The following is a 57671-nucleotide window of genomic DNA, read 5'->3' on the forward strand; positions in this document are numbered from 1 at the left end:
TGTCGGCGACTTCTGGTGGGTCTTTGTGCGTCTGAGTTCGATCAAGTTGTCCGGCTTCAAGTCCTTTGCCGACCCGACCAGCCTCATGCTGCCGGGGCAGTTGGTGGGCGTGGTCGGCCCCAATGGCTGCGGCAAGTCCAACATCATGGACGCGGTGCGCTGGGTGTTGGGCGAGTCCAAGGCATCCGAGCTGCGCGGCGAGTCGATGCAGGACGTGATCTTCAACGGCAGCCACAGCCGCAAACCCGCCAGCCGCTCCAGTGTCGAGCTGGTGTTTGACAACGCCGACCAGCGTGCAGGCGGCCCGTGGAGCCAGTTCGCCGAGATCGCGGTCAAGCGCGTGCTCACGCGCGACGGCAGCAGCAGCTACCACATCAACAACCAGTCGGTGCGTCGCCGTGACGTGCAAGACGTGTTTCTGGGCACCGGTCTGGGCCCGCGCGCCTACGCCATCATCGGCCAGGGCACCATCAGCCGCATCATCGAGTCCAGGCCGCAGGACTTGCGCTTGTTCCTGGAAGAAGCCGCCGGGGTCTCGAAGTACAAGGAGCGCCGCCGCGAAACCGCGCAGCGGCTGGAAGAAACGCGCGAAAACCTGACCCGGGTGCAAGACATTGTGCGCGAACTCAAAGCCAACCTGGACAAGCTGGAACGACAGGCCGAGCGGGCTGCGCACTACCATAAGCTGCACGCCAGCGTCACACTCAAGCAAGGGCAGCTCTGGTTTCTCAGACATGCCCAGGCGCAGGCCGAACAGACACGACTCAAGCTCTGCGCCGCCCAGGCGGACGAGGACATCCGGGCACGCAGCGCCGAGCTGCGCCGCACCGAGTCCGATCTGGAAACCATTCGCCAGACGCATTACGAGGCCGGCGACCGGGTCAACCAGGCGCAGGGCCAGTTGTACGAAGCCAACGCCCGGGTGGGCGAGATCGAGGCGCACATTCGCTTCGTGCAGGAGAGCCGCCAGCGGGTCGAGCTGCAACTGACGCAGCTCAAAGAACAACTGAAGTCCTGGACGGCGCGCGCCCAGGACACCGGCTGCGAACTCGAGCGGCTGGCCCAGGCGCTGGCCGACGCGCAAGCACATGCACAGCAACTGATGGCGCAGGTTCAAGAGCAGGCGCAGACCTTGCCGGCGCTGGAAGACGGCTGGCGCCAGAGCCAGGCCAACGCCGGCCAGCAGCGCGCGCGCGTGGCGCAATGGCAGCAGCAGATTCAGGTGCTGGCGGCCGAGCAGCGCGGCATCGACGAGCACAGCGCTCAGCTCAGGCAGCGCGGCGAACGCCTGCAGACCGAGCGCCATACGCTGCCTGCGCCCGACCCGGCGGAGCTGCTGGCGGCGCACAGCCAGTCGGCGCTCGCGCAGGAAGAAGCCCAGCACAAGGACGCGCACCTGCTGCAACTGCAAGACAGTCTGCCCCGGCTCGACGCGCTGCGCCGCGCCGCACAGCAGGCTTTGAACCAGGAATTGGCACTGCAAGCCAAGCTGTCGGCGCGCCGCGACGCGCTGGCGGCCTTGCAGGCCAAGCTGCGCAGCAACGAACAACTCAAACCCTGGCTGGCCCAGCACGGACTGGACGGGTTGCCGGCGCTGTGGAGCCGCATGCAGGTCGAACCCGGCTGGGAAAACGCGTTCGAGGCCGCTTTGCGCGAGCGCCTGGGCGGACTTGAGGTCGCGCGGTTGGAGCAGGTGTGCGCCTTGAGCGGCGCCGCCCCGCCGGCCAAACTCTGCTTTTACCAGCCGCCAGCGGCCGCCGCGCCCCTGGCCGAGCGCGCGCAGTTGCTGCCCGGCGAAGTGATTTACCTGCCCGAGGGCCACGCCGTCAGCGCGCACAGCCTGAGTTTTTACGCGCCCGACAGCGCTCAGGCCGGCTTGTTGGCACGCGCACACGAAATTGAAAACCTGAGTCTGGAAGTCAAAACCCAGACCCTGCTGGTCGAACAGGCCCGCGCCGCGCTGCTACACGCCGAAGCCAGCGAGCAGGAGGCAGCGCAGCAATTGGTGCAGGCGCGCCGCGCAGCCGGCGCGGCGCGCAGCCGCGCGCACGAATGCCAGGTGCAGGTGCTGCGCCTGACCCAGGGCGCGCAGCAGAGCCGCACACGCCAAGAACAAATCGCCACCGATCTGACCGAGATCGACGCCCAACTGCAAGACCTGCAGGAACGCCGCATGGCGGCCGAGTCCCGCCTCGAAGCACTGGCCCTGCAACGGGCCGACGGCCAGCAGCAGCAGCTCCAGCTCGACGAGCAGGCGCTGGCGGCCGAACGGGCGCTGCAAATGGCGCGTCTGCAACAGCGCGCGCTCGAGCGCAGCGCCCAGGAAGCCGCATTTGCGCTGCGCAGCCTGCAAGCGCGCCAGGCCGAGCTGCAACGCGCGCTGCAAACGGCTGCAACGCAGGAGCAAGCGCTAAGCGCCGCGGCCAAGCGCAGCGCCGAGGAACTGTTGGGCCTGAATGCCAGCGACGCGCCAACCGGTCTGCAGCAGGCACTGGCGCACAGGATCGAATGTGAACAGGCGCTGGGCGCGCAGCGCCAGCGCTACGACGAGCTCACACGCAAGCTGCGCGCCAGCGACGAACGCCGCCTGCAGCTCGAACGCGAGCTCGACCCTTTGCGCGCGCGCAGCACCGAATACCAGCTCAAGGAGCAGGCCGCACGGCTGGCGGTCGAACAATTCTGCGGCTTGCTCGAAAATGCCCAGGCCGATCTGGCTGCGCTGCAGCGCAGCGTCGAGCAAGACGAGGTTCGGCTGAGCGGCCTGCCAAGCGAGATCGACCGCTTACAGCGCGAAATTCAGGCGCTGGGCGCGGTCAATCTGGCGGCTCTCGGAGAACTCGAGGTGGCGCGCGAACGCCAGACCTTTCTGGATGCCCAGTCGGCCGACCTGCTGCAGGCCATCCAGACGCTGGAAGATGCGATTAGAAAAATTGACGCCCAAACCCGCGCCCTGCTGGCCGACACCTTTGCCGGCGTCAACACCCACTTCGGCCAGTTGTTCCCCGAACTGTTTGGCGGCGGCAGCGCCCGCCTGCTGATGACGGGCGAAGAAATTCTTGACGCCGGCGTGCAGGTGCTGGCGCAGCCGCCGGGCAAGAAAATACAGAGCATTCACCTGCTCTCGGGTGGCGAGAAGGCGCTCACCGCCATTGCTCTGGTGTTTGCCATTTTTCAGCTCAACCCGGCGCCGTTTTGCCTGCTCGACGAAGTCGACGCGCCGCTGGACGACGCCAACACCGAGCGTTATGCAAAACTGGTCCGGACGATGTCGCGCCAGACACAATTTCTTTTCATCAGCCACAACAAAATTGCGATGGAAATGGCGGCACAACTGATCGGCGTGACGATGCAGGAGCAAGGTGTTTCGCGTATCGTTGCGGTGGACATGGTGTCCGCTGCCGGTATGCTTGCAGCCACCTGAACTCGAACCTGAACCATGAGCACACTACAAATCAGCCTGGCGGTCATCGGCGTTCTGGTGCTGGTATGCGTGATCGCCTACAACGTCTGGATTGTTCGCAAGAACGCACCGCGCACCGCCCGCCCACCCGGCGCAGCGCCAGCGCGCACCGATACCGACTTGGCCGCAGCCGCAAAGCCGCAAAGCGGCCGCATCGAACCGGTGCTGGACGCCAGCCTGAGCCCGGCTGCAAGCGCCTGGCGCGCGCCGACGGCAGCGGCGCTGCCGGTTCTGCTCAACACGGTGTTGCAGCCGGCAGACAAAAAGCAGGCGCTTGATGTCCTGATCGACGTGATCGCCCCGCTGCAGCTCGAAGCACCGGTTTCAGGCGACGCGCTGCTGGCCGCCCTGCCCGGCACACGCCGCGTCGGTAGCAAACCGTTTGCGCTCGAAGCACAGAACCAGGCCAGCGGCGAATGGGAGAGCCCGCGTGCCGGTCAGCGCTACCGCGCACTGCAAGCCGGCGTTCAGTTGGCCAATCGCACCGGCGCGCTCAACGACATCGAATTCTCCGAATTCATCGTCAAGACCCAGGCCTTTGCCGACGCCGTCGGCGCTGCGCCCGATTTTCCCGACATGCGCGCCGAGGTCGGGCGTGCGCGCGAACTCGACGCCTTCGCCAGCAGCCACGACGCCCAGCTCCGTTTCACCGTGCGCGCGCGCAGCGCCGCCTGGAGCCCCGGCTACGTGGTGCAGCACGCCGCCCGACTCGGCTTCGTGGCCGGCTCGCTGCCTGGGCGCATGGTAGTGCCGGGCAGCCAAAGCGGGCAGGCGCCGCTGCTCAGCCTGAGCCTGGACCCACAAGCCGCGATGGCCGAAGAACCCGAGCACAGCGCGCTGCGCGAAATCACGCTGGCACTTGAAGTCACCCACGTGGCGCGCAGCGAGCAAGCTTTCGTTCGTCTGCGCCAGAGTGCTGCCGCGCTGGCGCAGGAGATGGACGGTGTGGTCACCGACGACGCCGGTCAAGCGCTGTCGAACGACGCCATGGACCTCATCGGTGCCGACTTGGAAGCTTTGTACGACGCACTCGATCGGCGCGATCTCTGCGCCGGATCGCCGCAAGCGCGCCGGCTGTTCAGTTGAGCAGCGGCCCCTTGTCCCGGCGCGCCAGCGTCGTGCCGGGCACCGCTGCCCGACGAGCTTCGACCCGCAATTAATTGCCCATGAACACGCCCGCTCTGCCTTCATCTGCGCACGCACCGAGCGAGCGCGCCGCCGCGCTGCGAGCCCTGCTCGATTACCACGCGCACCGCTATCACACGCTGGACGCACCGGAAATTCCGGATGCCGAGTACGACCGCCTGTTTTGCGAGCTGCAGGCGATCGAGGCCGCGCACCCTTCACTGCGCACGCCCGACTCCATCACCCAGCGCGTCGGTGGCCAGGTGCTGGCTGGCTTTGCGCCCGTGCGCCATCAGGTGCCCATGCTCTCGATCGGCACCGAGACCGACACCAGCGCGAACGGCGCGCGCGCCTTCGATGCCCGGGTGCGCCGCGCCCTCGGGCTCAGCGATGCCGACCCGCAGCTCGAGTACGTCACCGAACTCAAGTTCGACGGCCTGGCCATCAGCCTGCGCTATGAAAACGGCGTGCTGGTGCAGGCCGGCACGCGCGGCGACGGCGAGGTGGGTGAGGACGTGACGAACAACATCCGCACCATTGGCCAAATTCCCCTGCGCCTGCCGGCCGATGCGCCGGCCCTGCTCGAGGTCAGAGGAGAGGTCTACCTACGTCGGGACGCTTTCGAAGCACTCAACGACAGGCAGCGCGCCAAGATCGCGGCCGGCGCCAAGGGTGAAAAAACCTTCGTCAACCCGCGCAACGCAGCGGCTGGCGCGGTGCGCCAGCTCGATTCAAGCGTGACCGCGCAACGCCCCTTGAGCTTCTTCGCCTACGGTGTGGCCCAGATCGCGCCGGCGCCGGCGCTGCAAACCCACTTCGCCCTGCTGCAGCAGCTCAAATCCTGGGGTTTTGCGGTTGCCGAGCAGACCGCACTGGCCCGCGGCGCCGATGAACTGGTCGCTTTTTATCAGCGCATCGGTGCCGCGCGCTGGCAACTGCCGTTCGACATCGACGGTGTGGTCTACAAAGTCAATGCGTTGGCGCTGCAGCAAAGACTGGGCTTCGTCACGCGCGAGCCGCGCTGGGCCCTGGCGCACAAATACCCGGCGCAAGAACAGCTCAGCACCGTACTCGCCATCGACGTACAGGTCGGGCGCACCGGCAAGCTGACGCCGGTGGCCAGGCTCGCGCCCGTGTTTGTCGGTGGCGTCACCGTAACCAACGCCACCTTGCACAACGAAGACGAGGCGCGCCGCAAAGACGTGCGCGTGGGCGACACGGTGATCGTGCGCCGCGCCGGGGACGTGATCCCCGAGGTGGTGGCGGTGTTGCCCGAGCAGCGCACACCCGGTGCTGCGGCCTTTCGCATGCCAAGCCAATGCCCGGTGTGCGCCAGTGCTGTGCTGCGCGAAGCCGGTGAAGTCGAGCACCGCTGCAGCGGCGGCCTGTACTGCCCGGCACAGCGCAAGCAAGCCATGCTGCATTACGCACAGCGGCGCGCGGTCGAAGTCGAAGGGTTGGGTGAAAAGCTGGTCGATCAACTGGTCGATGCGGGTTTGGTCAACACCCTGCCCGACCTGTACCGACTCGGACTGAACGCGCTCGCCCGGCTCGACCGCATGGCGGACAAGTCGGCGCAAAACATCGTGGCGGCACTGGAAAAGTCAAAGCAAACCACGCTGCCACGCTTTTTGTTTGGCCTGGGCATACGCCACGTCGGCGAGGCCAGCGCCAAAGACCTGGCGCGTCATTTTGGTCGGCTCGACCGCATCATGAACGCTTCGGTCGAGCAGTTGCTGCAAGTCAAAGACATCGGCCCGGTGCTGGCGCACAGCATACGCAGTTTCTTCGATCAGCCGCACAACCGCGAGGTGGTCGAACAGTTGCGCGCCTGCGGGGTGCACTGGGACGAGCAAGAACCCACCAGCGCGCCCGAGCGGCCGTTGCTGGGCAAGACCTTCGTCCTCACCGGCAGCCTGCCCTCACTCAGCCGTCAGCAGGCCAAAGATATGCTCGAAGCCGCCGGTGCCAAGGTGGCCGCTTCGGTGAGCAAAAAGACCGATTACGTGCTGGCCGGTGAGGCCGCAGGCGGCAAACTCGAGCAGGCGCACGCGCTTGGGGTGGCGGTGCTGGACGAGGCGGGCTTGCGAGCCCTGCTGGCGCAGACCGGGTAGACGCGCTGCCCATGCCGGGCCGGGTGGCGCTGCGCACAGACCCGGCCGAGCAAGCCGCCGCCCGCTTGGCCGTGTCACCGGCTCAGGGGCGCGCGCCCACCAGCACCGTGACCATGCGCTCGGGTTGCAGCACGCGGGCAAAGGCGCGCCGCACATCGTCTGCGCTGACGCGCTGCACCTGATCGCGCCAGGTCTGCAGATGGTCGAGCGGCAGGCCGTTCCAGGCGATGCTGCTGACCTGATCGAGCAACTCGCGGTTGCTGTCTATGCGCAGCGCAAAACCGTTCACCAGAAAATCCTTCGCGGCCTGCAATTCGGCCTCGGTCGGCCCTTGCTCGACGAACTGGCGCAACAGGCCGTGCGCCAAGGCAAGCGCCAAGTCGGCCTGCTCGGGCCGGGTGCTGAGCCCGATCTGGAACGCACCGGCGTGCAGACCGGGCGAGAAAAAGCTGTGCACGCTGTAGCTCAGGCCACGTTTTTCCCGCACCTCGGTGGTCAGGCGCGAGGTGAAACCGCCGCCCCCAAAAATGTGATTGCCCACCAGCAGGGGAAAGAAATCGGGGTCGGCGCGCGGCACGCCGGGCTGACCGATCAGCACCTGCGCCTGCGCGGCGGCAAACGGAATGCGCTCGCTGACAGCGCGGCTCAGGGCTTGCACCTGCGCCAACTCGGGCAGCGCAGCGCAGCCGTGCGGCGCCACGGCGGCCATCAACTGGCCGACGATGAGCTCGGCCCGGGCGCGGTCGATGGCGCCGACCAGACTCACCTTGGCCCGGCAGGCGACGACGTGGCGGCGATAAAACGCGCGCATGTCAGCCGCCGTGATGGCGCCCAGCGTGGCCGCCCGGGGTTCGAAGCCGTACGGGTGGTCGCCAAAAACGGCACGTGCAAACGCGCGCTCGGCATGCGTGGCGGGCTGAGTTTCGGCCTCTTGCATGGCTGCCAACAGGCGTTCGCGCTCGCGCTGCCAAACCCGGGCCGGCCAGGCCGGGGCCGCCAACTGCTGCGCGGCCAGCGCGACGGCGCGCTCGAGCAGCTCAGGCTCGCTCAGGCTGCGCAAGGAAACGCTGAAACGGTCGCGGCTGGCCCGGGCGCCAAACTGCGCGCCCAGGTCGACCCAGGCCAGACCGAGCTGGTTTTCATCCAGCGCCGGCCGACCCGCGTGTGCCAACACGCCGGCCGACAGCAGTTGCGCCGTCGCGCTGGCCAGTCCGGCCTGATGCGCTGCGTCGCGCCGGCTGCCGCCGTCGAAATTGAGCTGCAGGTCGAGCATGGGAATCGATGGATTGGGCACCAGGTACACGCGCGCGCCGCTGGCGTGCGTCCAATGCTCGATCGGAATCACGGCGTGCGCGGGCAGCACGGCAAACAGCGCGCCCAAGGGCAGCAGGGGCACGCAAAGACGGCGCCACAGCGCAAAAAAAAGGTTCATGGCAAAAAATCCGTTGACGCGGGTCGGATTCAAGGGCGCGCTTGCTTATTGATCCGGCTTATTGATCCGGCCCTGTGAAGTCTCAATTTCCGTTCGGGTTGAGCCTGTCGAAACCCTTGAATCCCGATCATCCTGAGCCTGTCGAAGGACTGGCTCAGGGCGAATGGTTCATATTTCATCGGGCCGGATCAATAGGGCGGGCTGCAAGCGCGCCGGCGCGGCGATCCGGGTCTGGCAGCAACACCGCGGTATTGAGCTGGCGCTCAGAAAAATAACGCTGCGCCACCGACTGCACCTGCGCCGCCGTGACGCCGCGCAGGGCGGTCATGAGGCGCTCGCCGGCGTCCACGTCCAGGCCGTTGATCCAGTCGTTGCCGAGCTCGCGCGCCTGGTTGAACATCGAATCGAGCTGAAAGACTTCAGCCGCCATCCACTGCGTTTTGACGCGCGCCAGCTCGGCCGGGCTGATGCCGTCGCGCGCGATGCGCGCCAGCTCGGCTTTGAGCGCCGCCTCGACCGCTTGGGTGCCGACGCCCTGGGCTGGCACGGCGCTGAGAAAAAACAACTGCGGGCCGCGCCCCATCAGGCCATAAAAGGCCTCGACGCTGTCGGCGCTGCGCCGGCCACCTGGCCCCACGGCGCGCACCAGCGCGCGTTCGAGCCGAGCACCGCTGTGGCCGTCGAGCACGGCCGCCAGCACGGCCAGCGCCAGCGCGTCTTGGTTGGCGGGGTCGTCGCCACCGGTCCAGCGCGGCACCTTGTAGGCCAGCACCACCAGCGACTGATCGACTGCGGCGCGGTACTCCAGCCGACGCGGCCCGGTCTGCTCGGGCTCGTCGCGCGGCTTGCGCGGCGGCACGGCGCGCGCCGCCAGGGTGCCAAAGTGCTGCTCGGCCTGCGCGCGCACCTGCTGCACGTCGACATCGCCGACGATCACCAGCGCGGCGTTGCCCGGCACGTACCAGCGCTGATAGAAGTCGCGCACGTCCTGCGGCGTCATGGCCTCGATGTCGCTCATCCAGCCGATGATGGGCCGCCGGACCGGACTGGCCTGAAACGCCATCGCCTTGAGCGCCTCGAACAGGCGCGCGCGCGGCAGCTCTTCGACCACTTGCAAGCGCTCTTCTTTCACCACGGCGAGCTCGCGCCAGAATTCTTCGTCGGGCCACTGATTGCGGGCAAAGCGGTCGGCTTCCAGGCGCATCACGTCCTCGATCCGGTGCGCGGGCACTTGCTGGTGATAGGCGGTGGCGTCGCGGCTGGTGAAGGCGTTTTCACGCCCGCCCAGCGCCGCAATCCGGTGCGAGAACTCACCCGGTTTGAGATCGGGCGTGCCCTTGAACAGCATATGTTCGAGCACGTGCGCCACACCCGAAGTGCCGTCAACTTCGTCTATGGAACCCACCCGAACCCATAGCATGTGAACGGCGGTGGGGGCGCGGCGGTCGGGCCGCACGATCAGCGTCATGCCGTTGGCGAGCGTAAAGCGCTGTGCCTGCGTCGCGCTGACGGGGCTGACGCTGGCGGCGCTGGCGGTCTGCGGCGCCGTGCTTTGTGCATCAATCCCGGCACTGCCGAGCAGCAACAGGACCGACAAGAGCGCGACCCGCAGGGTATCAGACAGAAGCAGCTTGCGTTTCATAGAATGCGCTTGATTTTAGAGGTTGAACCATGTTCTCGTTTTTACGAAAAAAATTATCCACGCCCAGCCCCGGCAGCGCGTCGACGACTGAAGTGAGCGCTGCGCCGGCCGCTGCAAGCGCCGCTGTGACCGATGTACCCGCTGCGGCGCGCAGCGGCTGGCTCGACAAGCTCAAGGCCGGGCTGCGCAAAACCGGCTCCAGCATTGCCACCGTGTTCACCGGCACGCGCATCGACGACGCCTTGTACGAAGACCTGGAAGCCGCGCTGCTGCTGGCCGACAGCGGCGTGCAGGCAAGCGAATTTTTGCTCGCCGACCTCAAGCGTCGCGTCAAAGAGCACAAGGCCACCGAGCCGGCCGCGGTCAAGGCCTTGCTGGTTGATGCCATTGCCGACTTGCTGCTGCCGCTGCAAAAACCGCTGGTGATAGGCGCGCACAAGCCGACCGTCATCATGGTCGCAGGCGTCAACGGGGCGGGCAAAACCACCTCGATCGGCAAGCTCACGCGCCACCTGTGCGACGCCGGCGCCAGCGTGCTGCTGGCTGCGGCCGACACCTTTCGCGCCGCCGCGCGCGAGCAACTCGCCGTCTGGGCCGACCGCAACACGGTCGACATCATCACGCAATCCGGCGGCGACCCGGCCGCCGTGAGCTTTGACGCCGTTTGCGCTGGGCGCGCGCGCGGGCGCGACGTGGTGTTGGTCGACACCGCCGGCCGCTTGCCGACGCAGTTGCACCTGATGGAGGAGCTGCGCAAAATCAAACGGGTGCTGCAAAAGGCCGACCCTTCGGCCCCGCACGAGGTGTTGCTGGTGATCGACGGCAATACCGGCCAGAACGCGCTGGCACAGGTCAAATCGTTTGACGAGGTGCTGCAACTCAGCGGCCTGATCATCACCAAGCTCGACGGCACCGCCAAGGGCGGCGTGTTGTGCGCGATTGCGCGCGAAAAACCGGTGCCGGTGTACTTCATCGGCGTGGGCGAGAAACTGCAAGACCTGGAAACCTTCGACGCGCGCGAGTTCGCGCAGGCGCTGCTGGCTTGATGGCGGCGCGCAAGCGCCCGCAACGCAGGGGCAGGGTCAACGGGCATGACTTTGAAAGCCACCCCGGAAAATGAAAGTCATGCCCGTTCTCCCTCACCCCCAACCCCTCTCCCGCACGCGGGAGAGGGGAGCGAAGTGAGTCGCGGCCCAACTTTCACGTCAAAGATTGAGCTGCGCCCAGGCTTTGTCCAGCCGCTTGCCGCTGACCGGCTGTGGTGTGCGCAACTCTTGGGCAAAGTAGCTCACGCGCAGCTCCTCCAGCAGCCAGCGCAGCTCTTGCAAGCGCGCGTCCGCTACGCCCTTGCGCTCGGCCAGCAAGCGCCAGCAACGCTGCTCGTGCGGGCGCAGTTCGGCCAGTTTGGCGGCGTCGCGCGCCGGATCGGCGCGCCACTTGTCCAGCCGCAGTTGCACCGCCTTCAGGTAGCGCGGCAGGTGCTGCAACTGAGCGTATGGCGTGCCGAGCAAAAAACGCTTGGGCAGCAGGTGCTGCAATTGCTGCTGAATATCGCTCGCCAGATCGGGCGGCGGGCGACTGTCTTTGAGCTTGCGCGTGGCGGCGGCGTATTCGCTCAGAATCAGCTCGGCGCTGCGCGCAATATCGGATGAAATCAGCGTCAGCCGTGCGCGACCCTGCTCCAGGCGTTGCTGGAACGCGGCGGCGTCGGCGGGCAGTGGGTCGGCCAGGAAGGCGCGCTCCAGCGCGAGTTCGACAATTTGTTCGCGCAACTCCTCCAGCGTGCCACCACCCGCGCCGCCCTGCGTCTTGCCCACCTGCATGTAAGCGCTGGCCATGCTCAAGAGGCCGGGCAGGTTTTTTTCCAGATACTTGAGCGCGTCGCGCAGTTGTAACGCAAACAGGCGGCGCAGGCCAGCGCGGTGGCGCGCCTGCGCCGTCTCGGGTTCGTCGAACACCTCGATACCCACCGCATCCCCCAAGTCGGTCAGGGCCGGGAAACCGATCAAGGTCTGGCCGTGTTGGCGGATTTCCATCAGCTCGGGTAGCTCGCCAAAGTCCCACCGGGTGTGGCGCGGCCCGGCGCTGACGGCGGCGCCGGGTGTGGGTACGGGGGGGGCGGCGGTGCCCGCTCGCGCGGTCTGCGCCACGGCGACCGGGGGCGCTGGCGCCGCCGGCCGCAGGCTTTGCAGCTTGAGCGCGGCCAGCGCCTGAAAGGCTCCGCGCGCCTGACCACCGAGTTCGGCTTTCAGCGCCGCCAGACTGCGGCCCTGTCCAAGCTGGCGACCGTGTTCGTCCACCACGCGCAGGTGCATCAGGTGGTGGGGGCTGAGCAGCTCGAGTTTGAAATCCTTGTGCACGATGTCGAGCTGCGTGGCCTGGCGCACCAGCTTCAACAGCGCATCAAGCAAGGGGCCAGTGCCAAACACTGCGGGTTCGCTGAGCGCGGCGGCAAAAGCTTCGGCCGTCGCTGGCAGCGGCACCAGGCGAGCGCGCGGGCGTTGTTGCAGGGTTTTCAGCAGCGCCAGCAGCTTGTCTTTCAACATGCCGGGCACCAGCCAGTCGCAGCGGTCCTCACTGGCCTGGTTCAAGGCAAAAATCGGCAGCGTGACACTCAGGCCGTCGCGCGGGTCGTCCGGTTCGTGCAGGTAGCCGCACGCGCAGTCTACCCCGCCCAGGCGCACGGTTTTGGGAAATGCCTGGGTGGTGATGGCGGCCGCCTCGTGGCGCATCAAATCTTCGCGCGCGAGCAGCAGCAGCCTGGGGTTGAGCTTGACTGCGTCCTGATACCAGCGCTCCAGGCTGACGCCGCTGCAGACGTCGGCCGGCACCTGCTGCTCGTAAAAGGCGTAGATCAGCTCGTCGTCAACCAGCACGTCCTGACGGCGCGACTTGTGCTCCAGTTCGGCCACCTGCTGCAGCAGCTTTTGATTGGCGGCCAGAAACGGCAGCCGCGTGTCCCACTCGAGCGCCACCAGCGCTTGACGAATGAATATTTCGCGCGCGCCCGCCGGGTCCACCCGGGCGTAATCGCAGCGCCGGTTGTGATAGACCACCAGGCCGTACAGGGTGGCACGCTCCAGCGCCGAGACGCGGGCGGCTTTTTTCTCCCAGTGCGGGTCCAGCAGTTGCTTTTTCAGCAAGTGCCCGCCCACTTGTTCCAGCCAGGCCGGGTCGATCTGGGCGATGCCACGGCCAAACAAACGCGTGGTTTCCACCAGCTCGGCGCAAACGATCCAGCGCCCCGGTTTCTTGCTCAGCTTGGCGCCCGGGTGGCGGTGGAACTTGATGCCGCGCGCGCCCAGGTACCAGTCCGAAGCCTGTCCTGAGCCTGTCGAAGGGGCGTCATTTTTCTGCCCGATGTTGCCCAGCAGGCCCGACAGCATGGCCAGGTGCAGTTGCTCGTAGCTGGCCGGTCGGGTGTTGATCGGCCACTGGTGCTCGGTCACCACGGTCAGCAACTGGCTGTGGATGTCGCGCCATTCTCGCACCCGGCGCGGGTTGATGAAGTTCGCGCGCAGCAGGTTTTCGTACTGCCGGTGGCTGAGCTTGTGGGAGGCATCCGCTCGCACTGAGCTGGCCAAATCCGTTCGCACTGAGCTGGTCGAAGTGCTGCTCGCACGCTGGGCTTCGACAGGCTCAGCCCGAACGCTGGAGCGTCCGCCTTTGCTGTCTTGCAGCCATTTCCACAGCTTGAGCGTGCCGCTGAACTCGCTTTTCTCGTCGTCGAACTTGGCGTGCGCCTGATCGGCCTGAGCCTGCTTGTCGATCGGCCGTTCGCGCACGTCTGGCACGCTCAGGCCAGCGGCAATCACCAGCACCTCGTCGAGCGCGCCGCGCTCGCGTGCCTCCAGAATCATGCGCCCCACGCGCGGATCGAGCGGCAGCCGCGCCAGCGCCTGACCGATCGGCGTCAACTCGTTGCTCTCGTCGACTGCGCCCAACTCGGCCAGCAACTGGTAGCCGTCGACGATGGCGCGCCGCTGCGGCGCGTCGATGAAGGCAAAGTTTTCCACCGCGCCCAGGCGCAGCGCCTTCATGCGCAAAATCACGCCCGCCAGCGAGCTGCGCAAAATTTCCGGGTCGGTGAATTCAGGTCGCCCCTGAAAGCTGGCCTCGTCGTAGAGCCGGATGCAGATGCCGTCGGCCACGCGGCCACAGCGCCCGGCACGCTGGTTGGCGGCCGCCCGGCTGATGGGCTCGACTTGCAATTGCTCGACCTTTTGACGAAAGCTGTAGCGCTTGACGCGCGCGGTGCCGGTGTCGATGACGAAGCGGATCCCGGGCACGGTGAGCGAGGTCTCGGCCACATTGGTCGCCAGCACGATGCGGCGTGCGCTGTGGGCTTGAAAAATGCGGTCTTGCTCAGGCTGCGACAAGCGGGCAAACAGCGGCAGCAGCTCGGCGCTGCGCAGCACCGGGTTGTGGCTGAGGTGCTTGCGCAGGTGATCGGCGGCTTCCCGGATTTCGCGCTCGCCGGGTAAAAAAATCAAAATATCACCGCCCTGCCCTGCGCCTGCGCGCCAGAGCTCGTCGACCGCGTCGGCAATGGCCTGGTTCAGGTCGTACTCGCGGCTTTCTTGAAACGGCCGCCAGCGCTGCTCGACCGGAAAACTGCGACCCGAAACCATGAACACCGGCGCCGGCCCGGTGGGACTGGAGAAGTAGTCGGCAAAGCGCTGCGCGTCTATGGTGGCCGAGGTGATGATCAGCTTCAAGTCCGGCCGGCGCGGCAGCAACTGGCGCAGGTAGCCGAGCAAAAAGTCGATGTTCAGGCTGCGTTCGTGCGCCTCGTCGATGATCAGCGTGTCGTAGGCGCGCAAATCGGGGTCGCTCTGCGTCTCGGCCAGCAAAATACCGTCCGTCATCAGCTTGACCGAAGCGTCTTTCGACAAGCGGTCCTGAAAACGCACCTTGTAGCCCACCACCTCGCCCAAGGGCGTTTGCAGCTCGTCGGCAATGCGCTTGGCCACACTGGAGGCGGCCATGCGGCGCGGCTGCGTGTGGCCGATCAACTGGCCGCGCTGGCCCGGCTTGGCGTTGCACGTGCCGCGCCCCATGTGCAGCGCGATCTTGGGCAACTGCGTGGTCTTGCCCGAGCCGGTTTCACCACAGACAATGAGCACCTGGTGCGCGCGCAAGGCGGCTTCGATCTCGTGCCGCCGGGCCGAAACCGGCAGCGATTCGGGGAATTCGATGCGCAGTGGCCGACGCACCGCCAGGCTGGAAGAAAAATTGACAGATTCGATCACAGCGCTATTATCTCAGGCACAGTTTCACGTGCAGCACAGAGTCACGTGCTGCACGCGCAGGAGTCCTTGCCATGACCAATCTGACCATTTCCATCGATGCGGCGATTGTGCGCCAGGCGCGCATCCGCGCCATTCAGGAAGGCACCTCGGTAAGCGCCAAGGTGCGTGAATTTTTATCCCTTTATTCGACCTACCGCGACAAACCCGCACCTGCGCCCTGCGTGGCCGCGCATCTGCCGGTTTTCCCAGACTCGGGCGGCCTGCAAACCGGCAGTGACCCCTGCAGCAAGCAGCCGCCTTGCCAGGCGGCGCAGGAATGACGCCCGCCGTCAATCCGCTGCCAGCCCGCCACCCCGCCTTGACCGCCATGTCCAACGTCTTCAACTTCACCTTCGTGCCCTGGTTTCGCTCGGTCGCGCCCTACATTCATAAGCACCGCAACAACACCCTGGTGGTCGGCATGGCCGGCGAGGCCATCGCCGCAGGCAAGCTGGCCAACGTGGCGCAAGACCTGGCGTTGATCCAGAGCATGGGCGTCAAAATCGTTCTGGTGCACGGTTTTCGACCGCAGGTGAACGAACAACTGAAAGCCAAGGGCCACCCGGCCCGCTACTCGCATGGCCTGCGCATCACCGATTCGGTGGCCTTGGACTGCGCGCAGGAAGCCGCCGGCCAGTTGCGCTATGAAATCGAGGCCGCCTTCAGCCAGGGCCTGCCCAACACGCCCATGGCCGGCGCCACGGTGCGGGTGATTTCGGGCAACTTCATCACCGCGCGCCCGGTTGGTCTGCTCGACGGCGTGGACTTTCTGCATTCGGGTCTGGTGCGCAAGATCGACACCGAAGGCATACAGCGCGCCCTCGACATGGGCGCGCTGGTGCTGCTGTCGCCGTTTGGCTTCTCGCCCACCGGTGAAGCCTTCAACCTGACAATGGAAGACGTGGCGACCTCGGTGGCCATTGCGCTGCAGGCCGACAAGCTGATGTTTCTGAGCGAGTTGCCCGGCATTCGCGTCCAGGTGGATGACCCGCAAAGCGAAATCGATACCGAATTGTCACTGGCCGATGCCAGGCAGTTGTTGGCTGAACTGCCCGCGCCAACCCAGCCAAGCGACAGCGCGTTTTATTTGCAGCACTGCGTGCGCGCCTGTGAAGGCGGGGTCGATCGCAGTCACATCCTGCCCTTTGCCGTTGACGGCGCGCTGCTGCTGGAGATTTACACCCACGACGGCATCGGCACCATGGTGGTCGATGAAAAACTCGAAAGCCTGCGCGAAGCCACCGTGGACGACATCAGCGCCCTGGTTGCGCTGATCGAGCCCTACGAAAAAGACGGCACGCTGGTCAAACGCGACCGCACCGAACTTGAGCGCGACGCCGGCTGCTACACCTTGATCGAGCACGACGGCGTGATTTTTGGCTGCGCCGCGCTCTACCCCTACCCGGAGCAGCGTACCGGCGAAATGGCCGCCCTGACCGTCTCGCCCGACGCTCAGAGTCAGGGCGACGGCGAGCGGCTGCTCAAACGCATCGAAGTGCGCGCGCGTGCGCAGGGCTTGAAAAGCATTTTCGTGCTCACCACCCGCACCATGCACTGGTTCATCAAACGTGGTTTCGAACCGGTCGGCCCCGACTGGCTGCCCGATGCACGCAAACGCAAATACAACTGGGATCGCAGGAGTCAGATACTGGTCAAACAGCTCAATTGAGCTGGATCTGCCTGGGCACGCTGTGCCGCAGAGACGAACTCAACCCATGCACCCCGGCTGCGCTTTTGTTGACCTTGACCCGCTTGCCTGCCGCTTGCATGTTCTGTCTCGCCAGCGCCGCCTCCAGTAGGCCGATACAAAAGCTTTGCAGTTTCTGGACCGCTCGCCTTGATCGGTCCTTTCGGTCTGGCTTTTTATTGGTCGGCGTGGCGGGATTCGAACTCGCGACCCCTTGCACCCCATGCAAGTGCGCTACCAGGCTGCGCTACACGCCGACAAGCCTGCCATTGTAGCTTGATTTTATGTCCCCGGCCCGCACGCCGCGTCAAAGGAAAAGGGCACAATCCAGCCGGCTCTAAACAAGGAAAATGAACCGTCATGTACCGCTCCGACCTGCCTGCACCCAGTAGCCGCTTGAGTTTGGAGCAGTTGCACGCGCTGGTGGCCCAGACCCTGCGCGACCTGCACCCCGGCCGACCCGACTTGCCGCCGATCAGCTCGGCCAGCACACTGGACCGCGAACTGGGCTTTGACAGCCTAGGGCGCATGGAGTTGTTGCTGCGCATCGAGTCGGCCGCTGCTGTGGCCTTGCCGGAAGAAACGCTGCAAAACGCCGAAACGGTGGACGACTTGTGGCAGGCCTTGCAACAAGGGCGTGCGCGCGCGCCGACCGGTGCCAGCGCGCCGCCTCAGACGCAGCCGGCGCAGCCAGTCAGCGCAGCGCCGCTGCCCGCTGGGGGCTCCAACGCGGCGCCCTGGCTGCAGGCCCACACCTTGCTCGACGTGCTTGACGCGCACGTGCAGGTGCACCCCGACCTGACGCAAATCATTTATCTGGCCGACAACGAGCAAACTCGCATCAGTTACCGGCAACTGGCCGATGCTTCGGCTGCGGTGGCAGCCGGTTTGCAGCGCGCCGGACTCAAACAGCGGCAAACGGTGGCGATCATGCTGCCGACTTCGCCCGCCTACTTCTACACCTACCTGGGCATTTTGCGCGCCGGCGGCATTCCGGTGCCGATCTACCCGCCAGCACGTCCCTCGCAACTGGAAGACCACGTGCGGCGCCACACCGGCATTCTGGAGAGCGCGCAAACGGTGTTGATGGTCAGCGTGCCGCAGGCCATGACGGTGGCACGGCTGTTGCAGGCGCGCGTGCCGGGTCTGCGCGCGCTGCTCAGCGCCGACGATTTGCTGGCGCAGGCTGGCACGCCGCAGCCGGTGCCGGTGCGCAGCGACGACACGGCCTTCATTCAATACACATCGGGCAGCACCGGTCAGCCCAAGGGCGTGGCGCTGACGCACGCCAACCTGCTGGCCAATATTCGCGCCATGCTGCAAGTGATCGATGCGCGCAGCGACGACGTGTTCGTGAGCTGGTTGCCGCTGTACCACGACATGGGCTTGATCGGCGCCTGGCTGAACTCTTTTTACGTCGGCTGCCCGCTGGTGGTGATGTCGCCGCTGGCGTTTCTGGCGCGACCCCAGCGCTGGCTGGAAACCATCTCCAGCTTTGGCGGCACGCTCTCAGCCGGTCCCAACTTCGCCTACGAGCTGTGCCTGTCGCGCATCGGCGACGAGGCCCTGGCCGGACTCGACCTGAGCCGCTGGCGGCTGGCATTCAACGGCGCCGAACCGGTGCTTGCGAGCACCCTCAGCCGCTTCCAGCAGCGCTTTGCCGCCTGCGGTTTTCGTCCCGAAGCCATGACGCCGGTGTACGGGCTGGCCGAGTCCTCGGTCGGCTTGCTGTTTCCGCCGCTCGGGCGCGGCCCGCGCGTCGATGTGATCGAACGCGCCACTTTCGAGCGTGAGCAGCGGGCCGTGCCCAGCGCCGCCACCGACGGCGGCGCTCTGCGCTTTGTCGCCTGTGGCCGCGCCCTGCCCGGCCACGAGGTGCGCATCGTCGACGCCGCCGGGCAGACGCTGCCTGAGCGCACCGAAGGTCGCTTGGTGTTTCGCGGCCCGTCGGCCACGCAAGGCTATTGGCGCGCGCCCGAACAAAGTGCGCGCCTGTTTCAAAACGGCTGGCTCGACAGCGGCGACCGCGCCTACGCAGCCGAAGATGACATTTTTGTCACCGGTCGGGTAAAAGACATTGTGATTCGCGCGGGGCGCAACCTCTACCCGCAGGAGATCGAAGACGCCGTGGGTGCCGTGCCTGGTGTGCGCAAGGGTTGCGTGGCGGTTTTTGGGCGCAGCGACGCCGACAGCGGCACCGAACGGCTGGTGGTGCTGGCCGAGATCCAGCCGCGCCATGCGCGCGCGCCAGCCGAGCTGCGCGCGGCGGTGGCGCGCGCCGTCGTCGATGCGATTGGCGAGCCGGCCGACGAAATCATTTTGGCACCGCCGCACACGGTGTTGAAAACCTCCAGCGGCAAGGTGCGGCGGGCGGCGTGCCGTGTGCTGGTCGAGCAAGGCGGCGTGGGCGCATCCACGCTGAGCCCACAGCGCCAGTGGCTGCGGCTGGCGCTGGGCAGCGTCGGCTTGCGCGCGCGCGCCGCCGCCCACCGGCTCGTCCAGCGCAGCGCTGGCTTGCTGTTTGGCCTGTGGGCGCTGCTGCTGTTCGCGCTGTTTACACCGCTGGTTTGGCTGCTGGTGCAAACGCGGCCGAACCAGGCTTCGGCCTGGGCCCTGTGCCGGTTCGCGGCGCGCGGCTTGTTGCGCCTGAGCGGCCTGCCGCTGTCGGTGCAGGGACTGCAACACCTGCCCACGCAGACCGCCGCCGTTCTGGTGTGCAACCACGCCAGCTACCTCGACGGTCTGGTGCTGGTGGCCGCACTGCCCAAGCCGCACGCCTTCGTCGTCAAGCGCGAGCTGGCCAGCCAGTTCGTAGCCGGTCGCTTTCTGCGCCGCCTGGGGGTGGCGTTTGTCGAACGCTTCGACCCGCGCCGCAGTGTGGCCGATGCACAAGCCATGGCTGCAGCGGCGCAGGCCGGACAATCGCTGCTGCTGTTTCCCGAGGGCACGTTTCGCGCCTCAGCCGGCCTGCTGCCGTTTCGGCTGGGCGGCTTCATTGCCGCTGCGCAGGCTGAGGTTCCCTTGCTACCGGTCACGCTGACCGGCACGCGCACCTTGCTGCCCGGCGAGCGCTGGTGGCCGCGCTGGACCCCTTTGTCGGTGCAAATCGGTGCGCCGCTGGAGCCGGTCGCCGGCGCCGACTTGTTTGCCAGCGCCGTGCAGTTGCGCGACGCGGCGCGGGCGGTGATTGTGAGCGGACTGCCGCCCGAAGAAGCCTGAGAGCGACTCAGACGTCGCCGTTGCTGGCAGCGGCTTCAATGCCGCGGTTGACGTTGACCCGCGCCAGCAGCAGCAAACCGAGCACGAAGAACGCGCCGGTGGAGACGATGGCCAGCCGGTGATTGCCGGCCGTGATCCAGGTGATAAGCCCGTAGGTCATGGGGCCGACGATGGACGACAGCCGCACGGCAAAAGTCCACAAACCGAAGAACTCGGCGCGCCGGGGTGCCGGAGAGAAAACGCCAGCCAGCGCCCGACCGGCCGACTGGCTGCTGCCCATGCACAAGCCGGCAAGCACCGCCGCAACCCAAAACAGCGTCGGACCGGTGGCCAGTGCGGCCAGCAGCGTCATCAGAATCCAGCCGCCCAAGGTGATGCCCAGTGCCGGCCGATGGCCGATGCGGTCTTGCACGTAACCCCAGACGAAAGCGCCAATGATGGCCGCGATGTTGACCAGGAAGATCATCATCATGGTCTGCATCTGGGTGAACCGGAGCACCTCGGCGGCGTACACCGCGGCCAAGGTCACCACCACCGAGATGCCGGCCTGGTAAGCGACCGAACTGAGCAAAAAGGCGCTGAAGTCGCGAAAGCGCCGCGACTCATGCCAGGTGCGGTGCAAACGCGCCAGCGAAGCCTGCAAACCAGGCTCTTGCAGCACCTGCGACGGCGGCGGCGCATGGCCGCGCAAGAGCGCGAAGTGGTGCGCCTGCTCCAGCTTTTGCTGCCGGGTCTGCGGCTGAGCGCGCTCGCGCAGCAAAATAAAAGTCAGCAGCGAAGACAGCGCAAACACCGCTGCGGTGATCAGCATCGTCACCGGAACAAAGTGCGACGCCGGCAGACCCTGCCCTTGAGCCCAGAACACGTAGGCCAGACTCAGACCGAGCGTGAGCATGCCACCGAAATAGCCAAAGCCCCAGCCCCAACCGGAAACCCGACCCATGCTGTCGGGGCGTGCCAGTTCGGGCAGGAAGGCCGCAATGAGCGACTCACCGTAGCTGAAAAACACATTCGACAGCACCACCGCCACGATCGCCCACGCCACCTGGCCGGGGCCAGCGCCGGCCAGCGCCGCGGTGGCGAGCACGCAGCCGGCGGTGGAGATCATCAGCAGTTGTTTCTTGGCCGCCCGCAAGTCGGCGTAGGCGCCGATCAGCGGCATGGTGAGCATGACGATGATGCTGGAGAACGCCAGCGCCGAAGTCCAGGCCAGCGTGGCCCAACTGGCGCCGCCAGCGATGCCGCTGACGAAGTAGGCGCTGAACACCGCCGTGAGCACCACGGTGGTATAGCCTGAGTTGGCAAAATCGTACATGGCCCAACCCAAAACTTCTCGCTTGCGCACGCCAGGGTTGAGTGCTGGGTGACTGGATGGGTTCATGGTGGTGCGACTGGGCGGCAGTGACGGGCGATTCTGAAGCTCGACAGGTTAACAGCTTGAGGTCGCACCGCTGTGACAGCAGGCTCGCTCGGATCGCAACGCGATCCGGCGCTCAATCCAGCCAACGGCGCGCGTTGTGCCAGAGCTGCAACCACGGACTTGGTGCGCTGGGGTCGCCTCGGGTCCAACTGAGCTGGATGTTGCGGAACACGCGCTCGGGGTGCGGCATCATGGCGGTGAAGCGGCCGTCGGCGCTGGTGACGGCGCACAGGCCGCCGGGGCTGCCGTTGGGGTTGAAGGGGTAGGCTTCGGTGGCGGCGCCTGAATGATCGACGAAGCGCAGGGCGGCAATCACCCGCGCCGGGTCGCCCTGCCGCTTGAAGTTGGCGTAGCCCTCGCCGTGCGCCACCGCGATCGGCAGTCGGCTGCCGGCCATGCCGCGCAGAAACAGGCTGGGCGAGTCCAGCACCTCGACCATGGACAGCCGGGCTTCGAAGCGCTCGCTCTGGTTGGTGGTAAAGCGCGGCCAGTGCGCCGCACCGGGAATGATGTCGGCCAGTTCGGCAAACATCTGACAGCCGTTGCACACGCCCAGGCCAAAGGTGTCGGCGCGGGCAAAGAAATGCTGGAATTGCTCGGACAGCAGCGGGTTGAAACTGATCGAGCGCGCCCAGCCTACGCCCGCGCCCAGCGTGTCGCCGTAGCTGAAGCCGCCGCAGGCCACCACGCCTTGAAAGTCGGTCAGCCGGGCGCGGCCGTTTTGCAAGTCGGTCATGTGAACGTCAAACGCCGCAAAACCGGCCTGGGTGAAGGCGTAGGCCATCTCAAGATGCGAGTTGACGCCCTGCTCGCGCAGGATGGCAACCCTGGGCTGCTGCAGCAACAAGGCCGGCGCCTCCAGGCCAGCGCGCAGCTCGGGTGCCAGCACCAGATGGACGTGCAGGCCCGGGTCGTCGGCTTGACCGGCGCCGGCGTGTTCGGCGTCGGCGCAGGCCGGGTTGTCGCGCTGGCGGCAGATGTTCCAGCTCACACTGTCCCAGACCTGGTGCAGGTCGAACAGGCTGGCGTCAAACACCCGCTTGGCGTCGCGCCAGATCTGCAGCCGGCCCTGGCCGGCGTCCGTGCCCGAGCAGGCCGGACGGGTCTTGCCGATCACGTGGCTGTGCGCCGACAGACCGTGCGCGCGCAGCGTTCGCAGCACCGCGTCGCGCTCGGCCGTGGGTACTTGCAACACCACGCCCAGCTCTTCGTTGAACAGCGCCTTGAGGGTGAGGTCGGCGCGGCGCGCGCCGACCTGCTGCGCCCAGTTCTTGGCGTCGCCGCTGTCCATGCGGCTGTCGCTGATGCCGTCGCCCTCGGTCAGCAGCAGGTCGAGGTTGAGCGCCACGCCGACGTGACCGGCAAACGCCATTTCGGCCACCGCCGCCAGCAGACCGCCGTCGCTGCGGTCGTGGTAGGCCAGTATCTGGCCCTGGGCGCGCAAGGCATTGACGGCTTGAACGAGTTGAATCAGGTCTTGCGGGCGGTCGAGGTCGGGCACCGCGCCGCCCTCTTGACCGAGGACCTGCGCCAGAATGCTGCCGCCCATGCGCTGGCGGCCTTGGCCGAGGTCGATCAGCAGCAGCGTGCTGTCTTCGATCTCGCGATTGAGTTCCGGCGTGCAGGTGCCGCGCACGTCGGCCAGGGTGGCAAAAGCGGTCACAACCAGGCTCACCGGCGCGCTGACTTTCTTTTGTTCGCCCGCGTGCGACCATTGGGCGCGCATGGACAGGCTGTCCTTGCCAACCGGGATCGAGATGCCCAGCGCCGGACACAGCTCCATGCCAACCGCTTGCACGGCCTCGTACAGCGCAGCGTCTTCGCCCGGTTCGCCGCAGGCGGCCATCCAGTTGGCCGAGAGCTTGACGCGCGCCAACTCGATCGGTGCGGCCAGCAGGTTGGTGATGCTCTCGGCCACCGCCATGCGGGCGGCGGCGGCGGCGTCGAGCGCGGCCAGCGGCGCGCGCTCGCCCAGCGCCATGGCTTCACCGGCAAAGCCCTGGAAGTCGGCCAGGGTGACGGCGCAATCGGCCACCGGCACCTGCCAGGGGCCGACCATCTGGTCGCGGTGGCTCAGGCCACCGACGCTGCGGTCGCCAATGGTGATGAGAAAGCGCTTGGAGGCCACCGTGGGGTGGCGCAACACGTCGATCACGGCCTGCTGCAAATCGACGCCGTCGAGCTGGATCGGCGCTGCGCGGCGCACGTGGGTTTTGACGTCGCGCTGCATCTTGGGCGGCTTGCCCAGCAGCACGTTCATCGGCATATCAACCGCCAGCGCCGGTGCGGCGCAACCGCTGGCTGCCTGCGGCGCGAACAGATCGAGTGCGCCGACTTGCAATTGGCGCTCTTCGGTGGCGACGCCGACCACCGCGAACGGGCAGCGTTCGCGCTCGCAAAAGGCCTGGAAACGCGCCAGCGCAGCGGGCGCAATCGCCAGCACATAGCGCTCCTGGCTTTCGTTGCACCAGATTTCTTTCGCCGCCAGACCGGATTCTTCCAGCGGCACGGCGCGCATGTCAAAGCGTGCGCCGCGGCCGGCGTCGTTGACCAGCTCCGGGAAGGCGTTGGACAGGCCGCCGGCGCCGACGTCGTGAATGGCTAGGATCGGGTTGTCAGCGCCCTGCGCCCAGCAGTGGTTGATGACCTCCTGGGCCCGGCGTTCGATCTCAGGGTTGCCGCGCTGCACCGAGTCGAAGTCGAGCGCGACCGCGTTGCTGCCGCTGGCCATGGAACTGGCAGCGCTGCCCCCCATGCCGATTTTCATGCCCGGGCCGCCAAGCTGGATCAGCAGCGAGCCGGGCGGAAATTGAATTTTCTGCGTCTGCCCGGCGTCGATCACGCCCAGGCCGCCGGCCATCATGATGGGCTTGTGGTAGCCGCGCTGCACTCCGGCGACGTGCTGCTCGTACTCACGAAAATAGCCCAGCAGGGTGGGACGGCCGAATTCGTTGTTGAAGGCGGCGCCGCCCAGCGGCCCTTCGATCATGATTTGCAGCGGGCTGGCGATGTGCTCGGGCTTGCCGCCGGGCTGCTCGCTCAGGCCGCCCCAGAGTTTGGAGACGCTAAAGCCGCTCAAGCCGGCCTTGGGCTTGGAGCCGCGACCGGTGGCGCCTTCGTCGCGGATTTCACCGCCGGCACCGGTGGCCGCGCCGGGAAACGGTGCAATGGCGGTTGGGTGGTTGTGCGTTTCAACTTTCATCAAAATGTGCTGCCGGGCGGTCTCGCTGGCGTAGAGCGGACAAGGGCCTGCGTCCCAGCGGGCCATGAAGCGCTCGACCGCAGTGCCTTCCATGATGGAGGCGTTGTCTGAGTACGCCACCACGGTGTGCTGCGGCGCCTGCTGGTGCGTGTGGCGAATCATGGCAAAGAGGCTTTTGTCCTGCGCCACGCCGTCGATGCTGAACTGGGCGTTGAAGATTTTGTGCCGGCAGTGCTCGCTGTTGGCCTGCGCGAACATCATCAGCTCGACGTCGGTCGGGTTGCGCTGCAAGCCGCTGAAGGCGCCCAGCAAGTAGTCGATCTCGTCGTCCGACAAGGCCAGGCCCCAGTCGGTGTTGGCCTGCAACAGCGCGGCGCGACCGCCGCCGAGCAGATCGACCTGCTCCAGCGGCGCGGCCTGCAGTTGGCCAAACAGCGCCTGCGCCTGGCTGCGCTCGTGCGTCACCGTCTCGGTCATGCGGTCGTGCAGCAGCGCGGCAGCGCCCTGCCACTGTGCCGGCGTCAGCGCGCTGGCGCCAAACAAGCGGGCCTGCCACTGCAAGCGGTACTCCAGCAGGCGCTCGACCCGGTGCAGCTTCAAGCCGCAGTTGCGGGCTATGTCGGTGGCCTTGGAGGCCCAGGGCGAGACCGTTCCCAGCCGCGGCATCACCAGCAGCACCGGGGCGGCAGCACCAGCCAGCTTCAGGTGCAGCGGCGTGCAGGGCTCGCCGTAGTTCAGCAACTGGCCCAGACGCAGCAGTGTGGCGGCGTCGGGTTCGGCGTCGAACGATGCCAGGTGCACAAAACGGGCCGACAAGCCGACAATTTGTTCCGAAACAGCCGCCAGGCGGGGCAAAAACTGCTGGACTTTGAAGTCGCTGATGGCGTTACCGCCGTCAAAATAGCGCAGATGCAAGGACACGGTGCGAGCCTGGTGCGTGGACCCGGCGAGTAGGTGATAACGCGCCATTTTACCGAGTGACGATCCCGGATAATCGCCCCCATGAACCCAGCCATCGAATTCGCCCCTGGCCTGATGATCCAGGGCTTGCAGCCACCGCTCAGGCTCGGCGACTTCAAGCTGATAGCCTTCGACATGGACTCGACGCTGATCAATATCGAGTGCGTCGACGAGATTGCCGCTGCGGTCGGTCGCAAGGCCGAGGTGGCAGCCATCACCGAAGCCGCCATGCGCGGCGAAATCAGCGACTTCAAGCAAAGCCTGCGTCAGCGCGTGGCCTTGCTGCGTGGCGTCACAGTGGCCGACATGGAGCAGGTCTACCGCGAACGGCTGCAGCTCAACCCCGGCGCAGCCGAGCTGGTGCAAGCCTGCAAGGCCGCCGGGCTGAAGGTGCTACTGGTCTCGGGTGGTTTCACTTTTTTTTCCGAGCGCGTGCGCCACTGGCTGGGCATAGACTTCACGCGCGCCAACGTGCTGGAAATTGAAAGCGGCCCCAACTGCGGCCAGCTCAGCGGCCGCCTGCTGCCCCAGCCCTGGGGCGAGATTTGCGACGGCGCAGAAAAACGCCGCACGCTGCTGGAGGTGGCGTCGCTGCTGGGCGCCTCAGCCGCGCAGTGCATCGCAGTGGGCGACGGCGCGAACGACCTGGAGATGATGGCCGTTGCCGGCCTGTCGGTGGCCTACCACGCCAAGCCGCTGGTGCGCGCGCAGGCGCAGGTAGCCATCAACAGCGGGGGGCTGGACCGCCTGCTCGAAGTGGTGCAGCCCTGAACGCGCCCATCAGGCCGGCTCAGGCACGCTGGGCAGGCCGGCCAGCGCCATCGCCAGCTCTTTTTCGTCGTATTGCTCGTCTTTGAGCTCACCGGCAAAGTACTTCTGGTACGAAGCCATGTCGAAATGGCCGTGCCCACAGAGGTTGAACAAAATGGTTTCGCTCCGGCCTTCGCGCTTGCAGCGCAGCGCCTCTTCAATCGCCCCCTTGACCGCGTGGTTGGCCTCGGGCGCGGGCACGATGCCTTCGGCGCGGGCGAACGTCACCCCGGCGGCAAAGCACTCGCCCTGGGTGTAGGCCAGCGCCTCCAGCAAGCCCAGTTCTTTCACATGCGACACCAGTGGCGCCATGCCGTGGTAGCGCAGACCCCCGGCGTGAAAACCCGGCGGCGTGAAGCTGCTGCCCAGGGTGTGCATCTTGGTCAGCGGTGTCAGGTGGCCGGTGTCGCCAAAGTCGTAGGCGTATTTGCCGCGTGTGAGCGAGGGGCAAGCCGCCGGCTCCACCGCCACGATGCGCGGCTTGGGCCCGCCGCGCAAACCGTGGCCAATGAACGGGAACGCGATGCCCGCAAAGTTGGAGCCACCCCCGGTGCAGCCCACCACCACGTCGGGCCAGACATCGGCCATGTGCAGTTGCTCCATGGCCTCCAGGCCGATGATGGTCTGGTGCAGCAACACGTGGTTGAGCACCGAGCCCAGCGCGTACTTGGTGTCCTCGCGCTGCACCGCCAGCTCCACCGCCTCTGAAATGGCAATGCCCAGGCTGCCGGGGTGCTCCGGGCGCTGGGCCAGCACGCTGCGCCCGTAGGCGGTTTCGTTCGAAGGCGAGGCCACGCAGCGCGCGCCGTAGGTTTCCATCACGGCACGGCGGTAGGGCTTCTGGTCGTAGGACACGCGCACCTGGAACACCAGCACCTCCAAGTCAAACAGGCTGCCCGCAAAGGCCAGCGAGCTGCCCCATTGCCCGGCGCCGGTTTCGGTCGTCAGGCGCTTCACACCGGCTTGCTGGTTGTAGAAGGCTTGCGGGATGGCGGTGTTGGGCTTGTGGCTGCCGGCCGGGCTGACCCCTTCGTATTTGTAGAAAATTTTGGCTGGCGTGCCCAGCACTTTTTCCAGCCGGTGCGCGCGGTACAGCGGCGCCGGACGCCAGAGTTTGTAGATGTCGCGCACCGGCTCGGGAATGTCGATCTCGCGCTCGGTACTCACCTCTTGCAAGATAAGCTCCATCGGGAACAGCGGCGCCAGGTCATCGGGGCCCATCGGCTGCAAGGTGCCGGGGTGCAGCACCGGCGGCAGCGCGCAGGGCAGATCGGCCTGGATGTTGTACCAGGACTTGGGCATCTGACTTTCGTCGAGCAGGTATTTGGTCGGGGTCGTCACAGTCGGATTCCTCGGTTGAGCTGTCCATGAACAGGCGGTCAACGCCAGCGCCGTTGACCGCCTGAGCCAATGTAGCATGGGCTCAGGTGCGACTTCGCCGCGCCGCTGAGGTCGGCGCCGTCGCTCAGCACCCGTTCTGGATCAACCCGCCAGCGCCGCCTTCACCACCGCCGCCAACGGCGTGGTCGGGCGGCCGATCATCTGGCTGAGCTGTTTAGCGTCGTCGAACAGCGCGCCCATCGAGGCGCCTGCATCGGCGTCGGGCAGGTCGTGGTAGACCACGGACTGACCGGACTGCTGCGCGATCTCGGCGGCGAACTCCGCCAGGGCGGCAAGGTCAGCGGCTTTGGCGGGGCTGCGCACGGCGGCCACGATCTGGCCGACAGGCACGGTCTTGAGCAGGTTCTGGATGACGAGGCGACCGAGCTGGCCGGTGGCGCCGGTGCTGGCGATCATGAAAAAACGCCTTGTGTGGATGGGGTGAGGCGCGGAGAATACCGACCAAGCAAATTTTTTGTAAGTACGCACACTAAGGTAAGCACCTAATGTCAGCCACACCCCCGAACGCTCAGACCGACACCCCCACCATCGCCACGCTGATGGCGCGCGGCGAGCTGTTTGCGGCCGAATGTCCGTCGCGCGAAGTGCTGCGGCACGTGACCCGATAGTGCCACCGCATGTGGAGTACAGCCTCACGCCGATGGGGGTGGAAGTGGCACGGCAAGTGCAGGGGCTGGCCGACTGGATCGAGGGCAACCTCGGCCGCATCCTCAGCGGGCGGCGCGCGCGGTCCGATGCACGGGCAGCAGCGCCCCTGCCCGGCGTGCGCGCCGGGCGGAGAACGCCGGCATGAGCGGTTCCCTGAAAGACTTGGGCCCAATGAGCCTGCACCCGGTGAACGAGGGCGTGTTCGCCGTGCGGGACGCCGCCGGCCAGCCTGTGGGCAATCTCAAGCGCATCGGTTCGGTGTGGAAGTTCAAGGCTGTGGGCTACACCGCTGCGGGCGAGCCCGAGCCCGGTGGCGGCCCGCTCACGGCGCAGCACAACAGGGTGTTCGAGCGGCCCGACGCATCTGAGCTGAGCGCACGCCTGCTGGCCGACTGAACCTCGACCCACCGCCTCAGAGGCTGAGCGTCTTTCGAATTTGGGCATTTGACTTTCGTCGAGCAGGCATGTGGTCGAGGTCACCGCTCGAACGACAGGGGTTTGACCGAGATGGTCCGTCGAGCGAGAATGCAAAGTGGACATCTGGAACTTCGGCCCGTCCACCGACCCTCTGTTGTAGCCTCTTGCCTGCTAAAACGCTCTGCACACACCATGAAGCACTGCCTTGCCTGCCTCAGGCGCCGCTGGAAGAGCCACCTGGGCACGCTGGCGCTGCTGCTGGCAGTGGTTTGGGGCGTGCAAGCCTGGCAGACGCGCGACGTGCCAACCGGCCCGGCGCCCGACCTGGCTTTCACCTTGCTACACCCAGACGGCAGCCGCAGCCAGACCACGTTGGCCCAGTGGCGCGCCCAGCACCCCGGCCAGCCGGTGGCCTTGCACGTCTGGGCCGAATGGTGCCCGATCTGCCGCCTGGAAGAAGGCAGCGTGACCCGCTTGTCGGGCGACTGGCCAGTGCTCACCGTGGCCATGCAATCGGGCCAGCCCGACGCCGTGGCGCGCGTGCTGGCACAGCGCCAACTGCCCTGGGCTACGGCCATTGATGCGCGCGGCGACATGGCGCGCACGCTGGGCCTGCGTTCTGTACCGGCGTTTGTGGTGGTTGATGGCGACGGCCAGTTGCGCAGCCCCAAGGTCGGCTACAAAACCGAATTCGGTATGCGCGTGCGCCTGTGGTGGTCACGCGTGGCCTGAAAGCGCCCCACTCATGCACCTGCCCGTTTGGCGCGGTGGCCAAGCGCGAGCAAATCGGCCAATACACGCTCGACGTGATCGCCCTGGATTTCGATCACCCCATCTTTGACCGTGCCGCCACTGCCACAAGCGGTCTTGAGTTGCTTGCCCAGGACGGCCAGCGCGGGGGCGTCGAGTGCCAGGCCCTTGACCAGCGTGACCGCCTTGCCAGCGCGCCCCTGCGTCTGGCGCGACACCCGCACCACACCGTCACCGGCCGGCCGCAGCGCCTGCTGGCAGACACATTGCGCCTGTGCTTGCCGACAAGCCGGACACATGCGGCCGGCCTCAGTGGAGTACACCAAGCCACCTGAAGAAGTCTTGTTTTTCATGCCGTTGCATGCTAGCAGCCGACAGCCGACGGGGGCAAAAACGCCGCCACGTCGGGTGCAGGCAGAGCCTCGATCTTTGTTGTTTTTTTATGACAGTCAAGGCAGATCCTTGAAATTTTGTCTTCGGATAAACCCGCATATTTTTTTGTCAGTATGATCGGAAACTGCCCAGATGCAGATTTGTGTCTGCTCGGTTGAGTCGATCAAGCTCGAATCGGAAGTTCGGGTTTTTTTTTGATTGATTCGAAATTTTCCTTGTTCCTTTCTTTACTTCTTGGACGTCCTCATGAAAACAACTCTCGTTCTCGCCAGCTTGCTCGCCGCTATCTCCCTGACCGCCTGCGGCCAACAAGAAGCCCCGGTTGCTCCGGCTCCTGCACCGGTTGAGCCAGCACCAGCACCAGCACCAGCACCTGTTGAGGCTCCTGCCGCTGCTCCGGCTGACGCCGCTGCTCCTACTCCGCTTGACGCCGCTGCTGCTGCTGCTGGCGCCGCCGCTGGTGCTGCTGTGGGCGCCGCCGTTGACGCTGCCAAAGAAGCTGTCAAGCCTGCTCAGTAATTGGATTTGCGGGGCCTTTGGTCCCGCGTCCATCGGCATAGGGGGCAGCCATTATCGGCTGCGCCCCTGCCACACCACCCGGCATGCGGGTCCGCACCGGGCGGTTCGGGAGTTTGAGGTCATGAGAGTCGGGGTAGTCCCATCTGATCGAAGTGAGCGATGGTCAGCACGCTGTTGATCAACTTGGCGCTATTGCGCCACCAGCGCCGGCTGTTGCCAGCCACCTGGTGTTTGCGCCAACCCGAAGTACGCCCTCCAGCCCAGCAGGTAGGTCCGTAGTTTCTCCACCACTTGCTCCATGCTGCGTCCGCCCGAGCGGCGCGTGAGTTGGCGGATTCGGGCTTTGAAGTTCTGTAGCGGCTTCTTCGCCACCGCACATTTGACCTCTTGGCCCTTGGCCACCCACAGCGCATAGCCCAGGAATTTGCGCCCGAAGGCGCTGGCCACCGCACTCTTGGCTTCGTTGATTTGAAGCTTCAAGCCTGCGTACAGCTTCCTGAGCTAGCCCATCACCCGCTCGCCGGCCTTGATGCTGCCTACGTAGACGTTGCAGTCGTCAGCGTAGCCTTCATCACACAACCGCCAGATTTACGCCGCCTGACCCTTGACCACAAAAGCTTTGCGGTTTCTTGCCCGCTCGCCTTGATCGGCACCGCCTTCTATCTGGTTCTTGTCCATCGGCTCATGATTTACGCTCCACGCTTCCTTCCCACACTCGGTCGCCCTCATGCAGTTGCGCTTCACTTCGCTCGCTGTGGTCAGCTCGCGGGAGGACTTGCACCTCCGGGAGTGCGCCCATGCTGGGCGCACAAAAAAAAAACCGCCTTCGGGCGGTTTTTTATTGGCTTTTTGCTTGACCCTGGTCGCCGTTGCAGCAAAAGCAGCAAAAAACCACTTGCCTGCAAGTGGTCGCGCAAGAAATGCCACAGCACCCGGTAGACGAAGCCGCCCACCGGGCCTGCGCTCACTTCAAATCATCGGCCAGCAATTGCAGGATGCGCTGGGCATTGACTGACGTGGTCGGTTGGCCCTGGGCGTCGAGCACCGACACCGCGGTCTGGTTGTCTGCGCTGCGCACCCACACCCGATAGCTCAAGGGGGCTGCCTGCGGCGGCGCACGGCCGATCCAACGGCTCAACAGCCCCGGCTGTGTGGGCGCGGTATCTGGCGCAACGTAACGGACAAAGTAGATGCCCTGGTCGCGGTTGCGATCTTCCACCGTGAAGCCGGTGCGATCGAGCGAGAGGCCGATGCGGCGCCAGGCGCGGTCGAAATTGTCGGTAAATTGCAGCACCGACACGCCGTTGACGCTGGCCAGGCGAGCCGGTGCTGGCGCCGGCTCGCCTGCAATCGCAGCCTGCGCCTGCGCCTGTGGAACGCCGAGCGTGAGCATCAGTCGACGCAAGAATTCGGCTTCCAGTTCGGCATCGGCGGGGCGCGGCTGCCACATAGTCTGATCTTGCTGGGCGCTGGAGAATACCTCGATCATGCCGCGGTGGCTGATGTAGATATCGGTGCCACCGGCGTCGTTTCGCTCAAGCCGGGTGCGAAACTTGTCGCGCTCGGCGGTGGAATACAGGTTCTCGAAGAAGCGGCCGATGGTGCGCCGGATGAAGTCCTGCGGAATGTCGGCGCGGTTCTCGGCCCAGCCGGTCTCCATGATGCCCAGCTTTTCCTGCTCGATTTCGAGCGCAAAACCGTGTTCTTGCCAAAACCCGCGCAGCGGGCCCCAGAGCTGCTCAGGCGGTCGATTGACCACCAGCCAGCGCTGGTTGCCCAAGCGTTCGATGCGCACATCGCCCACAGCGGCGACTGCGGTTGTCGCGCCGACGGCCTGAGCGGCCGGGGCCATCTGCAGGGCGCTGACGGCGGCACCCGGCACGGTAAAGCGCGAATCGCGGCTGAGCTGGGTCAAGTCGGGCGGCACATCGAGCGTGCGCGCCGGCGCGGCGCCCCTGTAGTCGATCCGGTCTTCTTGCAGCACCGAGCAGCCGCTGACAGCCACGGCAAGGGCTGCGAGCACGCTCAGGCGGCCCAGCCTCTGGGCCGATCCGGTGGATGAAGTAGGGGTTGGCGCAGCCTGGAGGGATCGGGTGGTGGGCATGGGCAAGCTCAGAATGGAGATGGAAAAAGTCGGTCCGGTGAGATGGGAAGCGACTGCGCTCAGGTGATCAGTCCACTCTCTCGCAGCGCACTCTCAAGCGCTGCTTCGTTGGCCAAGGACAGCGGCGTCAGCGGCAGCCGCATGGCCCCGCCACACAGACCCAGCCGGGCCATGGCCCACTTGAGCGGGATCGGGTTGGCCTCGATGAAGAGGTTTTTGTGCAGCGGCAGCAAGCGCAACTGAATGTCCATGGCGCGTCTGACGTCGCCAGCCAAGGCCGCCGCGCAGAGTTCGCGCATCAGGTGCGGCGCGATATTGGCAGTGACGCTGATATTGCCTTGACCACCGCACAGCATCAGCGCCACGGCGGTCGGGTCGTCGCCGGAATAAATGGCAAAGCCTTCCGGCGCTTCGCGGATCAGCCACTGCGCGCGCTCGATGTTGCCGCTGGCGTCCTTGATGCCGACGATGCCGGGAATCTGCGCCAGCCGCAACGTGGTCTGCAGCTCCATGTCGGCCACGGTGCGCCCGGGCACGTTGTAGAGCACGATGGGCAAGTCGCCAGTGGCTTCGGCAATTTTCTTGAAATGCTGGTACTGACCCTCCTGCGTCGGCTTGTTGTAGTAAGGCACGACCTGGAGCTGGCAGTCGGCGCCGACCTTCTGCGCAAAACGCGCCAGCTCTATGGCCTCGGCAGTGGAATTGGCTCCGCAACCGGCCATGATGGGCACCCGCTGCTTGCCGTGGGTATGGGCTTGCTCGACCGCGACGCGGATGATTTCACAGTGCTCCTGCACCGTCACGGTGGGCGACTCGCCGGTGGTGCCGACCACCCCAATGCAGTCGGTGCCTTCGGTGATGTGCCAGTCGATCAATTGGCGCAGACTGGCGTAGTCCACGCTGCCGTCGTCCAGCATCGGGGTGGCCAGGGCAACAATGCTGCCAGTGATGGGTTTCATAAGCTAAAAGGCTCGGGTAAAAAAGACCACGCGTCAAGCAAGACCGCAAGACCAGCAACGCGTCGATACGGGCATTCTACTCAGTGGCGTCGAGCGCATAGCGGGCCGGCGCGTCTTGAACAGGTGCACGCAGCGCCACCACACGTTGCACGAAGCGCGGCGGCTGCTGGCAAAAACCGTCCTCGAAAGCAACTATGCGAAGACCGGCGCAAACCTGTAGCAGTTCCCCGGGTTGCAGCAAAAATTCAGGCCGCGACGGCCGACCCACGGTCTCATGGCCGGCGCTGAAAGTCTCGTAAATCAGCACGCCAGCCGGCGCCAGACTGGCTGTAAGCCGGGGCAGCAAGGGGCGCCAGAGGTAGTTGGTCACCAGCACCGCATCGAACAACTCGTCCGCAAATGGCCAGGGCCCGTTTTCCAGATCGGCCAAGACCAGGCGAGCGAGCCCCTGCAATGCCGCCAGGGCCTGGGGGGATCGGTCGACGCCGGTGACGACATGACCTTGCTGCGCCAGCCAGCGCAGGTGTCGGCCATGTCCACAGGCCACATCGAGCACAGACCCCCCGGGACGCAGCAGATGCGCCCAGCGCCGCAGCCAGGGTGAAACCGGTTCGCTGCCGTGCATCAAAAACAAGCCCAGTTCAGGTTGGCCAGACGCAGCAAAAAGTCGGGTTGACGGTAAAGCTCAAAGGTGGCCAGCAGCAGCACGCTCACGCCGCTCCAGCACAAGGCGGTGCGCAGCCAGGGTTTCACAGCGCCGCCCCTGAGACGCGCTGCGGACCGCGAACAATCGGGGACTCGCGCACCGGCAGGTTGATCAGGGCGGCGAAAACGCCCAGCGCAATCGCCAGGTACCAGACGATGTCGTAGCTGCCCAGCAGTTCGTACAGCACACCACCGAGCCAAACGCCCATGAAGCTGCCCATCTGGTGACTAAAGAACACAAAACCGCTCAGCATGGACAGATGCGCCACACCAAAAATTTGTGCCACCACCGCGTTGGTTGGTGGCACGGTGGAGAGCCACAGCAAGCCCATGACGCTGGCAAACACATAGACGCTCAGGGGTGAAATCGGAACCAGCAAAAACACGCTGATCGCGAGCGCGCGCGCCAGATAAATGAAAGCCAGAATGTGGCGTTTGGCCCAGCGCTGCCCCAGCACGCCGGCGGCGTAGGTGCCGAACACGTTGAACAAACCGATCAAGGCCAGCGCATAACCCGCCACCTGCGGCGACAAGCCATTGTCCTTCAAATAGCTGGGCAAATGAACACCAATGAAGACGACTTGGAAGCCGCAGACGAAATAACCGGCCATCAACAACTGAAAGCTGCGATAGCGCAGCGCCTCGCGCAGCGCCTGCAAAATGCTTTGTTCGCGCCGGGGCGCGCTGCTTGCAGCGAAGCCGGGTTCTCGCAAACCCAGCGCCAGCGGACCGATCAGCAGCACCAGAACCGCCAGGTAGAGCAAGGCGTCTTGCCAGCCAAAGCTGCTGATCAGCCAGCCCTCGACCGGCACCATCAAAAACTGTCCGAACGAGCCGGCTGCGGCGGCCACGCCCATGGCCCAGGAACGCTGTTCGGCCGGTATCTGGCGGCCGATCACGCCGTACACCACGGCAAAGGTGGTGCCCGCCTGCGCCGCACCGATCAGCACGCCGGCGCTGAGGGCAAACATGATCGAATCGGTCGTCAAGGCCATGCCGACCAGACCGAGCGCGTAGAGCAGCGCGCCGACCAGCAGCACGCGAAAGGCGCCAAAGCGATCGGCCGCCATGCCAGCAAAAATGCCGAAAATGCCCCAGGACAGGTTTTGCACCGCCAGCGCAAAAGCAAAGGTTTCGCGCGTCCAGCCGTGTTCCTGGGTGATGGGAAGCAGCCACAGGCCAAAGCCGTGCCGAATACCCATGGAAAGAGCAACCACCGCCGCGCCGCAGACCAGCACCTGAAGCACAGACAATTTTTGCGGTGATTCGAGCGCCGGGTGTGCGTGTGAAGACATGCCGGGACTGTAACGAAAATGGCGCCGTGCTGCTGTCACAAGCGCTTTTCGTTCCAGCGCAGGCCAACCCTCACCTGCGGCCGCTGTTGCAACAGCAGCTGCGCTCGCGCAGACGAAAACGAGGCAGAGTCCCGCGTTCTTTTGCTGAGCAGCAGCTCGTCCCTATACTGCCGACCAAACGGGCATGACTTTAAAAGGCGCCCCAAAAAATGAAAGTCCTGCCCGTTCTCCCTCACCCCCAACCCCTCTCCCGCACGCGGGAGAGGGGAGCGAAGTGAGTCGCGGCCCGACTTTCACGTTAACGCTTGCTGCTTCACTGGGCCGCTGCAAGGGTGCTGCGGGGACGATGCCGGGAAAGAAGTGGGTTGAAGATGAAACTGTTGATCGTGGCCGTCGGCCAACGTGTGCCTGACTGGGCGCAGAGCGCGCTGGACGATTACGTCAAACGTTTTCCGCCCGATGTGCGGCTGGAGATCAAAACGGTAAAGACCGAGCCACGCGGCAGCAAAACCTTGGGCACGCTGCTGCAGGCCGAGCGCACGCGCATCGAGGCCGCGCTGCCACGCGGCTGCCGGGTGGTGGCGCTCGACGAGCGCGGCAGCAGCTTGTGCACCCAGGCGCTGGCGCAGCAACTCAGACAGTGGCAGTTGGACGGTGACGACGTGGCGTTGGTGCTGGGCGGGCCAGACGGGCTGGAGCCCGCGTTCCGCTGCGCTGCACAACAGCGCATTCGCCTGTCTGACCTGACGCTGCCACACGCGCTGGCGCGCGTGCTGCTGGTCGAACAACTCTACCGCGCCTGGTCGATCAACGCCAAGCACCCGTATCACCGAGAATGAGCGCCCGGCCCGCTGGTCCTCCTGATAATGCAGAAAATGATTTATCTCGCCTCGCAAAGCCCGCGCCGCCAGCAGTTGCTCGAACAATGGGGTTTGCCGTATCAATTGCTGCTGCCCGACGCGCAGGAAGACGTCGAGGCGCTGGAAGCGTTGCAAGCCGGCGAATCGGCCGCCGCCTATGTGCAGCGCGTCACCCGCCTCAAATTGCAAGCCGCGCTGGCGCGGCAGCAACGGCGCGCGCTGGCGCCGGCGCCGGTGCTGTGCGCCGACACCACGGTGGCGCTGGGGCGGCGCATTTTGGGCAAACCACAAGACGCCGCGCAGGCGCGCCAGATGCTGACCGATCTGGCTGGCCAGCGCCACCGGGTGCTGACGGCGGTGGCGCTGGGCCTGCCCGCGACACAGCCAGCCCAGACTTGGGCCGCGCTATCGGTCTCGTGGGTGCGATTTGCGCCGCTGACGCCGTGCCAGATCGAGTGCTACGTGCAGAGCGGCGAACCCATGGGCAAGGCCGGAGCCTATGCGATCCAGGGCCGTGCGGCCGTGTGGATCAGCCACATCAGCGGCAGCTATTCGGGCATCATGGGCCTGCCAGCGCACGAGACCGCGCAGCTTTTGCGTGCCGCAGGCCTGCGCCCGGACTGACGAACGCCCCCCTTTGTGCGGCCACGCGCAGCCGCACCCACCACAAAACAATCATCCACATGAGCCAGGACATCCTGATCAATTGGGCCCCGCACGAAACCCGTGTCGCCGTCATCGAGCAAGGCACAGTACAAGAAGTGCATTTGGAGCGCACGCTGGAGCGCGGACGGGTGGGCAACATCTACCTGGGCAAGGTGGTGCGTGTGCTGCCGGGCATGCAATCGGCCTTTATCGACATTGGGCTGGACCGGGCAGCGTTTTTGCACGTGGCCGACCTCATGCCCAGCATTGCCGCCAAGCACGCCGCGCCGCGTGAGCGCAGCCCAGTACCCGGGACGGCTGGCGCCGCGCCGGTGGCCAACCCGGCCAACCCGGCCGATGTTGCCGTCCATGGCGCCAATGCCCGTGTGCTGGCGCCCAACCCGGTGCTGCCGATCGAGCGCCAGATTTTTGAGGGCCAGGCGCTGATGGTGCAGGTGCTCAAAGACCCGCTGGGCAGCAAGGGTGCGCGCCTGACGGCGCAAATCAGCATTGCCGGGCGTTTGCTGGTGTTTTTGCCGCAGGACCAGCATATCGGCGTGTCACAAAAAATTCCATCGGCCCAGCGCGAAGCGCTGCGCCAGCGCCTGCTGAAATTGACACTGCCGCCCGACGGCTCGGCCGCTAACGGCTTCATTCTGCGCACCAACGCCGAAGATGCCAGCGACGCCGAACTGAGTGAAGACATTGCCTATCTGCGCAAAACCTGGGGCCGCATCAAGGACGCGGCAGCGCGTCAGCCGGCTGCGACGCTGCTGCACGAAGACCTGAGCCTAATGCAGCGCGTGCTGCGCGACCTGGTGAGTGCCGATACGCAGTCGATTCGCGTCGATTCGCGCGAGCAATTCGGACTGCTGCAGGTTTTTGCCACCGAATTCATGCCCGACACCCTGAGCAAGTTGCAACTCCACAACGGTGAGCGGCCGATTTTTGACCTCTTCAATGTCGATGAAGACATCACGCGCGCGCTCAGCCGTCGGGTCGACCTCAAATCGGGCGCCTATCTGGTGATCGACCAGACCGAGGCGCTGACCACGGTGGACGTCAACACCGGCGGCTTTGTGGGGGCGCGCAATTTTGACGACACCGTCTTTCGCACCAATCTGGAAGCCGCGCAGGCCATTGCGCGCCAGTTGCGCCTGCGCAACCTGGGCGGCATCGTGATCGTGGACTTCATCGACATGGTGCGCTCTGAGCACCGCGAAGCCGTACTGACTGAATTTCGCAAGCAGCTCGCGCGCGACCGCGTCAAGACCATGACCGGCGGCTTCTCGCAACTGGGTCTGCTGGAGATGACGCGCAAACGCACCCGCGAGTCGCTGGCCCACATGTTGACTGAACCCTGCCCGGCCTGCGCCGGCAAGGGCGCCGTCAAGACCGCGCGCAGCGTCTGCTACGACATCTTGCGCGAAATTTTGCGCGAAGCGCGTGCCTTCAACCCGCGCGAGTTCCGGGTGCTGGCCACGGCCAAAGTGATCGAACTGTTTCTGGACGAGGAAAGCCAGCATCTGGCGGGCCTGTCAGACTTCATCGGCAAGCCGATTTCCTTGCAGGTCGAGAGTTCGATGACGCAGGATCAGTACGACATTGTTCTGATGTGATGTTTCACGGCGTCTCACGCCGGCCCACTTGCCACCCGCAACCCCGCATGAATGCTGGCGATTTCGGGTTTCAGCGCCTCTCCAGGGCTCTTGAAGTCCCACCATGTCCGCTGGCCTGTGGCTACATGGCCGTGGACTGGGACAGCTTTGTGATGGACAACTCGGGCACCCAAAGCCAGCGCGCGAACACCCGGACGAGTCGGCTTTGACTTTGAGCCTGTGCGGCAGGAAAAATCTGAACCGAAACCCAATGAGAGCGGAAAAATCAGCCAAAACCGGGATGGGCGGCGATGGCTCACGGATTCAGGTGATATTCTTGCTGCCACGCAGTCGAAGAAGCGCAGCCATGGGCATGAACGTCAACCTGACCTTGCAGCTTGAGGAACTGGTTCGTTCCAAGGTGGCCTCGGGGCTCTACACCTCCGCCAGTGAAGTGGTCCTCGAAGCGTTGCGCCTGATGGCCGAGCAGGACCGCCTGCGCGAGGCCTGGCTGCATCAACGAACCTGACATCGGATTGCCGTATCGAATGCGCCTGCTGCAATACAAGGACCTGAATCTGCGCCGTGTCAGGGCCGCGTTCGACAAGGTCAAGGCGGCGATCGAGGCCGGCGACTTCCGCTCGGCCGACGTGAAGAAGCTGCACGCCGGGCCGTACTACCGCGCGAAGCTGGACTACGCCAACCGGCTTCTGCTGCAGTTCGCGCGCATCAAGCGCGCCGAGGCCGAAGGCGGCACAGAGACCGTGTGCCTGGCGCTGGAGGTGATCGAGAGCCACGCCTACGAACGCTCGCGCTTCCTGCGCGGCGCCACGGTGGACGAAGCGCGCATCGAGCGCGAGCCGCTCACCGATGCGAAGGCCCCCTCGCTGGCGGAGGAAGCGACGCCCTTGCGCTGGCTGGGCACGGGCCGCACGCAGTTCGAACTGCTGGACAAGCCCATCGTCTTCGACGACGCCCAGGACGAGGCCTGGCGCCACCCGGCGCCGCTGGTGCTGATCGGTTCGGCCGGCTCGGGCAAGACCGCGGTCACGCTGGCGCGGCTGCGCCAGGCCGAGGGCCGGGTGCTGTACGTCACGCTGTCGGCCTACCTGGCGCAGAGCGCCCGCGTGCTGCACGCCGCGCACGGCTTCGAGAACCCCAGGCAGGAGGTCGACTTCCTCAGCTACCGCGAGTTGCTGCAGACGCTGCGCGTGCCGCCGGGGCGCGAGGTGACGCTCGCGATGTTCGCCGTCTGGTGGGAACGTTTCCAGCAGGGCCACCGCCAGACCCTGCGGCTGCTGGGCGAACTGGACGCCCAGGCGCTGTTCGAGGAATTCCGCGGTGTCATCGGCGCGCAACCGACGGGCCCGCTGTCGCTGGCCGACTACCTGGCGCTGGGCACGCGGCAGAGCCTGCTGAACACGGCGCAGCGCGAACGGGCCCACGGCCTGTTCCAGCGCTACCGGGCCTGGCTGGACGAGGCCGGCCTGCACGACAGCAACCTGGTGGCGCATGCGTGGCGCACCCAGATCGCCGAGCAGCAGCCGCCGATCTACGACTTCGTCGTGATCGACGAGGTGCAGGACCTGACACCCGTGCAACTGGCGCTGGTGCTGGCGATGCTGAAGCAGCCCGGGCAGTTCATCCTGTGCGGCGACAGCCACCAGATCGTGCACCCCAATTTCTTCAGTTGGGCGGCGCTGAAGAGTCTGTTCTGGCAGGGCCTGGCGGGTGATGCGGCACAGCGCCAGCCGCTGAAGCTGCTGCAGGCCAACTTCCGCAACACGCGCGCCGTCACCGCACTGGCCAACCGGCTGCTGAAGATCAAACAGGCGCGCTTCGGCTCGGTGGACCGCGAGAGCAACTTCCTCGTGCGCAGCACCTCGGCCATGGCCGGAGAGGTGCGGCTGCTCGACGCGAAGGACAAGACCCTCGCGCAACTGGACGCGGCCACCCGGCAATCGGCGCGGCACGCGGTGATCGTGCTGAGGGACGAGGACAAGCCCGCCGCGCGGCTGGTTTTCCACACGCCGCTGGTGTTCAGCGTGCACGAAGCGAAGGGCCTGGAGTACCCGCACGTGCTGCTGTTCAAACTGGTCTGCGGCCAGCGCCAGACCTATGCCGAGGTATGCGAGGGCGTGACCGCAGCCGACCTGCAGAGCGACGAGATCGACTACCGCCGCGCGCGTGACAAGGCGGACAAGTCGCTGGAGCTGTACAAGTTCCAGGTGAACGCGCTGTACGTGGCCATGACGCGCGCGGTGGAGACGCTGACGCTGGTGGAGCAGGACACCGGCCACCCGCTGCTGGGGCTGCTGGGCCTGCAGCTGGGCGAGTCGGCTGCGCAGCCGGTGGCCAAGTCGAGCCAGGACGAATGGGCGCAAGAGGCGCGCCGGCTCGAGCTGCAAGGCAAGGCCGAGCAGGCACAGGCCATCCGCGATGCCTTCCTGCAGCACAAGCCCGTGCCCTGGACGCCGTGGAGCCGCGCCCTGATCGAGGAACTGGCACCCAAGGCCCTGGACCCGAAGAACCCGAGCAGCAAGCCGCGGCAAACCCTGTTCGACTACGCCCTGTGGCACGGCCAGCACGAGTGGGTGCAAAGTCTGGGCGAGGCCGGCTTCGCCCCGGCGCGCGCGCTGATGGAAGAACGCGAGTTCGCCGGCGCCGGCACGCTGCTGCCCCCGCGCTACGGCATCGATAGCCCCTGGCTGGCGCGGCAGCAACTGGTGCGCCGCGCCGTGTCCGCCCTGCACCAACGGCACCTGCAGCCCTACCAGGCCAGGCACTTCAAGGACATCCTGCGTGCCGCCGACATGCACGGCCCCGACCATGCCGAGCCGGTGGGCGCCACGCCGCTGATGCTGGCCGCGACGGCCGGCAACGCCCCCTTGGTGGAGGCGCTACTGGCCAAGGGTGCGGATCCCGGGCGACGCGACGAGTTCGGGCACACCGCCTGGGACCACGCTGTCGGCCGCGCGATGCGCGAGGCCGCCTTCGCGGGCAGCGGTCTGCCGGTGCTCTTCGACCTGATCGCACCACCGGCACTGGACGTGCAGACCGACGGGCGGCTCGTACGGCTGGAACGGCACCAGGCAGAGTACTGGGTGCTGACGCTGATGCTGGCTGGGCTGAAGACGCAGTGGTCGCGGTGCGTCACGCGGCACCAGGAGCCCTACAAGGTCCTCGCCGGCTTCTTCGCCGACCAGCTGCACGATGTGTTGCAGCAACTGCCGGCGTGGTTGTGGCCCAAGGCGCGGTGCAAGCGCACCTACGTCAACCAGGTATTGGCCCGCGCCGAGGTGCACAGCAGTTACCAGCCCGCGCGCCGCCTGTGGGTGCGCACGAAGAACGGCCACTACATCCCCAACTCGCAGATGCAACTGCGTGAGGGCGAAGGCTGGCAGCCAGTCTACGAGCGGCTGGCCCTGGCCTGGATCGACCGTGGCTGCGGCCGCGAGATCGATCACCGGCCGCGGCCGGTGGAGGCGATCCAGTGGGTGAGTGAGGCGCTGGAGCGGGCTGCGCAACCCGAGCCGCCGCCGGCGGATCCGCACGGTCAGCAGCGGATGTTCTGAGCTGGCATCTCGATGCGGATAAGGCGACGATTCGGAAGGGCTTGAACCTAAACCTCAATACGACATCGTGCTGCTTTGAGTCCGGGCGGCTGCGCGCTCGCCGGCAAAGCCCTGCGCATGCAGCCGGGCGTACAAGCCGTCGGCCTGCAACAGTTCGCGGTGCGTGCCCTGTTCGCTGATGCGGCCCTGAGCCAGCACCACCACGCGATCGGCGTGCTCGATGGTCGAGAGCCGGTGCGCGATCACCAGCGTGGTGCGGCCCTGCATCAAGCGCGCCAGCGCATCCTGCACCAAACGCTCGGACTCGTTGTCCAGCGCCGATGTGGCCTCGTCCAGAATCAGGATCGGTGCGTCTTTATAAATTGCGCGCGCAATCGCCAGCCGCTGGCGCTGTCCGCCCGAGAGCTCGACCGCGTTGTGCCCCACGCTGGCGTGTATGCCTTGCGGCAGGCGCTCGATCAAATCGCCCAGGTTGGCCGCTTGCAGCGCCTGGTGAACCCGCTCCTGGTCCAGTGTCTCTTCGTCGGCACCGAGCGCGACGTTGGCAGCCAGGCTGGCGTTGAGCATCACCACGTCCTGGCTGACCATGGCAAACTGGCGCCGCAGGCAGGCCAGGTCCCAGTCAGTCAGCGGCACACCGTCGAGACAGACCTGTCCCTGCTCGACTTCGACGAAACGGGGCAGCAGGTTGACCAGCGTGGTCTTGCCCGCACCCGAGGGGCCGACCAGCGCCAGTACCTCACCCGGAGCAATTTCCAAATCGACGCCGTGCAGCGCCACGCGGGTGTCGTCGCCCGGACTGTCGTCGGCCGCCGGGTAGCGCACCCAGACGCCGCGCAGCCCAATCGCCCCACGCGCACGCTGCACCTGGTGGCTGCCGCTGCTTTGCTGCGGGGTGTTCTCAATCAAGTCCAGCGCGCGCTCCAGCGCCGCCAAGCCGCGTGTGATGGGGCCGGCGATTTCAGCCAGTTGCTGAATGGGGCGAATCAGCAGCAGCATGGCGGTGACGAAAGCAACAAAACCACCCACGCTCACGCCGCCGGTGCCGCTTTGCCACAAGGCCACCATGATCACCGCCGACAGCGCCACCGCGGCCAGCATCTGAGTCAGCGGCGCCATGGCGGCTTGGGCCACGGTGGACTTCATGGCCAGCCGGCGCAACACCAGACTCAGGCGTTCAAACCGGACGCCCTGGCGTGCCTGTGCCGCGTGCAGCCGCAGCATGCGGTGCGCCAGCGCGTTTTCTTCCACCACGTAAGCCAGTTCGTCCGTGGCTTGCTGGCTGGCCCGCGTGAGCCGGTAGAGGCGGCGCGAGAGCTGGCGCATGACCCAGATCAAACCGGGAAAAATAGCCAGCACAATCAGCGTGAGCTGCCAGTTCAGGAACAACAAATAGCCCAGCAAGGCCAGCGCGGTCAGGCTGCTTTTGCTCAGGGTGAGCAGCGATTGCACCAGCAGCGCCGAACCGTTTTGCACCTCGTAGACCAAGGTATTGGAGAGCTTGCTGGCACTCTGGCGCGCAAACAGCGCCAGCTCTGCTTCGCACAGTTGGGCAAACATGGCGCGGCGCAGGTTGAGCAAACCCAGGCTGGCGGTGTGCGTGAGCGCGTACTGGGCCAAGAAAGTGGCCAGACCACGCACGGCAAACAAACCCAGCAAGGCCAGCGGAACCATCCAGAGTGCGACCTGCCCCTGGGCAAAACCCTGGTCGAGCAGGATTTTGAGCAGGGCCGGAATCAGGGGTTCGGTCAGCGCAAACACCAGCGAACTGGCCAGCGCCAGCGCCACGCCAGCGCGCGCAGGTCGAAAATAAGGCCAGATCCGCCACAGCCGCTGGCGCACGCTGCCACTGGGGGTTGCGCTGGGTATGGGGTGGGTGGTCAAAATGCTCTATCCAGGGCGTGAAAACAGGTGAAAGCCGGGGAACCAACGACACTTAGGGGAAACCAAGGGCCTGAGTCGTTCGCGCCGGCTTGGTTTGGCCTTGCTTTTGGTCACGAATCGACGCAGCAACTTCGGTATTATCGATTGCCCTGTGTCTGTGTCGCTGTATGGGCTGGCTGAACAGGCTGGCAGGGATTTTTTTCAATGTGCACAAAGGATGCCGACTTTGAACCGATTTGATCACCAGCTGCGGCCCCGTCGCCGTGCGGTGCTGGCCACCCTGGGCGCACTGCCTTTGCTGGCTTGGCCGCTGCGCGACGCGCGGGCGCAGTTCCGGGTCGAAGTCGCCGGCGTGGGCCTGACGCAGTTCCCCTTTTCGGTGGTGAACTTTCGCGGCAATGAGGCCGCCAGCCCGAACATGGCTGCGATCGTGCGCGCCAACCTCGAACGCAGCGGCCAGTTTCGTTTCGTCGAACCGCTGGCCGGCGCACTCGACGAAACCGCGCACCCGGATCTGAGCACCTGGCGCGGCCAGGGGGCCGATTCGCTGCTCACCGGCAGCGTGTCCCGGCTGGCCGATGGCCGCTTCGACGTCCGCTTTCGCCTCTGGGACGCGGTGCGCGGGCAAGACTTAGGGGGCTTGAGCTACCCGGTCACAGAAGCAGATTTGCGGCTGGCTGCGCACCGTGTGTCGGACCACGTGTACGAAAAAATTACCGGCGACAAAGGCGTGTTTTCGACCCGCATTGCCTACGTCACCAAGGTCGGCGTGCGCCACACGCTGTGGGTTGCCGACGCCGACGGTGAAAATCCGCGCGCTGCCCTGACCAGCACCGAGCCCATCATTTCGCCCAGTTGGGCCCCGGGCGGCACGCAACTGGCCTATGTGTCGTTCGAGGCCCGCAAGCCGGTGATTTACACCCACGACCTAGCCAGCGGCAGGCGCCGTCTGCTGGCCAATTTCCGCGGCTCCAACAGCGCGCCGGCCTGGTCGCCCGACGGCCGGCAGTTGCTGCTCACGCTCTCGTTGTCGGGCAATTCGCAGGTCTACGTCATCTCCGCCGACGGCGGCGAGCCGCGCCGTCTGACACACAGCAACAGTATCGACACCGAGGCGGTCTACAGTCCGGACGGCCAGTCGATTTATTTCATCAGCGACCGGGGCGGTTCACCGCAAATTTATCGCATGGGCGCCGGCGGCGGCAACGCGCAGCGCCTGAGCTTTAGCGGCAACTACAACATCTCGCCCGCACCCAGCCCCGACGGGCGCTGGCTGGCCTACATCTCGCGCGTGGCCGGCGCGTTCCGGCTGCACGTCATGGAGCTCGCCAGCGGCACCGTCACGGCCTTGACCAACACCAGCGCCGACGAGAGCCCCAGCTTTGCGCCCAACAGCCGGCTGATCATTTACGCCAGCCGCGACAGGGGCCAGGACGCCTTGATGACCAGCACGGTCGATGGCCGCATCAAATCCAGGCTGACCGGTGCGCAGGGCGACATTCGCGAACCCGAATGGGGACCGTTCATGCGCTGATGGCACCTGAACACGCCCAACCCAGACTTTGATCCCGACCCAGCACAGAAAGGCAACCCTCACATGCGTTCGACCTCCCAATCGCCCCTCCCCGATTCAAACTGGAGCACTGCAGGCCGCGCGTCCGCCTGGGTGACGGGCCTGTTACTGCTGGTCTCGCTGAGTGCCTGCGGCACCGGCGTCAGACTCGACCAGGCACCGGTCGAAGACCGGGTTGCCGCACCGGTGAGCGCGATTGCCCCGGCGCCGGCAGGCCAAGGCGCCGGCGTGGAGCCGCGTGGGGTCTCTGGCGTTGAAGTGGCCAGCGCGGACGTGGTGCAGCCCGCAGGCATGAGCCGGGTGGTGTATTTCGATTTCGACCGCTACGACATCCGGCCCGAATTCATGCCCACACTGGAAGCCAATGCGCGCCATCTCAATGCCGACCGCAGCCGCCGCGTGGCGCTCGAAGGCCACACCGACGAGCGCGGGGGGCGCGAGTACAACTTGGCGCTGGGGCAAAAACGGGCCGAAGCGGTGCGTCGCACCCTGTCTTTGCTGGGCGTGAACGAGGCGCAGATGGAAGCGGTGAGCTTTGGCGAAGAAAAACCAGCAGCAGCCGGTTTTGATGAGGCGGCCTTTGCCCAGAACCGCCGGGTCGAACTGAGCTACCGGCGCTAAGTGAAATGAGAGCTTATTTACCACGTGCACCCGTCTTGTTGTTGGCTCTGGGCTTGCATCTGGGCGCGCTTGCGCCGCTGTCGGCGCAGGCGTTCACACTTTTCAGTGACGACGAAGCGCGCAAAGCCATCATCGATTTGCGCCAGCGGGTCGAGGCGAGCCAGCAAGCCAGCAACGCCGCCTTGCAAGCGCTCCAGCAATCGACCCTGGACGAGCAGACCGCGCTGCGACGCAGCCTGGTTGAACTTGGCGGCCAGATCGATCAGTTGAATTCGGAGCTTGCGCGCCTGCGCGGACTCAACGAGCAACTGACGCGCGAAGTCGCCGAGTTGCAGCGCCAGCAAAAAGACGTGCAGGCTGGGCTGGATGAACGCCTGCGCCAGGTCGAGCCGCAGCGCATCACGCACGACGGCGTCAGCTTTAGCGCCACCACGACCGAAACGAGCGCCTTTGAAGCCGCCCTGGATCTGCTGCGCCGCGCCGATTTTCCGGCGGCCATCGAGGCCTACACGGCTTTTCTGCGCCGCCACCCCGAGAGCGGCTACAGCGCCTCGGCGCTGTACTGGCTGGGCAACGCGCACTATGCCCAGCGCGCTTACCGCGCAGCACTGGAGACGCACCGCCGCCTGGTGACGCAATTTCCCATGCACCTGCGCACGCCTGAGGCCATGCTGGCGATGGCCAACAGCCAGATCGAACTGAAAGATACCCGCGCCGCACGCCGCACCCTGGAAGAACTGCAACGCGCGCACCCGCAGTCAGAAGCAGCTGCCGTGGCGCGTGAGCGGCTGGCCCGCTTGCGCTGAGAAGCCAAGGCACGGCGCCCAAGAGGCCACATCGACCGGGGGCTGGGCAGCGCCGCCGCCCAGCCCGGCGACGCGCTGGGTCGTGGCTGCGAACCTGACCCTGGCCTGCTTTTACAATGGCCCCCATGGACATCGCCCACGTACAACAATTGCAAACCACCGTGCTGTGGGCTGCTTTTGCGCTTGCCGCTGCTTTTGGCTTCATCGCTCAGCGCACCCATTTCTGCACCATGGGCGCTATCAGCGACATTGTGACCATGGGCGACTGGAGCCGCATGCGCGTATGGGCCATGGCTGCGGGCGTGGCTATGATCGGTTTTCATGCCCTGGCCTGGCTGGGCTGGATCGATGCCGGTCAAACCATTTACACCTCGGGCCGCGTCATCTGGCTCTCGGCCTTGACAGGCGGCGCCTTGTTCGGCTTTGGCATGGTGCTGGCTTCGGGTTGCGGCAGCAAAACGCTGCTTCGCATGGGTGCGGGCAGCCTCAAATCGCTGGTGGTTTTTATCGTCATGGGCTTTGCCGCCTACGCCAGTCTGCACGGCGTGACAGCGGTGTTGCGTGTGAACACGGTTGACACGGTGGCGCTTCACATCCCGGCTGGCGCGGCGCTGCCGGCCTGGATCGCCTACGCCTGGGGCCTCGATCTGGCCCTCAGCGGCCTGTTGCTGGCGCTGTTGCTGGGCGGCGCTCTGGTGCTCTGGGCGCTGTTGGGCCGCGGTTTCCGTACCGGCAACAACTTGCTGGCTGGCTTGGGTCTGGGTTTGCTGGTCGTCGCCATGTGGTGGGTCAGCGGTGGTCTGGGTTTTGTGGCCGAACACCCGCATACGCTGGAGCCCACCTATCTGGCCACCCACACCGGACGGATGGAGTCGCTCACCTTCACCGCTCCCCTGGCGCACACGCTGGACTGGCTCATTTTCTTCAGCGACGCATCAAAGCTGCTTACCCTGGGCGTGGTCAGCGTGGTCGGCGTCGTGTGCGGCGCCTTTTTACAGGCCTTGCTTGGCCGCAACTTCCGCCTGGAAGGCTTTCACGGCACCCAGGACACCGCCTTGCACCTGCTGGGTGCGGTCTGCATGGGGGTGGGCGGCGTCACCGCGCTCGGCTGCACCATCGGTCAGGGCCTGTCCGGACTTTCGACCCTGAGCCTGACCAGCATGATCGCTGTCGGCGGCATCATGCTCGGCGCGCTGGCCGGCCTGCGCTTGCAAATGTACATACTGGAGCGCGGCTGATGTCGCCACCGAGCGCTGCGCGGCCGAGCGCATGAACGACGCCTTCGAACGCCGTTTCAGCGGCCTGCGCCGACTCTACGGCGCCGCAGCGGCGCAACGCATTTTCGACGCCAAGGTGGTGGTGGTCGGCATCGGCGGCGTCGGCTCCTGGTCGGCCGAGGCCCTTGCTCGCAGCGGCGTGCGACGACTCACCCTGATCGACCTCGACCACGTGTCCGAATCGAACATCAATCGGCAAATCCATGCCCTTACACCCACGTTCGGGCAGTCCAAGGTGGCGGCGATGCGCGAGCGCATCGCGCTGATTCACCCCGGCTGCGAGGTCGACACGATCGACGACTTTGTCAGTCCGCAAAACTGGCCCGGTCTGCTTGCCAGCCGCAGCGACCAGCCAAGCGCCCTGCCCTCAGCCCTGATCGATGCCTGCGACCAGATGAGTGCCAAGACCGCTCTGGCGGCCTGGGCGGTCCTGCATCGCGTGCCCTTCGTCAGCGTGGGCGCAGCAGGCGGCAAACGGCAAGCCGCTGCGGTGGAGGTGGCCGACCTGGCTGCCGTCACCCACGACCCCTTGCTGGCCCAATTGCGCTATCGCTTGCGCAGACACCACGGCGGCGCACGGGAGGGCCCGATGGGGGTGGCCTGTGTGTTCAGCCGCGAGGCGACTGCCGCACCTGATAGCACCTGCGCGGCCGATAGGCCGGACGGATCCCTCAACTGCCACGGTTATGGTTCTGCCGTCAGCGTGACGGCCACCTTCGGTTTGTGTGCCGCCGGCTGGGTGATGAACACCTTGGCGAGCAGCGGCAGGAAAAATTGCATTGCTTGAAAATCAGCAAAAAAAGACGCTATAATTTGAGGCTTCACACATTGACATCACGTCGATGCCTCGTGAAACGTGGGACGTTAGCTCAGTTGGTAGAGCAGCGGACTTTTAATCCGTTTGTCGTGGGTTCGACCCCCGCACGTCCCACCAAACCATTCAAACAAAAAAAGTCGTCCTGCACCGGCGCTGGACGGCTTTTTTCGCATCTGAGCGGTTCTGTTGCACAAATCAGCCCGTTACGATCTGGTACGCTTTGCGAGTCAGCGTCCAGCATTGGCGGCTCAGCCTGGTCAAGACCAAGATGCGTTGCTTGAAACGGCTGGGCGAGAAGGTGACGGCCAGAACCCTTGGCCTCGTGGCGCGGATATTGCTTGCAACCGGGTCAACAAGGCCGGACGTTTCCGGCACCCGCAGCTTTTTCGTTGTCGGTCCCCCCTGTTGAAAGATTCAAGCATGGCCATCCACATTGCCCTGAGCCACGTCACCCATTATCGATACGACCAGATGGTCAAACTTGGTGCACAAGTGGTGCGTCTGCGCCCGGCGCCCCACTGCCGCACCAAAGTGTTGTCGTATTCGCAGAAAATCGAGCCGAGCGGCCACTTCATCAACTGGCAGCAAGACCCTTTTTCCAATTACCAGGCGCGCCTGGCGTTTCCCGAACCCACCACCGAGTTCAAGGTCACGATCGATCTGGTGGTGGAAATGGCGGTGCACAACCCATTCGACTTCTTCCTGGAGCCGAGCGCCGAGACGTTTCCGTTCAGCTACGACGCGGCGCAGCAGCAAGAACTCGCGCCCTATCTTTTCACCCTGCCGCTGACCGAGCCGGTCAAGACCTACCTCGCCCATGTAGACGTGCGCCAGCGCCGCACGATCGACTTTCTGGTCGACATCAACCAGATGATCCAGCGCGACATCTCGTACACCATCCGCCTGGAGCCGGGCGTGCAAACGCCTGAGGAGACACTCAAACTCAAAAGCGGCTCCTGCCGCGACTCGGGCTGGCTGCTGGTGCAGTTGCTGCGCCACCTGGGCTTGGCGGCGCGCTTCGTCTCGGGCTACCTGATTCAGCTCACGCCCGACGTGAAGTCGGTCGACGGCCCGAGCGGCCCTGAAAAAGACTTCACCGATCTGCACGCCTGGTGCGAGGTCTTTCTGCCTGGTGCCGGCTGGATCGGGCTCGACCCCACCGCAGGCCTGCTCGCCGGCGAGGGCCACATCCCGCTGGCCTGCACGGCGCAACCCTCCAGCGCGGCGCCGGTGGAAGGCTGCGTGGACCCGTGCGAGGTCACTTTCAGCCACCACATGGGTGTGACACGCGTGCACGAATCGCCGCGCGTGACCAAGCCCTACACCGAAGACCAATGGGCCAGCGTGCTGGCGCTGGGCCAGCAAGTCGATGCCGACCTCGACCTGCACGACGTGCGCCTGACCATGGGCGGCGAACCCACCTACGTGGCCTGCAACGACCGCGACGCCGCCGAGTGGAACACCGAAGCACTCGGCCCCAGCAAACGCGGCTACGCCACCGAATTGCTGGGCCGCCTGCGCGAACGCTACGGTGCCGGCGGCTTCGTGCATATGGGCCAGGGCAAGTGGTACCCTGGCGAGCAACTGCCGCGCTGGGCGTTCTCGCTGTTTTGGCGCACCGACGGCACGCCCTGCTGGAACAACCCAGACCTGCTGGCCGACGAGCGCGAACAGGCGCACTACAGCGCTGAAGATGCGCACCGCTTCACCCAGGCGCTGGCGCGCAAGCTGGGCCTGTCCACCCAATACATCAGCGCTGGCTACGAGGACACCTGGTACTACCTGTGGCGCGAACGCCGCCTGCCGGTGAACGTGGACCCGTTCGACAGCAAGCTAGACGACGAGATGGAGCGCACGCGCCTGCGTCGGGTCTTCAGCCAGGGACTGGATGCGGCGGTAGGCTATGTATTGCCATTGCAAGCCCAGGGCCACGGCGCACTCTCCAGCAACGGCAAAAACCCTTACCTCCACGCCTCGGGCACGGTCTGGTCGACCGGCCCTTGGTTCTTGCGTGACGAGCGCATGTACCTGATTCCCGGCGACTCGCCCATGGGCTACCGCCTGCCGCTGGACTCGCTGCCCTGGGTCTCGGCCAGCGACTACCCCTTTCAGATCGAGCAAGACCCTCATACCGCGCGCGACCCGCTGCCCACGGGTTCGGTGCTGCGTCACCAGGTGTCGCCGCACCAGATTGGTGGCGGTTTCGCCGAAGGCGGCACCGTGTCCCTGCAAGGCACCGACTTCGATGTCGATGCAGCGGCCATCGAGGGCCTGCGCCAGGGCCAACCCGGCCCCGGTGCCGTGCCTGCACAGGCGCTGTCGGCCCGTTTCCCGCAGCGCGGCGAGTCGGCCGCGTGGTTGACGCGCACCGCGCTGGTGGTGCAAGCGCGCGATCCGCAGTGCGCCAACGGCCCCCAGGCCGAGCAAAAAGACGGCGGCAAAAGCCAGCACCTCTACGTATTCATGCCGCCCGTGCAGCAGTTGGAAGACTACCTGGAGCTGCTCTTGGCGGTGGAAGCCACGGCCGAGCGGCTGGCCATGAAAATCGTTCTCGAAGGCTACCCGCCGCCACGCGATGTACGCCTGAAAATGCTGCAGATCACACCCGACCCGGGCGTGATCGAGGTCAACATCCACCCCAGCAGCAGCTTCCCCGAACTGGTCGAGCGCACCGAATTTCTCTACGACGCGGCCCACCACACGCACCTGTGCGCCGAAAAGTTCATGACCGACGGCCGCCACACCGGCACCGGTGGCGGCAACCACTTCGTGCTCGGCGGCGCCACGCCGGCCGACTCGCCCTTCCTGCGCAAGCCTGAACTGCTGGGCAGCCTGCTGGCTTACTGGCACAACCACCCCGCGCTGTCCTACCTGTTTAGCGGGGTGTTCATCGGCCCCACCAGCCAAGCCCCGCGGGTGGACGAGGCGCGCAACGACCAGCTCTACGAACTCGAGATCGCGCTGCAACAGATCGAGAACAACCGCCAGGTCTATGGCCAAAACATGCCGCCCTGGCTGGTTGACCGCAGCTTGCGCCATATCCTGATCGACGTCACCGGCAACACCCACCGCAGTGAATTCTGCATCGACAAGCTCTACTCACCCGACAGCGCCACCGGCCGCCTGGGCCTGCTGGAGTTGCGCGCGTTCGAGATGCCGCCACACGCCCGCATGAGCATCGCGCAGCAACTGCTGTTGCGCGCGCTGGTGGCGCGCTTTTGGCAACAACCCTTCGTCGGACGTCTCACGCGCTGGGGCACCGAGCTGCACGACCGCTTCCTGTTGCAGACCTTCATTCGGATGGATTTCGAAGACGTGCTGACCGACTTGGCCGAGTTTGGCTACCGCTTTGACATGGCCTGGTTCGAACCGCATTTCGAGTTCCGCTTCCCGCTGGTGGGTCAAGTGGCTGCGCGCGGCATCGAACTCACGCTGCGCGGTGCGCTCGAACCCTGGCACGTGATGGGCGAAGAAGGAGCGCCCGGCGGCACCGTGCGCTACGTGGACTCGTCACTGGAGCGCATCGAGGTGCATGTGAGCGGCTGGAATGACAGCCGCCACGTCATCACCTGCAACGGCCGCGCCCTGCCCCTGCAAAACACCGGAACCGTTGGCCAGCATGTGGCCGGCGTGCGCTACAAGGCCTGGAGCCCGCCGTCGGCGCTGCACCCGTCGATTGCCGCGCACGCACCGCTGACCTTCGACATCGTCGACACCTGGATGCAGCGCTCGCTGGGCGGCTGCCAGTACCATGTGGCGCACCCCGGCGGCCGCAACTACGACACCTTCCCGATCAACGCCTACGAGGCCGAAAGCCGGCGTCTGTCGCGCTTCTTCCAGATCGGTCACACCCCTGGCCGCATGGTGATAGAACCCGCCACACCGAGCCGGGAATTTCCGTTCACGCTCGATCTGCGCAAGCGATAAAGCGCCCCGGGGCCTGGAGTCGGCTGGCGCAGCGCATCGGGCATCGAGCGACGGACACAGGCATACTGCAACGCCGTGACTCCTGAAAAACACCGAGACGCCCTGCTCGACGACGCTGCCCCCGGCAGCTCCAGCGAGCGGGCGCTCGCGCTGGCCCAGTCTGCCGACCCCGGCCACCGCGACGAACTGCGCGCCAGCGCCCACGAGCTCACCCCCGCCTGGGCTGACTTCTTCGAACACATTGGCCACGCTGGCTTTGCCGACCTGAACCGGCGGGCCGACAACCTGCAACGCCAGATTCGCGACAACGGCGTCACCTACAACGTGTACGCCGAAACCGCCTGCGGCCTGCAGCGGCCCTGGGCACTCGACCTGTTCCCCATGATCGTCAGCGCGCCAGACTGGGTGGACATCGAAGCCGGCGTACTGCAGCGCGTGCGCCTGCTCAACGCCATGATGGCCGACCTCTACGGTGCGCGCGAGCTGCTGCGCCGGGCCCTGCTACCGGCCGCGCTGGTGCTGGGCCACCCCGACTACCAGCATGCCCTGCAGGGTCTGGTGCCCGCAGGCCAGACCTGGTTGCACATCGTCGCCTTCGATCTCGCTCACGGCCCGGACGGCCGCTGGTGGGTGGTGGGCCAGCGCACCCAGGCGCCCTCGGGCCTGGGCTACTTGCTGGAAAACCGCATCGCCATCGCGCGCCAGTTCCCGCAGGCCTTTGCCGAGCTCAAAGTGCAGCGTCTGGCAAGCAGTTACCGCGCGCTCATGGACGGCATCAAGTCGATGGCGCCCGAAGCAGGGCAAGCGCGCATCGTCCTGCTGACGCCGGGCCCCTACAACGAAACTTATTTCGAACACGCCTACTTGGCGCGCTACCTCGGCCTCACACTGGTGCAAGGCGGCGACCTCACCGTGCGCGACCAGCGCCTCTACCTCAAGACACTCAAAGGCCTGGAGCCGGTGCATGCGCTCATCAAACGATTGGACGACGGGTGGCTAGACCCGCTGGAGCTGCGTCCCGAATCCACCCTGGGCGTGCCCGGCCTGCTGCAAGTGCTGCGCGCAGGCCATGTGCTGCTGGCCAACACACCGGGCGCGGCAGCGCTCGAATCGAGCGCTCTGCTGGGTTTTTTGCCCGGCATCTGCGAACACTTGCTCGGCGAAAAACTGGCCCTGCCCTCGCTGCCCACCTGGTGGTGCGGTGAAGACGCCGCGCTGCGCCAGGCGCTGCCTTTGCTCAAGCGCGGCGTGATCAAGCCCACATACCCGTACTCAGGTCTGGACACCACCATGGGCCAAAGCCTGGACGCGCGCGCACTCGACGAATACGTCGACCGCATGACGCGTCATCCCGATGCCTACACGTTGCAGGCTTGGATGCCGCTCTCGCAAACCCCGACCTGGACCGGCGAGCGCTTGCTGCCGCGCTCGGCCATGCTGCGCGTGTTCGCGCTGGCCGACGGTCCGCAGAGCTGGCGCGTGTTGCCCGGCGGCCTGGTGCGCCTGGCCCCGCGCGGTCAACTCATGGCCTCCATGCAGCGCGGCGGCAGCAGCGCCGACTGCTGGGTCCGCACCAAAGGCGAGGTCGACAGCGCCAGCCTGCTGCAATCGGCCCCCAGCACGCTGGCGCTGGCGAACCAAAAACGCCCTGTCACCAGCCGAGCGGCCGAAAACCTGTTCTGGCTGGGCCGCTACACCGAGCGCGCCGAAAACACCGTTCGCCTAGCGCGCATCGTGCTCAACCAACTGAGCGGCGAAGAGCCCCGTTCGCGCCCGCTGCTGAGCTGGCTCTCGGCCGCAGCGCGTGAAAACGCCCTGGTCCAACGCGAGACACCAGGCGCCGAACAGTCGGAGCGCGTGTTTGCACGCTCACTCATGGCCAACCTCGCCCCCACGGCTGGCAGCTCCCTGGCCGAGCAGAGCTTGAGCGTGGGCTACAACCTGCGCGCACTCAAGGGTGCGGCGGCTCAGGTGCGCGAACGCCTCTCGACCGAGCACTGGAACCTGATCGAGCGCGCCGAACTCGAGTTCACGCGCGGCTGTGCCGCCATAACGGCCGACGCCGAATTCGACAGCACGGCAGCCACGTCCCTGTTGCAAAACACCAGCGAACTGCTGGCCGCCATCACCGGCGCGCAGACCGACCGCATGGTGCGCGACAGCGGCTGGCGCCTGCTCTGCGTAGGCCGCCACATCGAACGCCTGCTCACCCTCGCACGGGCGCTCATGACCGGATTGAAGCACCAGAGCCTGCACGACCCGGCCGGCTTCGAGGCGATGGTGGCACTGTTCGACAGCACCATCACCTTCCACGCCCAATACCAGCAGCGGCGCGACATGGTGGCCTTGATCGACCTGCTGGTCATGGACCGCGACAACCCGCGCTCGCTGGCCTCGGTGGTGCAGACCATGCGCACGCGCCTGGACAATCTCGCGCAAAACCTCAGCCCACAGAATGCCGTGCTCGCCCAGGGCCTGCCCGACCCGGACAACTGGGTACTGACCGAGTTGAGCAACTGGCCGCGCCACGACGGCGAGCACGGCGACCACGACATGCTGGCCCAACTGCTGACCGACTGCAAAAACGCCGCCGCCGAACTCTCGAACGAAATCACGCGGCTGCACTTCAGCCACGCCGACTCGCGCCAACAAATCGTCTGATCGGCGCGCCCCGCCAGCACAGCCGACAGCCGCCAATCCAGCAAGAAATGAAACTGCGCGTCATCCACCGCACCAGCTACCACTACCAGGACAACGTTGACCTGGCACAGCACATGGTGCACCTCACACCCGTGGACAGCGCCACACAGCGGGTGCTGTCCCACGCGCTGCGGATCGACCCCGAGCCCGCCACCCGCCACGCCATCACCGACGCCTTTGGCAACCACCGCACCTACTTCTCACTGCAGGCGCCGCATGAAACGCTCAGCGTCGAAGCCGACAGCCTCATTCACACCCAGACGGCAACAAACCTGTGCGAGCACCCTCCATGGCAAGACCTGAGGTGGGAGCAGGTGCGCGAGCACTTTCGCTACCGCGCCCAGGCACGCTACGACGCGGCGAGCGAATTTCTCTTCGCCTCGCCCAGGGTGCCGCGCGACGACCGCTTCGCCGCCTTCGTCCGCCCCGCCTTCGCACCTGGCCAGCCCCTGCTTGAAGCCACACGCGCACTGATGGAACGCATCCACACCGAACTGAGCTTTGATGCCGCCAGCACCGATGTCAACACCCCCGCATTGCAGGCACTGGAGCAAGGCAAGGGCGTGTGCCAAGACTTCGCCCACATCATGCTCGGCTGCCTGCGCAGCCTGGGCCTGGCGGCGCGCTACGTCAGTGGCTACCTGCTCACCCAGCCGCCCCCTGGCAAGGCACGCCTGCTCGGCGCCGATGCCTCGCACGCCTGGGTTTCGGTTTATTTGCCGCGGCCGCACGACGCCGGCGCGTCAACACCTGCGCCAACACCTGCGCTAGCGCCAGCCGACAGCGACCCGCCCAGCAGCAACAAAATCATCAGCGGCGCCTGGTTCGACTTCGATCCCACCAACGACCGCTGGGGCTGGGGCAGCCCGGGCGAAGACTACGTAAGGCTTGCCAGCGGGCGCGACTTCTCCGACGTCTCACCCATGCGCGGCGTCATCCAGAGCGGCGCAGCGCACACGCTTGACGTCGCCGTCACCGTCGCGCCGGCAGCCGAACCCGGCCCAGCCAGCGCCAGCCTGTCGCGCTGAGCACCCGACGTGCAAGACCGGCATCGCGCACGCCACACAGGTGGGTGAAAAGCGGCCGCCGCCCGATCAGCCGCCCCCGTGCGCTGCGGCAAGCTTGCCGTAAGCGGTCAAAACACGGCAGCCCCCTACACTGGACGGCAAGAACTCACATGCTGTCACACACGCGGTCACACACCTGCCCAGCGCCGCCCAAGCGGCCAGCTTTCCACGCCGCGTGCTGCTGGCCGTCAGCGGCCTGACGCCGCAGATCGTCACCGAAACCCTGTACGCGCTGGCCGCCGACGAGCACGCGCCCTTTGTGCCGACCTAACTGTCATGAATCTGGGCGACGCCCCGGATGATGAAAGAAACTCGGGGGTGGAGGTGCCGGGGTAGAAGCCGAGAAAATTCTTTGGGGCCACAACCCCGATACCTAACTTGGCGCGCCTTCACCGACTCGTACCCCGAATTGACTCCATCGGTTACCCGATGAGATCTCACGTTAAACAGGGCTGCTGAGCGAACAGCTCAGACAAGCAATTTCGGTGGGGTACCCATGGCACCTCCAGTTTTGAAGTTTACACATCGACTGGAAGGATTCCGATGGACATTGTTCCCATCTACAAACGCGTTATTGGACTGGATGTGCACCAGTCGCAAATCACGGGCTGCGCGATTGTTGAGCAGCCTGACGGCAGCGTGACGCATGAGCTGCGCGAGTTTGGCGGCTTCAAGCGAGACCGCAAGGCACTGGCCGAGTGGGCACGCGCCATTGCCCCCGATGTCGTGGTCATGGAGAGCACCGGCATTTACTGGAAGAGCCCGTAT

At 65.8% G+C, this 57671-nt stretch carries 41 protein-coding genes, 2 tRNA genes and 1 pseudogene (1 of these 44 running past the window's edge); 27 read left to right on the forward strand and 17 right to left on the reverse strand.

The features are described from left to right. The first annotated feature begins 25 nt into the window (after positions 1-25). The 3 genes from EST26_RS07255 (at position 26) to ligA (ending at position 6699) form a co-directional block, all read left to right on the forward strand. A complete protein-coding gene (locus tag EST26_RS07255) occupies positions 26-3421 on the forward strand; it encodes a chromosome segregation protein SMC (RefSeq protein WP_291066726.1) in 3396 nt (1131 codons plus the stop codon). Positions 3422-3436: 15 nt separating this feature from the next. Continuing rightward, a complete protein-coding gene (locus tag EST26_RS07260; protein WP_291066593.1) occupies positions 3437-4546 on the forward strand; it encodes a cell division protein ZipA C-terminal FtsZ-binding domain-containing protein in 1110 nt (369 codons plus the stop codon). An 80-nt stretch (positions 4547-4626) separates the two neighbouring features. Continuing rightward, positions 4627-6699: an NAD-dependent DNA ligase LigA gene (gene ligA / locus EST26_RS07265; protein WP_291066595.1), complete on the forward strand. Its 2073-nt coding sequence runs from the start codon at positions 4627-4629 to the stop codon at positions 6697-6699. Positions 6700-6781: 82 nt separating this feature from the next. On the opposite strand, the gene EST26_RS07270 is transcribed toward ligA, so the two are convergent. Both EST26_RS07270 and EST26_RS07275 read right to left on the reverse strand, forming a co-directional pair. Next, entirely contained in the window at positions 6782-8131 is a 1350-nt protein-coding gene (locus tag EST26_RS07270; RefSeq protein WP_291066596.1) for a pitrilysin family protein, read from the reverse strand. Between the two features lie 175 nt (positions 8132-8306). After that, positions 8307-9599, reverse strand: coding sequence for a pitrilysin family protein (locus tag EST26_RS07275; RefSeq protein WP_291066728.1), 1293 nt, complete (start codon positions 9597-9599; stop codon positions 8307-8309). A gap of 203 nt (positions 9600-9802) precedes the next feature. Here EST26_RS07275 and ftsY point away from each other — a divergent pair, with 203 nt between their 5' ends. After that, entirely contained in the window at positions 9803-10819 is a 1017-nt protein-coding gene (gene ftsY, locus EST26_RS07280) for a signal recognition particle-docking protein FtsY (protein WP_291066598.1), read from the forward strand. 159 nt (positions 10820-10978) lie between these two features. Here ftsY and hrpA read toward each other — a convergent pair whose 3' ends face one another. Beyond that, positions 10979-15025, reverse strand: a complete 4047-nt coding sequence (gene hrpA / locus EST26_RS07285) for an ATP-dependent RNA helicase HrpA (protein WP_291066599.1) — start codon at positions 15023-15025, stop codon at positions 10979-10981. Positions 15026-15096: 71 nt separating this feature from the next. Between hrpA and EST26_RS07290 the strand changes: the two genes are divergently transcribed. Next, the gene (locus tag EST26_RS07290) at positions 15097-15345 is read left to right on the forward strand and encodes a hypothetical protein (RefSeq protein WP_291066600.1); all 249 of its coding nucleotides are present in this window, start codon (positions 15097-15099) and stop codon (positions 15343-15345) included. Positions 15346-15392: 47 nt separating this feature from the next. Next, complete coding sequence (gene argA / locus EST26_RS07295) at positions 15393-16733, forward strand: amino-acid N-acetyltransferase (RefSeq protein ID WP_291066729.1); 1341 nt, start codon at positions 15393-15395, stop codon at positions 16731-16733. A 198-nt stretch (positions 16734-16931) separates the two neighbouring features. Here argA and EST26_RS07300 read toward each other — a convergent pair. Then, positions 16932-17008 (reverse strand) — tRNA-Pro (locus tag EST26_RS07300). 103 nt (positions 17009-17111) lie between these two features. On the opposite strand from EST26_RS07300, the gene EST26_RS07305 reads away from it, so the two are divergent. Further along, positions 17112-19970: an AMP-binding protein gene (locus EST26_RS07305; protein WP_291066601.1), complete on the forward strand. Its 2859-nt coding sequence runs from the start codon at positions 17112-17114 to the stop codon at positions 19968-19970. 7 nt (positions 19971-19977) lie between these two features. Here the strand turns inward: EST26_RS07305 and EST26_RS07310 are convergent, their stop codons facing one another. Both EST26_RS07310 and purL read right to left on the reverse strand, forming a co-directional pair. Continuing rightward, the gene (locus tag EST26_RS07310) at positions 19978-21351 is read right to left on the reverse strand and encodes an MFS transporter (RefSeq protein ID WP_291066602.1); all 1374 of its coding nucleotides are present in this window, start codon (positions 21349-21351) and stop codon (positions 19978-19980) included. A 112-nt stretch (positions 21352-21463) separates the two neighbouring features. Next, complete coding sequence (gene purL / locus EST26_RS07315; protein ID WP_291066605.1) at positions 21464-25513, reverse strand: phosphoribosylformylglycinamidine synthase; 4050 nt, start codon at positions 25511-25513, stop codon at positions 21464-21466. A gap of 81 nt (positions 25514-25594) precedes the next feature. On the opposite strand from purL, the gene serB reads away from it, so the two are divergent. After that, on the forward strand, positions 25595-26323 hold the full coding sequence (serB, locus tag EST26_RS07320) for a phosphoserine phosphatase SerB (protein WP_291066606.1): 729 nt from the start codon (positions 25595-25597) through the stop codon (positions 26321-26323). 9 nt (positions 26324-26332) lie between these two features. On the opposite strand, the gene EST26_RS07325 is transcribed toward serB, so the two are convergent. Then, entirely contained in the window at positions 26333-27703 is a 1371-nt protein-coding gene (locus EST26_RS07325; RefSeq protein WP_291066608.1) for a TrpB-like pyridoxal phosphate-dependent enzyme, read from the reverse strand. Between the two features lie 141 nt (positions 27704-27844). Next, positions 27845-28159, reverse strand: coding sequence for an SDR family oxidoreductase (locus tag EST26_RS07330; RefSeq protein ID WP_291066610.1), 315 nt, complete (start codon positions 28157-28159; stop codon positions 27845-27847). Positions 28160-28248: 89 nt separating this feature from the next. On the opposite strand from EST26_RS07330, the gene EST26_RS10480 reads away from it, so the two are divergent. The 4 genes from EST26_RS10480 (at position 28249) to EST26_RS07345 (ending at position 29560) form a co-directional block, all read left to right on the forward strand. Then, a complete protein-coding gene (locus tag EST26_RS10480) occupies positions 28249-28371 on the forward strand; it encodes a hypothetical protein (protein WP_366474530.1) in 123 nt (40 codons plus the stop codon). Positions 28372-28382: 11 nt separating this feature from the next. After that, entirely contained in the window at positions 28383-28556 is a 174-nt protein-coding gene (locus EST26_RS10485; protein ID WP_366474532.1) for a hypothetical protein, read from the forward strand. Then, the gene (locus EST26_RS07340; protein WP_291066612.1) at positions 28553-28807 is read left to right on the forward strand and encodes a hypothetical protein; all 255 of its coding nucleotides are present in this window, start codon (positions 28553-28555) and stop codon (positions 28805-28807) included. The genes EST26_RS10485 and EST26_RS07340 overlap by 4 nt, the downstream gene beginning before the upstream one ends. Positions 28808-29020: 213 nt before the next feature. Next, complete coding sequence (locus EST26_RS07345) at positions 29021-29560, forward strand: redoxin domain-containing protein (protein WP_291066614.1); 540 nt, start codon at positions 29021-29023, stop codon at positions 29558-29560. Between the two features lie 11 nt (positions 29561-29571). On the opposite strand, the gene EST26_RS07350 is transcribed toward EST26_RS07345, so the two are convergent. From EST26_RS07350 to EST26_RS07390, 8 genes and pseudogenes are all read right to left on the reverse strand, one after another. Next, on the reverse strand, positions 29572-29931 hold the full coding sequence (locus EST26_RS07350; RefSeq protein ID WP_291066616.1) for a translation initiation factor Sui1: 360 nt from the start codon (positions 29929-29931) through the stop codon (positions 29572-29574). A gap of 678 nt (positions 29932-30609) precedes the next feature. Continuing rightward, positions 30610-31054 (reverse strand): annotated as a pseudogene (locus EST26_RS07360) (group II intron maturase-specific domain-containing protein); the annotation flags it as partial. Between the two features lie 24 nt (positions 31055-31078). Then, positions 31079-31417, reverse strand: coding sequence for a hypothetical protein (locus EST26_RS07365; protein ID WP_291066620.1), 339 nt, complete (start codon positions 31415-31417; stop codon positions 31079-31081). A gap of 37 nt (positions 31418-31454) precedes the next feature. Then, a complete protein-coding gene (gene bamC / locus EST26_RS07370) occupies positions 31455-32594 on the reverse strand; it encodes an outer membrane protein assembly factor BamC (protein ID WP_291066622.1) in 1140 nt (379 codons plus the stop codon). A gap of 59 nt (positions 32595-32653) precedes the next feature. Continuing rightward, positions 32654-33553: a 4-hydroxy-tetrahydrodipicolinate synthase gene (dapA, locus tag EST26_RS07375; protein WP_291066624.1), complete on the reverse strand. Its 900-nt coding sequence runs from the start codon at positions 33551-33553 to the stop codon at positions 32654-32656. Between the two features lie 76 nt (positions 33554-33629). Further along, complete coding sequence (locus tag EST26_RS07380) at positions 33630-34178, reverse strand: class I SAM-dependent methyltransferase (protein WP_291066626.1); 549 nt, start codon at positions 34176-34178, stop codon at positions 33630-33632. Then, positions 34178-34306 (reverse strand): hypothetical protein, encoded by a 129-nt coding sequence (locus EST26_RS07385; RefSeq protein ID WP_291066628.1) that lies wholly within the window; start codon positions 34304-34306, stop codon positions 34178-34180. The genes EST26_RS07380 and EST26_RS07385 overlap by 1 nt, the downstream gene beginning before the upstream one ends. Next, positions 34303-35553, reverse strand: a complete 1251-nt coding sequence (locus EST26_RS07390; RefSeq protein WP_291066629.1) for an MFS transporter — start codon at positions 35551-35553, stop codon at positions 34303-34305. Before EST26_RS07390 ends, EST26_RS07385 begins: the two co-directional genes overlap by 4 nt. 371 nt (positions 35554-35924) lie before the next feature. Between EST26_RS07390 and rlmH the strand changes: the two genes are divergently transcribed. The 5 genes from rlmH (at position 35925) to EST26_RS07415 (ending at position 42231) form a co-directional block, all read left to right on the forward strand. After that, positions 35925-36392 carry a 23S rRNA (pseudouridine(1915)-N(3))-methyltransferase RlmH gene (gene rlmH / locus EST26_RS07395; RefSeq protein ID WP_291066631.1) on the forward strand — a complete coding sequence of 156 codons (468 nt, stop codon included), beginning with the start codon at positions 35925-35927 and terminating at the stop codon, positions 36390-36392. 27 nt (positions 36393-36419) lie between these two features. Beyond that, positions 36420-37037: a Maf family protein gene (locus tag EST26_RS07400; protein WP_291066633.1), complete on the forward strand. Its 618-nt coding sequence runs from the start codon at positions 36420-36422 to the stop codon at positions 37035-37037. Positions 37038-37096: 59 nt separating this feature from the next. Next, positions 37097-38677 carry an Rne/Rng family ribonuclease gene (locus EST26_RS07405; RefSeq protein ID WP_291066635.1) on the forward strand — a complete coding sequence of 527 codons (1581 nt, stop codon included), beginning with the start codon at positions 37097-37099 and terminating at the stop codon, positions 38675-38677. Between the two features lie 103 nt (positions 38678-38780). Then, entirely contained in the window at positions 38781-39185 is a 405-nt protein-coding gene (locus EST26_RS07410; RefSeq protein ID WP_291066637.1) for a type II toxin-antitoxin system ParD family antitoxin, read from the forward strand. A 19-nt stretch (positions 39186-39204) separates the two neighbouring features. Continuing rightward, entirely contained in the window at positions 39205-42231 is a 3027-nt protein-coding gene (locus EST26_RS07415; protein ID WP_291066639.1) for an AAA family ATPase, read from the forward strand. Positions 42232-42285: 54 nt separating this feature from the next. Here EST26_RS07415 and msbA read toward each other — a convergent pair whose 3' ends face one another. Then, positions 42286-44115 (reverse strand): lipid A export permease/ATP-binding protein MsbA, encoded by a 1830-nt coding sequence (gene msbA, locus EST26_RS07420; RefSeq protein WP_291066640.1) that lies wholly within the window; start codon positions 44113-44115, stop codon positions 42286-42288. A 268-nt stretch (positions 44116-44383) separates the two neighbouring features. Here msbA and tolB point away from each other — a divergent pair, with 268 nt between their 5' ends. From tolB to EST26_RS07470, 10 genes are all read left to right on the forward strand, one after another. Then, the gene (gene tolB / locus EST26_RS07425) at positions 44384-45649 is read left to right on the forward strand and encodes a Tol-Pal system beta propeller repeat protein TolB (RefSeq protein ID WP_291066731.1); all 1266 of its coding nucleotides are present in this window, start codon (positions 44384-44386) and stop codon (positions 45647-45649) included. Between the two features lie 132 nt (positions 45650-45781). Beyond that, positions 45782-46309, forward strand: a complete 528-nt coding sequence (gene pal / locus EST26_RS07430; protein ID WP_291066642.1) for a peptidoglycan-associated lipoprotein Pal — start codon at positions 45782-45784, stop codon at positions 46307-46309. A 5-nt stretch (positions 46310-46314) separates the two neighbouring features. Beyond that, positions 46315-47115, forward strand: coding sequence for a tol-pal system protein YbgF (ybgF, locus tag EST26_RS07435; RefSeq protein WP_291066644.1), 801 nt, complete (start codon positions 46315-46317; stop codon positions 47113-47115). Between the two features lie 125 nt (positions 47116-47240). Beyond that, positions 47241-48353 carry a YeeE/YedE family protein gene (locus EST26_RS07440; protein WP_291066646.1) on the forward strand — a complete coding sequence of 371 codons (1113 nt, stop codon included), beginning with the start codon at positions 47241-47243 and terminating at the stop codon, positions 48351-48353. 31 nt (positions 48354-48384) lie between these two features. Further along, entirely contained in the window at positions 48385-49179 is a 795-nt protein-coding gene (locus tag EST26_RS07445) for a tRNA threonylcarbamoyladenosine dehydratase (protein ID WP_291066648.1), read from the forward strand. A gap of 71 nt (positions 49180-49250) precedes the next feature. Then, positions 49251-49326, forward strand: a tRNA-Lys gene (locus EST26_RS07450). A gap of 303 nt (positions 49327-49629) precedes the next feature. Next, on the forward strand, positions 49630-53136 hold the full coding sequence (locus EST26_RS07455) for a transglutaminase family protein (RefSeq protein WP_291066650.1): 3507 nt from the start codon (positions 49630-49632) through the stop codon (positions 53134-53136). 75 nt (positions 53137-53211) lie between these two features. Further along, positions 53212-55797 (forward strand): circularly permuted type 2 ATP-grasp protein, encoded by a 2586-nt coding sequence (locus tag EST26_RS07460; RefSeq protein WP_291066652.1) that lies wholly within the window; start codon positions 53212-53214, stop codon positions 55795-55797. A 47-nt stretch (positions 55798-55844) separates the two neighbouring features. Further along, positions 55845-56864: a transglutaminase family protein gene (locus EST26_RS07465; protein WP_291066654.1), complete on the forward strand. Its 1020-nt coding sequence runs from the start codon at positions 55845-55847 to the stop codon at positions 56862-56864. Positions 56865-57446: 582 nt separating this feature from the next. After that, positions 57447-57671: the 5' portion of an IS110 family transposase gene (locus EST26_RS07470; protein WP_291066655.1), read on the forward strand. The gene runs 1005 nt beyond the window's last position; 225 of the gene's 1230 nt are visible here — the first part of the coding sequence; its start codon is at positions 57447-57449; its stop codon lies off the right edge, out of view.

The sequence above is a fragment of the Hydrogenophaga sp. genome, from assembly GCF_014773545.1.
Taxonomy (GTDB): domain Bacteria; phylum Pseudomonadota; class Gammaproteobacteria; order Burkholderiales; family Burkholderiaceae_C; genus Hydrogenophaga.

Excerpts from the sequence above, each read along its gene's own strand:
- EST26_RS07260 (WP_291066593.1), top strand. The coding sequence starts at position 3,437 with ATGAGCACACTACAAATCAGCCTGGCGGTCATCGGCGTTCTGGTGCTG.
- ligA (WP_291066595.1), top strand. The coding sequence starts at position 4,627 with ATGAACACGCCCGCTCTGCCTTCATCTGCGCACGCACCGAGCGAGCGC.
- EST26_RS07270 (WP_291066596.1), bottom strand. The coding sequence starts at position 8,131 with ATGAACCTTTTTTTTGCGCTGTGGCGCCGTCTTTGCGTGCCCCTGCTG.
- EST26_RS07275 (WP_291066728.1), bottom strand. The coding sequence starts at position 9,599 with ATGACGCTGATCGTGCGGCCCGACCGCCGCGCCCCCACCGCCGTTCAC.
- ftsY (WP_291066598.1), top strand. The coding sequence starts at position 9,803 with ATGTTCTCGTTTTTACGAAAAAAATTATCCACGCCCAGCCCCGGCAGC.
- EST26_RS07290 (WP_291066600.1), top strand. The coding sequence starts at position 15,097 with ATGACCAATCTGACCATTTCCATCGATGCGGCGATTGTGCGCCAGGCG.
- argA (WP_291066729.1), top strand. The coding sequence starts at position 15,393 with ATGTCCAACGTCTTCAACTTCACCTTCGTGCCCTGGTTTCGCTCGGTC.
- EST26_RS07305 (WP_291066601.1), top strand. The coding sequence starts at position 17,112 with ATGTACCGCTCCGACCTGCCTGCACCCAGTAGCCGCTTGAGTTTGGAG.
- EST26_RS07310 (WP_291066602.1), bottom strand. The coding sequence starts at position 21,351 with ATGAACCCATCCAGTCACCCAGCACTCAACCCTGGCGTGCGCAAGCGA.
- serB (WP_291066606.1), top strand. The coding sequence starts at position 25,595 with ATGAACCCAGCCATCGAATTCGCCCCTGGCCTGATGATCCAGGGCTTG.
- EST26_RS07330 (WP_291066610.1), bottom strand. The coding sequence starts at position 28,159 with ATGATCGCCAGCACCGGCGCCACCGGCCAGCTCGGTCGCCTCGTCATC.
- EST26_RS10480 (WP_366474530.1), top strand. The coding sequence starts at position 28,249 with ATGTCAGCCACACCCCCGAACGCTCAGACCGACACCCCCACCATCGCC.
- EST26_RS07340 (WP_291066612.1), top strand. The coding sequence starts at position 28,553 with ATGAGCGGTTCCCTGAAAGACTTGGGCCCAATGAGCCTGCACCCGGTG.
- EST26_RS07345 (WP_291066614.1), top strand. The coding sequence starts at position 29,021 with ATGAAGCACTGCCTTGCCTGCCTCAGGCGCCGCTGGAAGAGCCACCTG.
- EST26_RS07350 (WP_291066616.1), bottom strand. The coding sequence starts at position 29,931 with ATGAAAAACAAGACTTCTTCAGGTGGCTTGGTGTACTCCACTGAGGCC.
- bamC (WP_291066622.1), bottom strand. The coding sequence starts at position 32,594 with ATGCCCACCACCCGATCCCTCCAGGCTGCGCCAACCCCTACTTCATCC.
- dapA (WP_291066624.1), bottom strand. The coding sequence starts at position 33,553 with ATGAAACCCATCACTGGCAGCATTGTTGCCCTGGCCACCCCGATGCTG.
- EST26_RS07380 (WP_291066626.1), bottom strand. The coding sequence starts at position 34,178 with ATGCACGGCAGCGAACCGGTTTCACCCTGGCTGCGGCGCTGGGCGCAT.
- EST26_RS07390 (WP_291066629.1), bottom strand. The coding sequence starts at position 35,553 with ATGTCTTCACACGCACACCCGGCGCTCGAATCACCGCAAAAATTGTCT.
- rlmH (WP_291066631.1), top strand. The coding sequence starts at position 35,925 with ATGAAACTGTTGATCGTGGCCGTCGGCCAACGTGTGCCTGACTGGGCG.
- EST26_RS07400 (WP_291066633.1), top strand. The coding sequence starts at position 36,420 with ATGCAGAAAATGATTTATCTCGCCTCGCAAAGCCCGCGCCGCCAGCAG.
- EST26_RS07405 (WP_291066635.1), top strand. The coding sequence starts at position 37,097 with ATGAGCCAGGACATCCTGATCAATTGGGCCCCGCACGAAACCCGTGTC.
- EST26_RS07410 (WP_291066637.1), top strand. The coding sequence starts at position 38,781 with ATGTCCGCTGGCCTGTGGCTACATGGCCGTGGACTGGGACAGCTTTGT.
- EST26_RS07415 (WP_291066639.1), top strand. The coding sequence starts at position 39,205 with ATGCGCCTGCTGCAATACAAGGACCTGAATCTGCGCCGTGTCAGGGCC.
- ybgF (WP_291066644.1), top strand. The coding sequence starts at position 46,315 with ATGAGAGCTTATTTACCACGTGCACCCGTCTTGTTGTTGGCTCTGGGC.
- EST26_RS07440 (WP_291066646.1), top strand. The coding sequence starts at position 47,241 with ATGGACATCGCCCACGTACAACAATTGCAAACCACCGTGCTGTGGGCT.
- EST26_RS07445 (WP_291066648.1), top strand. The coding sequence starts at position 48,385 with ATGAACGACGCCTTCGAACGCCGTTTCAGCGGCCTGCGCCGACTCTAC.
- EST26_RS07455 (WP_291066650.1), top strand. The coding sequence starts at position 49,630 with ATGGCCATCCACATTGCCCTGAGCCACGTCACCCATTATCGATACGAC.
- EST26_RS07465 (WP_291066654.1), top strand. The coding sequence starts at position 55,845 with ATGAAACTGCGCGTCATCCACCGCACCAGCTACCACTACCAGGACAAC.